Origin of the sequence: Collinsella sp. LCP19S3_B11 (assembly GCF_052121915.1) — a bacterium.
Taxonomy (GTDB): Bacteria; Actinomycetota; Coriobacteriia; order Coriobacteriales; family Coriobacteriaceae; genus Collinsella.
In genome coordinates this window covers 1-57,671 of sequence record NZ_JBQKDI010000009.1, presented here as the reverse complement: position 1 = coordinate 57,671, position 57,671 = coordinate 1, and the positions used below count along the sequence as shown (strand labels likewise).

Here is a 57,671-nt window from a genome sequence, read left to right as displayed (position 1 = left end):
GGGCGTCATCTTTGGCTTCAACTGCTTTATCCTGGCAATCTTTGGTTTTATGTTTGGCTGGGACAAGGCGGCGTATTCCATTGTGTTTCAGTTTATTTCGACCAAGACCATCGACAGTTTCTATCATCGCTACGATCGTGTGACGCTGCAGATCACGACGCGCAAGGCAGACGAGGTCATGACTGCCTACGTAAACCATTTTCAGCACGGCATTAGCTGCGCCGAGGTCGTCGGCGGATACAGCCGCGAGAAGATGTACCTGCTGCACACCGTTGTCTCGACCTACGAGAGCCAGGACATTATCAGGCTGGTATGCGAGGTTGATCCCGGCGCCGTAATCAACGTGTTCCACACGCTCAACTTTGTGGGCGGTTGGTGGGGCGGTCATGTCGACGAACCCATGCCCACGGCCGTTCCCGATCCCGACAAGCCCGCACGCATGGCCAGCAGGCAGGTGCGCCTCAGCGAACAGGACAGCTTGCAGCAGGACGACGGCAAGTAAGGTATTTGGCATTTTGCCGGCTCTGCTCAATCCTGTCCCTTTTTGGTAGGGAGGGTGTATCGTTTTATCGTTATGAGGTAACATAAAACTAGACGTTATATACGTATTTGTTATTCTGATATTTCGATAAGAGTGATTAGATATGCCTGCACCCAAAAATGCGCCGCTGTACCAGCAGATTTACGACGAAATCAAGGATTCGATCGAGAAAGGTGTTTATGCACCCAAGGAGCGTATCCCGTCCGAGCTTGAACTTGCCGAGCAGTACGAGGTGAGCCGTATTACGGTGCGCCGCGCCGTAGAGGAGCTGTGTTCCGATGGCTATCTGGTTAAACAGCAAGGCCGTGGCACGTTTGTCTCCACGCCGCACATCAACCGCCAGTTTCATGCCTCGATGCTGCAGACGTTTACCGCGCTGTGTGCCGACAATGGCATGAAGGCCGGCGCGCATGTAATCGATCGCCAGATCGTTCCGGCGCGCCAAAACGAGATGGAGTTCTTTGGCCTGCAGAAGGATGCGCTGCTGCTGCATATCAAGCGCGTGCGTACGGCCGACGGCGAGCCCATCTTTGAGGAGAACATCTTTGTGCCCTTTGACGCCTACCGTGAGCTGTTGACGGCCGATCTTGAGGACAAGTCGATTTTTGCCGAGGTCGAGCGTGTTGGTGGAACGCCGATTGCCTCGGTTGGCTACCGCACGGTCGAGGCCGTTCGCGCCAATGCCGAGCAGGCGGCCGAGCTGGGCATCGCTCCGCACGATCCGCTGCTCAACCTGCGTGCCGGCTTTACCGGTCCCAATGGCGAGCCGGTTTTGCTCGGCAAGCAGTACTACGTGGGTAGCCGCTACGTTATGGTCATGTAAGTTACGCGGTTTTACCAAACCGCGTAACGGCTCGACGCTACGCCTTTGGTTCCGCCGTTCTAACGAACGGCGGACCGGTCGACGCTGCAAACGCCCCTAAGCGGCAATCTGACGTTCAATCGTCGGTCGCGTACCGAAGTACGTTTCCCTCCTCTTTCACGTCACCTTGCTCGCTTAGGGGCGTTTTCGCTGACTTATGCTCAACCAGCGACGTTTCCGCGCTTGTCAAGAATGTCCCCAATGACTACCCGCAGAATGAGCGTGGATAATCTCCCGTTTTTTGCTTGGTGACGGGCTCAAAGTGGGAGATTATCCACGCTCGTTCCCATCGGATTACATTGCCCGTGGCCGGCAGCCGTGCGGCATCGGTCCGCGTGGCGGCGTATAATCGGCGGCAGATGACTTGGACGTTAGGAAACCATGACCGATAGCATGCAGCAGATGGCGCTCGATACGCTCGGCGCCTATTTTGGCTACACCTCGTTTCGCCCGGGGCAGGACCGCATGGTCGATGCGATCCTTGCCGGCCGCGATGCGTTGGGCGTTATGCCCACGGGCGCCGGCAAGTCCATTTGCTACCAGGTGCCCGCGCTCATGCTGCCCGGTATCACCTTTGTGGTGAGTCCGCTGCTGTCGCTTATGGAGGATCAGACCCGTGCATTGCTCGCGGCGGGTGCGCGACCCAGCTATCTCAACTCCAGTCTTACTCCGGCCCAGCAAAACACCGTGCTCAAGCGGGCGCGCGAGGGCCGCTACCAGCTTATGTACGTGGCGCCCGAGCGTCTGCTCGAGCCGCGCTTTTTAGCTTTTGCGCGGGAGGCCGCGGCCGCCGCCGGCATTGGCGTGCCGCTCGTGGCCATCGACGAGGCTCACTGCGTAAGCCAGTGGGGCCAGGATTTCCGTCCCGCCTACCTGCAGATTCGCGAGTTCATCGATTCCCTGCCGCAGCGCCCCATCGTGGCGGCCTTTACCGCTACGGCGACCGAGCGCGTGCGCGCGGACATTCAGCAGATGCTCGGCCTGCAAAACCCCGCGACGGTGGTGACGGGCTTCGATCGCAAGAACCTCTACTTTGGCTGCGAGGAGATGGGCGACAAGGCCAAGGCCGCGTGGGTGCGCGACTATGTGATCGCACATTCGAGCGAAAGCGGCATCGTGTATTGCTCGACTCGCAAGACCGTCGATGCGCTGGCAAGCGAGCTTGCCGAGGCGCTGGGCTCCAGCGGCATTCGCGTTGGCCGCTACCATGCCGGCATGGGCAACGACGCCCGCCGGCAAAGCCAGCGCGCCTTTATCGACGACGATATCCAGGTAATGGTTGCCACCAACGCCTTTGGCATGGGTATCGACAAGCCCAACGTGCGTTACGTGATTCACAACAACGTGCCCGAGAGCATCGAGGCGTACTACCAGGAGGCGGGCCGCGCCGGCCGCGATGGAGACCCAGCCAGCTGCCATTTGCTGTGGAACGGCAATGATTTTCGCATGCGTCGCTTTTTGATCGACCGCGGCGATGATGCCGACGAGGCGCTCGATGACGAGCAACGCGCGTGGGCGCTCCAGAATCGATACCGCCTGCTCAGCCAGATGGAGGGCTACTGCAATACCACCGGCTGCCTGCGCGAATACATGCTGCGCTACTTTGGCGACGAGGCTGCGGCCGAGCATACCGCCGCAGCCGGTGCTAGCGGTGCCGCCACGGACGACGCCGAGGGCTGCGGCAACTGCAGCAACTGCCTCACGCAGTTCGAGGTCGAGGACGTCACCGATATGGCCCGCGCCGCCGTGCGCTATGTGGCTACGCGTCCCATGCGTTTTGGCAAGTCGCTGATCGCCGACGTGCTCCACGGCGGCAACACCGAGCGCATTCGCCAGATGCATCTGGACGAGGACCGCGGCTACGGTGAGCTGTCGAGCGAATCGGTCGGGCGCATCAAGGACATCATCGGGCAGCTGTGCGGCCGCGGTTATTTGGCAACCTCACAGGGACAGTACCCGGTCGTGGGGCTGGGCCCGCGTGCCGGCGAGGTCGAGGACGAGGCGTTTGCCTTTACCGTTAAGCGTCGTGCATCCAAGCGCAAGGCCTCGGCCCGCGCCCGCCGTGCGGTGGATCTGCTACGCGAGGAGGCCGAGCTGGATCAGCGCCCGCGCGTGGGCGACGATGCCGATCTGTTCGAGCGCTTGCGGGCACTCCGCAAGGAGATTTCGACCGAGCTGGAGATGGCGCCGTACATGGTCTTCTCCGATAAGGCCCTGCGCGGTCTGTGCCGCCTGCGCCCTCAGACGCGCGACGAGCTTATCCGGGTCAACGGCATTGGTGAGAAAAAAGCCGACGCCTTTGGCGAGCAGTTTATGGCGGCGATTGAAGAGTTTGAATCCGAGCATGCACGGGATGGAGCGTAACGATGGCAGCCGATAGCAAGACCGACCGTACTGACGTGTTCGCCGTGCCGCTGTACCAGCAGGTTATGGACGACCTAAAGGGCGAGATCGCGCGCGGCGTGTACGCTGCCGGCTCGCGCATTCCTTCCGAGATGGAGCTCGCGAAGTCCTACGGCGTGGGGCGCATTACCGTGCGTCGCGCCATTGAGGAGTTGTCGCGCGCGGGATATCTCAACCGTCAGCAGGGGAGGGGCACGTTTGTGTGTGCGCCCAAGCTCAAGCGCAAGATTGTCCAGAAAGGCGACGTCCAGAGTTTTACCGAGGCCTGCGCTGCCAACGACATGGCGGCCGGAGCGCGCCTGGTGTCGCGCACGGTGGTTGCGGCGACGCGCGAGGACGCGGCGTTTTTTGGCGTGGAACCCGGCTGCGAGCTCATCGTGGTCGAGCGCGTGCGCACGGCCGATGGCGTGCCCGTCATGCTCGAGAACAACGCCTTTGTGCTGGCCGACCATCCCTATCTGCAGCAGCTTGCCGACGAGGACCTCACCGACAATTCGATTTTTGCGCTCGTTGCCGTGCATTCGGGCCGCGCACCGCTCAAGTCCGATCCCTGTACCGTGGAGATCGCGCTCGCCGATGCTCAGACGGCCCCGCTGTTGGAGGTGCCGGTCGGCGAGCCGCTCTTTTATATGGAGGCGTACTTTACCGATGCGGACGAGCGGCCCTTGCTGCTCGGGCGCCAAAAGATCGTGGGGTCGCGCTACGTGTTCGACATCTAACGCCATAGATAGAACAATACAGAACAAGTTTGGTGAAATGAATTCACCTGCGACAGCTTGCGTGCTATAAATAGGACAACATAGAACGACCGCAGGTACGAGCTTTCGTCGCTCAAAGCCGCCACACAGGGAGGAATGTCACCGTGAACGCACACGATCTGGTTCAGGGAATTATCGAGCGCAAGGGTAAGATCGAGAATGTCTTTTGGATCGCCTGCGGCGGTTCGATAATTGACCTTATGCCGGCCAATGAGCTGCTCAAGCGCGAGGCAACCACGTTTACCTCGACGGTCTACACGGCGCGCGAGTTTTGCCTTATGGCCCCCAAGAGTCTAGGGCCGAAGTCACTCGTCATCGCCTGTAGCCACAGCGGTAACACGCAAGAGGTCGTCGACGGCTGCGAGATGGCGCTGGCCGCCGGTGCCGAGGTCGTGACTATGACTGACTACGCGGGCTCCAAGATCGATAACGGCAAGTGGACCACCTGGGTTTACCCGTGGGGCAAGGGCGAGTCGCAGGCCGAAGTTCCGCAGGGCATCGGCGCTCTGATCGCCGCCGAGCTGCTCGACCAGCAGGAGGGCTACGAGGCGCTCGCCGACATGTACGCCGGCCTTAAGCAGATGGACACACTGCTGCCCGCTGCCCGCGAGAAGGTCAACGCCGAGCTGGGCGATCGCTTTGCCGAGCTCTGCCAGCAGCACAAGTTCTTCTATATCCTGGGCTCCGGCCCCAACTTTAGCCAGACCTACGCCATGGCCATCTGCTCGCTCATGGAGATGCAGTGGCAGCACTGCTGCTACATCCACTCCGGCGAGTATTTCCACGGTCCCTTCGAGGCTACCGAGCCCGGCGTGTTCTACTTTGTGCAGCTTGGCGCTGGCGAGTGCCGCCCCATGGAGGAGCGCGCACTGGCATTTCTCAACACGCACACCGATACAGTCATGGTGCTCGATGCGCTTGAGTACGGCGTGGGCGAGGTGCCCGCCAGCGTGCGTTCGTACCTGGAGCCGATCTTCTTCTATGCGATGAGCTGTGAGCTGCGCGCCGCCCGCGGCAAGGTATTTGACCACAGTCCCGAGGTTCGCCGCTACATGGGCGTCGAGCGGTACTAGGTAACGGGGAACGCGATTTTTCATGACGGGGCCTTCGCCAAGCGCGGGCCCCGTTTGCGTTACGGTGCCTCTTTCTGTTTGTCGAAAACGAAGTCAAATACTTTTCCCGAGAAGTGAACGACCTATTTTGGATCCCCGAAGCATCGACATTTTTTGACGCCAAAACAGCAGGAAAATCTTAATGAAACTGCAGGAAATGGTCTCCACAAAGTGCCGATGCTTCGGGGGCTCGTTTTTGCTCGTTCACTTTTCGGGAAAAGTATTAGACCTAAATCTGCAAGCGTGTCGCGTGAGTCAAAAAGCGGGCCGCGCCGGTGGGTTTCCGGCGCGGCCCGCTTTACATTGTGTCCGTATGAGTGAGTTGTCGCATCAACCGGCGGACTACTTGGCGTCGTAGGCCTCGGCGTCCCACCAGTCGAGCTGGGCGATGTTGTCGCGGATATGCTGACAGCTCTTGTGGAAGCCCTCGAGCTCGTGCTCGGAAAGGTCGAGCGTGTAGACCTCCTCGACGCCCTCGGCGCCGATCACGCACGGCAGGGAGGTAAAGATGCCCTCCTCGCCATACTGGCCGGTCATAAGCGTAGAGGCCGAAAGCACGGCGTGCTCGTTGTGCAGCACGGCGGCGCAGACGCGCGCGGCGGAGTTGGCAACGGCGTACTCGGTGCACTGCTTGCCGGCGTAAGTCACATAACCGCCCTTGCGTGCGAGCTCCTCGACCTCCATGTGGTCGAAGGCGTACTTGTCGGGGTTCTCGGCCTGAAGCTCGTTGAGGCTCTTGCCGGCGATGGTTGCGGCCTTAAAGGCGGCCAGCTGGCTAAAGCCATGCTCGCCGATCATGTAGGCGTCGATGGACTTGGGGCTCACCCCGACCTTCTTGGAGATCTCGGTGCGCAGGCGGGCAGAGTCCAGGCCACAGCCCGAGCCGATGATCTTCTTGGGATCGTAGCCGGTCAGATGCCACAGCTCAGTGCACACGACGTCGCAGGGGTTGGAGATGCTCACGAAGATGCCGTCGAAGCCGGCGTCGACGATGCGCTTGGCAAAGGTGCGGGCGGCGTCGGTGGTAAAGAACAGCTCGCCGTCGCGGTTGCCGGCGGCCAGTGCGACCTTGCCGGCGGCGTTGACGATGACGTCGCAGCAGGCCAGCTCCTCGTAGTGGTCGTAGCAGTTGACGATCTTGGTGTTGTACGGGACAAACGAAAGGGAGTCGCGCAGGTCTTGGACCTCGGACGTCACCTTTGCCTCGTTGATATCGCAGAGGTACAGCTCATCGGCAATGCCCTGCATGAGCAGACTGTTGGCGACATGTGCTCCTACGTGGCCCTGGCCGACCACACCGATCTTACGCGTCTGGTACATATTCATATCCTTTCGGCCGAGTTTTTCGCATCGAACCATTGTAGCGTCCTGCTGCCACTTTGCTAGGCTAAAGCGCCGTAGATTTTTGGGACATGCCTTAATCTCTTCTTTTGGAGTGATTTGGGCCGCTGACGGTGTCTCGGGGCGATGCACTCGCGCGGATGGGGCCGCTCGTTGTACCATAGCTGCAACTGACTCGTAAGGAGCATCCATGCCCATTCGCATCCCCGACGCCCTCCCTGCCGCCGCGCAGCTCGAGAGCGAGAACATCTTTGTCATGACCGAGTACCGCGCGCTGCACCAGGACATCCGTCCGCTGCGCGTGCTCATCCTCAACCTCATGCCAACCAAGATCGCCACCGAGACGCAGATCATGCGCAAGCTCTCCAACACGCCGCTGCAGGTAGAGGTGGACCTGCTACGCACCAAGACGCACGAGGCCACGCACGTGAGTGCCGGCCACCTGGAGACGTTCTACCGTACGTTCGACGACATCCGCGATATCCACTACGACGGCCTGATCATCACGGGCGCGCCGGTGGAGCAGATGCCGTTCGAGGAGGTCGACTACTGGCCCGAGCTCTGCCAGATCATGGATTGGTCCACCACGCACGTGCACTCTACGCTGCATATTTGCTGGGGTGCACAGGCAGGGCTCTACCATCATTACGGTATCCAGAAGTGCGACCTGCCGGCCAAGGCGAGCGGCGTGTTTGAGCATTATCTGGTGAAGCCGCAAAGCCCGCTGGTCCGCGGCTTTGACGACCGCTTCTATGCCGTGCACTCACGCAATACCGATGTGCGCCGCGAGGACGTGGAGGCCGAGCCGCAGCTTGAGGTCGTGGCCGTATCAGACGAGGTGGGCCTGTACATCGTCAAGTCGACCGACAGTCGCCGCTTCTTTGTCTTTGGCCATCCCGAGTACGATACCGACACGCTGCGCCTGGAGTACGAGCGCGACGTGAAGCGCGGGCTCAACCCCCAGGTGCCGGCGCATTACTTCCCAGGTGACGACCCCACCGCCGAGCCGCGCAACGTCTGGCGCAGCCAGGCCCAGCTGCTCTACACCAACTGGCTCAACTACTACGTCTACCAGACCACGCCCTACGACCTGGCTCGCGCCGGCGAGGAGCACTAGGCTACGGCTGCGGTTGCGGTTGTGGCTGCGGCTGCGGCTGCGGCGTGACGAGCGTGGATTTTCGGATGCCCATCTAGCGGGTGCGATACAACGGCGGTTAGGCGCTGATGATGTGGGGTAGCGGCAGGTCGTGGGTGTCGGTGGGAACGTGGTCGACACGCTGCTCGTCAAAGGCGATGCCGATGATTTGGCATGCGGGCGAGAGCGTGGGCAGGTAGCGGTCGTAGCAGCCGCCGCCATAGCCCAGGCGCGCGCCGGTGTGGTCGAAGGCTACGAGCGGCACGACGATCATATCGAGCGCCTCGGCAGGCACGATAGGAAAGCGGCTGCTGTCGACGTCCGTGGCTGCGAAGGCCCGCGTAGGGTGGGCGATAAACGGGGCCTCGGACGCATCGCCGGCAGCAACTGCCCGCATGCACATGCGCTGGCCACAAGCCACGGTGTCAGCTGCCGAGAACATGCACGGATAGGCCACGCGCCAGCCGTGTTTTGCGGCCGCTGCGGCAAACGCGGCAGGATCTGCCTCGGAGCCCATGGCGGCATAGACGGCAACGGTGCGCGGGGCCGCGGGACCCGAGCCGCCCAGCAACTCAACGAGCCGCGCGCATACAGCAGCAGACTTTGCCGCCCGCATATCCAAATCTAGAGCGTCGCGCCGGGCAATTATCGCCCGCCGCAACTCGGCCTTATCCATCCCGGCCCCTCTCTCAAACCTACCAAAAAGGGACAGGTTTATTTTGGTAGGTTTTATCTGGTCAAATGTCGAAACCACCACGCAAACCATCGCAAGGGGAGCAGTTCATGGACACCTTCGTGGGTTTTGACGAAGAGTGGGTGTTCGCGGCGGTGTGTCTCGATCTGTAACAGTAACTCGGCAAAATCGGGCCTAGATGTTACAGATTGAGACAAAGGGCCGGCGTCATCCGAAAACGTCTCGATTTGTAACATCTGGAGCCAATATTGCCGCCTAGATGTTACAGATTTAGACAAACTGGTGTGACGGGCTGAGCTGCCCCGCCCAAGCAGCGGCAAAAGAAAAGGTAGATTTTCAGGCATGTCCCAAAAATCTACCTTTGCTGTGCGTTAGCCCAGCAGGTCGATGACGTTGAAGCCGGCGTTGCTCTTGGCGATGACGTCTCGGCCGCCAAAGACGCAGGTGGGCGAGACGGCTGCGATGCGCGTCACGTCGGCGGCGAGTGAGCGCAACTCACCGGGCGTGGCGGCGAGCATCTGGGCGCGGCGCTCCTCGCGTGCATGTGGATCGAGTCCGGCCAGGTAGGTCGTGTTGCGGCGTTTGGTGAGCGCGTACGGCTTCACCGGCGCATCCATGCCGCTCACGCAGCTCACGATAAAGCCCTCAAAGGCTGCCTCGTCGGGCTCAAAACCGCCGAGCCATTCGCCTGCGCGCGCCACGCGCTCAATCGAGGGGTCGATTGCCGGGTCGCGGTAGGTGTAGAACGCCGCCTGACGCTCACCTGCCGCGCGGAATCCGCAGCCGTACGCCCCGCCTTTCACGCGGATCTCGTTCCACAGGTAGTCGTAGGAGAGCGCGTTGGCGGCAACCGCCCAGGCGCCCGTCACGTCAATGCCCAGGCGACGCGGGTCGCATGCGCTTGCCGCAAAGCAGATGTCGCTGGGGATGACAAAAGCCTCGTGGCGGTTGCACGGCGTCGGCACCACGAGCGTGTCGCGGCCGGCAACAGCACCGTCGCCCGCACCCAACCCCAGGTCGCCCGCGGCGGCCCAGTACGCGTCAAAGTCCTCATCGCTGCCGGTAAAGCTCGCCAGACAGCCGTCGGCCACAAAGATGCGGCCTGCCAGCTCGGCAAGCTTGGCGCGCAGATCGTCCAGGCGCTCGTCAAAGTGGTCGAGCAGATCGCGCAGGAACAAGTAGAAGTCCACGCCCGAAAGCTGCTCGCGCACCACGGCCGAAGGCGAGCTGTAGCTCATCGCGCGACCAAGCGCCGCCGAGTGGCCGTTGTTAATGAAGCCCTGCTCAAGCCCAATGCGAATCTGCGTGAGCACGTCGCGCACGCGGTCGGCGTCGGCATCGAGCAACAGCGTGCTCGACCACACCTCGCGCGGCAGGCTCGCCAGCGCATCGATCTTCTCGGACAGGGCGCCGGCGCTCACCAGCAGGTAGGGGCGCACGCCGTCCACGTCGGGCTGGGTCATGACCTCGGTCGTAAAGCTCAAAAAGCCCAGCTTGCCGGCGATAAGGTTGTCGAGCTCCTCGGCCGAGTGTTCGCTCGTGGGTAGCTGTTTGAGCAGGCGGCAGAGTAGCGTCACATAGGGCAGGTCCTCAAACGCGACGCAGCTCAGGTCGAAATACTGCATGGCGTAGGCCAGGCGGTTGGTGGGGATGCCGTGGCGCAGGCAGGGGATGGGCGTGGTCGTGTCCACGACCAACGGCGGCTCGGGGCGCGCCTCGCCAATGTCGGACACGCGCAGGCGTGGCAGCGTGGCCTTGGCCTCGGGCGCGTCATCCGCCTCCTGCGCGGCGCGCAGCGCAGCCGTGCGCTCGACCACATCGGCCAGCTCGGCATCGGTCATGGCATCGCGCTTGGCTGCCAGCTCGGCGGCCTCGGCACTCTCCGCACCCTCGGCGGCATCCACCGGCACCAGCTCGACCAGCGCCATGTGGTCGTTTTCCAGCACGAGCTCGCGCAGCAGGTCCTCAAAATAGCTGCCGTCCAGCTCGCCGCGCAGCTCCTCGTACACCGGGCCGTACTTGAGCGCCAGCGTCGCGGCGTCGTCATCGTAGAGCCAGGTGCTCAGCGCGTCGCACGCAATGGCCACGCCGTCGGCGATACCGTAGTCGCGCTGGCGCAGGTCGTATTCGTTGCTGCTGATGATGGCCTCCAGGCGCTCGCGCGGAACGCCGTGCTCGCACAGGTCGCGGCAGGCGTCCTGGAACACGCGGCGCAGCTCGCGCGCCACGCCGGGCTGAGCGTTTTGCAGCATGATGAGCTCGTAGGGCTGCAGGCTCTCGGCCGCGGTGTAGCTCACCACGTTGCCGCCCAGGCCGGCGGCAAGAATGGCCTTCTTAACCGGTGCTTCGTTGGAGCCCAGCAGCGCCTCGAACAGGATGTCCGCGGCGATCGTGCGCTTGCGGTCGAGCGCGCTGCCCAGCACAAGACCCAGGCCCACCAGGGCGTTCTCGGGTGTGGTGGCCATCTCGACGCGCTTGTACTCGCAGGTCACGGGCGCCTGCACGACCAGCGGATTGGGCGCCAGCGTGGACGGGTCCTCGCCGGCGGCGACGGCTGCGTCCATGCGGCGGCTCGCGGCACTCGGCTGCGACAGATAGCGCTCGTCCAAAAAGGCCAGTGCACGGTCCACGTCCAGGTCGCCGTAGAGCGTGATGTAGGAGTTGGAAGGATTGTAGTGGCGCGCGTGCGTGTCCAGGAACTGCTCGTAGGTGAGCGCAGGGATCGCGCGCGGGTCGCCGCCGCTCTCGTGCGCATAGGCGGTGTCGGGATAAAGCGCGGCGTTGACGGCATCGTCCAGCACGCTCATGGGGTCGGACAGCGCGCCCTTCATCTCATTGAAAACCACGCCGTTATAGCGTAGAGTTCCCTCGCGCAGGCTTGCGGAACTGCCGTTGCCCTCGCCCTCGGCGCCCTTCGGCAGGTCCAGCTCGTAGTGCCAGCCCTCCTGCTCAAAAATGGTGGGCTTGGTATAGATGGCCGGGTTGAACACCGCGTCCAGGTACACGTCCATCAGGTTGTACAGATCCTGCTCGTTGGTGGTGGCGACGGGGTAGATGGTCTTGTCGGGGTAGGTCATGGCGTTGAGGAACGTCTGCATGGAGCTCTTGATCAGGTCGACGAACGGCTCCTTGACGGGAAATTTGGCCGATCCGCACAGCACCGAGTGCTCGAGGATATGGAACACGCCGGTGGAATCAGCCGGCGGCGTCTTAAAGCCAATAGCAAAAGCCTTGTTTTCGTCGTCGCACGCCAGGTACAGCAGGCGAGCGCCCGAGGCGGTGTGGCGCAGCACGTAGGCGTCCGAGTCGAGCTCGGGCACGGTCTCGCAGCGCTCGACGGCAAAGCCGTGACAGGTGGTGCCGGGCACCAGCAGCGCGGCGGCAGCGGCGCGCGGGTCGGTTGAGGTGGTGGACATATGCAGTCTCCTTTGACGTCCCAGCGGGGGCGAATCGAGTCGAATCCTCGTGAGTATACCCATATGGGGCCGCGGCTCTGCGGCGAACTGGAGACGATGCCGGCGGATTGGGCAAAGGCCCTGCGTGACCGCCGCGCGAGCGTGGATATTCGGACACACGAGCGCGGATTTTCGGACCGTTCAAAAATCCTCACTCACGTAGCGGCAACCAAGATAAGGCGGCCAGCGCCGGCTTGATGAATGGTGCCGAAAGACGTCCTATGCCTGAGCGTCCGCGTGTCCGTCCATCAAGAACAGCCTAAGAACCAGCTTGATGGCATATCCCGGTTTGATTTCTGCCGCGTCAAAGACGTGGCGCTCGGCGAGCTCGCTGCAGTATGCGTAGATGTCGCGGATAAGGTCCGCGCCCGAAAGCGTAAACATGTAGCCCGCGTCCGAAAGCGCATTGGGCGCGGCGGGCAACTTGGCCATGTGGCAGAATGTTTGCAGGTCGGGCGCCATAACATTCTGGTAGTTGAGGTGGCCGCTGGCATCCTGTGCGGCAAGCTCCAATTGGCGCACAAAATCCAGCGCCGCCGCTAACACAAAGCTCGGCGTAGGCGCATTGACGTCCTGAGTGGTCGCCACAAGCCTGCCCGCTGCCTGCGTGACAAGCCAAGCGACCTCGCGCTGGCAACGCACGGCCTTGCGCGTCACCGGCTTGATGGACGAAGAAGAAACGCTTCCCTTAGGCGGATTCGAAGCAGCCATAAGACCCTCCCATGAACAATCCGGCCCAATAAGCCCGGATGAAACACGTGCTACATCAGTATACAGGGGAGTGGGATGGCGGGGTATGAGCGCGCCAGCGGCAAACCGAGAGCATCAACGATGTGCCGATCGCGGAATGAGATCTCGTAATAATTGACTCTCGGCCATATTATTGAGGGGCATGACTCGCGTTCGTATGGTTGTAGGTGCTGGCGATGAACGACATTGACCTTGCTGTTCCGTTGATGGATGGACCAAGCTATGACCGTGCCTGCAGTCTCGTGCCTTCCGAATACGTTGAGGCATGGGAGTGGTTTCTGGGTGAGGAGCAGCGCGGCGGCGTTTGGACCAGCCTTCCGCACCGCACCAAGGAAGATAGCCCTCAGTATCAGTATCGTTTGAGAATTGGCGCGGACTTCTTTCCCGTAACGCGGGATTCAGGGATCTTCTGGCCGGGCCAGGATCGGGTGAAGCAAGATCCCAATAAGATCTTTGCGCTTTCGGTCCATAACTCTAAAAAGAGCTTCTACACCGATGTTCCTCCGCTCTATTTGGATGACGGTACGTGGGTCATTAAGTATTCGGTTCAAGCGCCAGGCGTCGTTGGTTCTCGAGACCAGAATTACAACCGTAAAATGCTCAACTGCATGGAATATGGCGTTCCGGTTGGAGTCATATTTGCAACCGAGGTGGGCTATAAGGTGCTCGGCCTTGCGTTTGTTGAACGGTTTGAGCCCGAAAACGGCTGGTTTGTTCTGCATGGTCCCGTTCATAAAGGCGGACCGGACCCTCGTTTTGCGTCCGACATGAGCTATCTGAAGCACATGCCAGCCGACATTGAGTTTGCCGGACAGAGTGCGACCGATGACGAAAAAGTTCGCTATGCGTTGAGACGCGAGCGATTGGGGCAGCAATGGTTCCGCAAGCAGCTCATTGCCGCCTATGATGGTCGCTGCGCGGTGTCGGGTTGTGGGGTTAACGAGGCACTGGAGGCTGCACATATCGAGAATTACTCGGGACCCAAATCGCAGGTTGCCAGCAACGGCATTCTACTTCGGCGCGACTTTCATGCTCTATTCGATGCTCATCTGATTTCGTTTGAGCCTGTTTGCGGCGAATATCGGCTGTGCGGATCGTACCTGCTGGATAAGACCGACTACGCTTCCTTTGCAGGTGCGACGCTAAGGCAGCCGAATGAGCGTCAGTGGCGACCCAATGCGGTGTTTCTCGAGGCCCATCGCATTGAGTTTGATCGCTCGGAAAAGAAGCGTGAAAAGGCGGGGCTTCTGCCGTATTAGCGTATTTGGCTTCGGCGGTCTTTTACGATCGTGTTGTTTGATCGGATCGCGTGGCGATGCAATCTCGTGCACGCCCGCCGGTGCATGCTCTTCCTGATTTGGATAGCGAGAGAGGAGCGCGTGTGAGCTGGCGAGGCGATATTGCGATGGGGAAGTACGGAAAACTGCCGTGTGCCCTTATCGACAACAATATGTTTCCGGGCGTAGAGGTTGATTGCGGGTCGTTTGCTGTCGCCTGTCCTTGTTGCGGCTCGCAAATATCGTGTCTCGATATTCGGTTCATCGATGCGCGCGACAGACTCAGCGACGAAGTGAGAAAACGGACGGGCGTTCATATGCCGGTGTATCCGGAGAAATGCCCTGTTTGCGGCCTCGATATCGTGTATGACGTTTGCGACGAGGGATAGGCGATGCGGAGGAGCTGGCTGTGAAGGCCTCTCCGTCTCTACAAATAAACCCCCTCACCGAGCTGCTTGTGGAACTTGGTGTGATGGTCGCGTGCCCAGGTAAAGAGTGCCTGGTCAAAATTGGTACGCGTGGCCGGGACGCCAAAGACGCCGGCAACTTCGACGCGCACAAACTCCAGTGCCGGCAGCTTGTTGATGGCAGTGAGGGCAAACGGGGACGAGGGCTCCTCGAACAGATAGCGGCTGCCTTGCAGCGCGTCGCAACTGGTGCACGTGTTGCCGAGCGATGGGGCTTTGGAGGCTCGCGCGCCTACGGGCTTGTAGCCACAGCGCTTAGAAAGATAGTCGCGGATCTCGCCCGGGACGCAGCCAAGAGCGGGAACAATGGCGAGCGCGTTGGCATTGGTCGTGTCGATGGCAATGTGCCCGGCCTTGTTGGGTGCGTGCGCGATGGCGATGCCCTCGCTGTCATCGGCTCGATAGGGAATGCCGAAGGCCGCGACCGAGGTCTCTTTGTGACACTTCCAGCACTCGCGCTTGCCCAGTACTAGATATATATACGGCGCAGAGGGGTCGGATCGGTCAACACCGGGCAGCCATTCGGCAAAGGGCTCGGGGTTGACGCCGCTGGGTACATACCAGATCTTCTTGGTCCGGTCCCATTTGGCGCCCAGCGCCTTGGCTTCTTCTTTGCGCGAAAAGGGAACATCGAGCTCGGTGCGCATGGTGGCTCCTTGGTGCTACAGGTGTAAGTGGCTCAAGGATACCGCAGGGTGTGGACGTTGTGGCGTTTTGCCGAGAAGCTGCGGTGCGGACTGGTTGGTTACGCCTTGGATAAACTGGCAAGTAGATGGTCGGCTTTTGGCCAGTTGGGCGGCAACCTTGCCAAAAGCTTGACGGATTGCGGTTTGGGCATCGTCGAATGAACACTTTGGCGCACCTCGGCGAAAAAACCGCCGGTCGTTTGTCGGAAACTTAACAGAACCGCCAGCCGCCGCCGGCGTGCGTGCTATCTTCGCGCCATGAGGTACTTTATCGTTTCACATAACGCCGCATTGGCGCTGTTGGCGCACATGCCGAACCCTCGCTTTGGGGATTCGGAGCCAGAGGTCGTGTCGATTGCAGGTGCCTGTGCGCTCTTGGACCAAGAAGCGCAGGAGGTTATCGATCGCTATGACCTGGGGATCGAAACGCTGGATTTGCTGGTGCCGTCGCGCGCCGGCCGTCGGCAGAGCAAGCATGTTAAGACGCATCTGTGCACCAACGAGCTCCCGGCGGGTTCGTTTATCTCGCTGGGCCACTGGATGGGCGACCTTGATGCGTACGTGTGCTCTCCCGAGCTGGCGTTTTTGCAGGCTGTGCACGATGGCGATGTGGCGGCGGCCGTCTATGCCGGCTATGCGATGACATCGGATTACCGGCTGGATAACCTTGCCCCCGGTGGGGTAACAGGCAGGGATGCGGGCATGCGCGATAGCAGGCTCACGACTAAGGAGCTCATCGCGGCGTATATCGAGAAGTCACCCAAGGTGAGGGGTATCGCGAAGGCAAAGGCGCTGCTTGCATATGTGATCGAGGGGTCGCGCTCTCCGAGGGAGTCGGGGCTCTGCATGTTTATGTCGCTGCCTGCGCGCTACGACGGGTATGCATTGGGCAAGGCCGAACTTAACAAGAAGGTCTTCATTCGCGATGGATACAATGACGGACGTGATCACAAGCTTCGCGTGTTGGAGCGCACACCCGACATAACGCTTACGGCTAAAGTCGAGGTGGGCATGGATAAAGTAAAGGCCGGGCTGCTGCCAGAGGTGCTGACCGCGATGGTCGATTACGATAGCGATGCCATTCATGACGGACGCGAGAAGATTTACAAGGATGCCGAGCGCCGCAACGAGTTGGAGCTGTTGAGCGGCGTGGCACACTTCACCGTGACGACTGAGCAGGCAAATGACTACGACAAGCTCATCCGGCTGTGCGAACGCATCCGACGGAAGCTGCACCGGAACAAGCGACCCATTTTTAACAAGCCCATGAGCGAGGAGCAGCGATACTTTGCCCTCAAGCGCGTCGAAGCGAAGCGGTTTAAGCTTTGGCAGGCCGTAATCGAGGCGCGTCAACATTGGTAGGGGCGGTTGCTGGGCATGGGACCAAGGGCCTCATTGTCAGGTCTAATACTTTTCCCGAGAAGTGAACGAGTCAAAACGGACCCCCGAAACATCGACACTTTTGGTGGCTTATTTCCTGCGGTTTTATCATTGGAATCCTGCGGTTTTGGCTGTAAAAAGTGTGGATGCTTCAGGGGTCCAAATAAGGTCGTTCACTTCTTGGGAAAAATATTAGACCTGATTATGGGAAGGCTGTTCGGATGTGGCCGCGAGGCTTGCGAAGGCCAGATCGGGGCAGTCGCCAAGGCTGTTTGGGTGATTTTGGGGCTGATTGGGGCGATCGCCGGGGTTGTCTGGGCGACTTTGGGTGTGGCAGGGGTAATTGCCGGCGATACCGAAGCAACTTGGGGTCTGCCGGGATGATTGTCGGTTATGTAGAGGCGGTATCAGCCTCGATTGGGATGGTTATTGGAGCTGCCGAAGCGGTTTTGGGTGCCACGGCGCCCTTTTGGCTTAGCACATAAAACAAAACAGCCCAGAGGCATAGCCTCTGGGCTGCGAACATTTGGTGGGCGTTAGAAGATTTGAACTTCTGACCTCTTCCGTGTCAGGGAAGCGCTCTCCCCCTGAGCTAAACGCCCGATCAAGGGTGCGCAAGTGCGCAAGGGATAATATAACGGAGCTTGAACTCGGTGGCAAGAATATTTTTTAAAATCGCTAACGTTGTGGAATCAAAGGGCTTTGTCGCGCCCATTTTAAAAGAGCTCGCTGCCGTGATTTGGCTGTCGCATAATGCAAAGCCGTTGCGATGCCGAACCATGGAAGAGACGTCTGCGGAATTGTCCTACCGATAAGCGGACAAGCCCCCAGCTGGTGCCTTCGCCGTGGTAAGGTAAGCCGAATTGTTTCCAGACTGTTTCGGGGGAGCGGGATGAGCAGAGAGCGTGTCGAGCAGGTCGAAGGCGCAGGGGCTTCGGTGCCGATGACCGATATATCGAACATTGATGTGCCCGAGGGCACCGATGAGCTCAGCCGCAGCACCCGCCGTGCATGGCGCGACCGCCTCAACGATGCCCAGACGCGCAAGATGATCGTGGGCATGTTGGCTACGCTCGTGGGCGGCTCGTTTTGGGGCTTCTCGGGCACCAGCGCGAGTTTTTTGTTCGATACCTACCATGTCGATACGCTGTGGCTTATGAGCATACGACAGATTCTCGCCGGCCTGCTCTTTATGGCTGTGGTTGTCACGCGCGACCGCGCACGCCTGGTTAAGCTTTGGACGACGCCGACCGACCGCAAGCAGCTGTTGCTCTTTACCGCCTTTGGCCTGCTGTTCAACCAGTTTTGCTATCTTTCGGCCGTGCGCCTGACCAACGCCGGAACCGCGACGGTCCTTCAGTGCCTGCAGCTGGTCATCATCATGGGATATACCTGCATCACCGATCGCCGCAAACCGCGCATGCGCGAGGTTATCGGTATTGGCCTGGCCCTTGGCGGCACGTTTTTGATCGCCACCGGCGGCGACCCCACGAGCCTGAGCATCTCGCCGCTCGGTCTGGTGGCGGGTCTTATGTGCGCGGTGAGCGCCGCCTGCATGGCGGTGATTCCCGCCAAAATTCTGCCAGAATACGGCAGCCCCATCGTTACGGGCTCAGCCATGCTCACGGCTGGTATCGTCACCTGCACTATCGTGCAGCCTTGGGCCCATATGCCGGCGCTCGATGCCGCCGGCGTCGAGGCGCTCGCGGTGTTTGTGGTCGTGGGCTCGTTTTTGGCGTACATGCTCTATATGCAGGGTGTCAAGGACATCGGCTCGGTGCGCGCGAGCCTCATCGGGACCGTGGAGCCGGTCTCGGCAACCATTACCAGCGCCGTTATGCTGGGCACGGTATTTTTGCCGACCGACCTTATCGGCTTTGCCATGATTATCGTAATGATGTTTTTAACGGTGTAGCCCCCGCGGTTGCTATTAAAGGATAATGGGCTGGCGGCGCGTTGCTTTGGCGGCGCGCCTTTGTCTATAGAGAGGACCTCTTATGAAGTACTTTGGCACCGACGGATTTCGCGGCGAGGCCAACGTTGGGCTGACCGTGGAGCACGCGTACAAGATCGGCCGCTTTGTGGGCTGGTATTACGGCGCCAGGCGCGGGGCCAAGGCGCGCGTGATCGTGGGTAAGGACACGCGTCGCTCGAGCTATATGTTCGAGGCGGCGCTGGTGAGCGGTCTGGTTGCGAGCGGCGCAGACGCCTATATGCTGCATGTGATTCCTACGCCGGGCGTGGCGCACCAGACCGTGGAGGGCTGCTTCGATTGCGGCATCATGATCAGTGCGAGCCACAATCCGTTTTGCGATAACGGCATTAAGCTCGTCAACAGCGACGGCTTTAAGATGGACGAGGACGTGCTGGAGCTCATCGAGGACTACATCGATGGCAAGAGCGAGGTGCCGCTGGCCACGGGCAACCACATTGGCGCCACGGTTGACTACATGCAGGGTCGCAACCGCTACATTGCCTCGCTCATTGCAAGCGCGAACTTTTCGCTGCAGGGCGTCAAGATTGGCATTGACTGCGCCAACGGCTCGGCGTCCTCTGTCGCCAAGCCGGTATTCGATGCGCTAGGCGCCGATGTGCGCGTGATTAACGCCGCACCCGACGGCTTTAACATTAACGTCGACTGCGGCTCTACGCATATGGAGCGCCTGCAGCGCCATGTGGTGGAGCAAGGCTTGGACGTGGGCTTTGCCTACGACGGCGATGCCGATCGCTGCCTGGCCGTGGACGAGCGCGGTCGCGTGGTCGACGGCGACCAGATTCTGTACGTGTGCGGCGTGTATCTTAACAAGCACGGGCGCCTCTCGGGCGGTACCGTGGTGCCGACGATCGCCAGCAACTTTGGCCTGATTAAGTCGCTGGAGCTTGCCGGCCTGAGTGCCGTGACCAGCGGCGTGGGCGACCGCCACGTGTATGCCAAGATGCGCGAGGGCGGCTACAGCCTGGGTGGCGAGCAGACGGGCCATACGATCTTTGGCGATATCGAGCGTACGGGCGACGGCATTATGACCTCGCTGCGTGTGATGGAAGTGATTCGTGCCGAACGCGAGACGCTTTCGCAGCTCGCGGTGCCGTGTAAGCTGCTGCCGCAGGCGCAGGTTGCCGTACGCGTGGCGGACAAGGATGCTGCGCTGGGCAACATGGGCGTGCAGGCCGCCATTGCCGAGGCCGAGGCGTCGCTGGCAGGCGAGGGCCGCGTGCTGGTGCGCAAGAGCGGAACCGAGTCGGTGATTCGCGTTTTGGCCGAGGCCCCCGACCAAGATGCCGCCGACGCCGCCATGAAGCGCATCGCCGCCGCGCTGGAGGCTCTGTAGTTACGCAGTTTTACCAAACCGCGTAACCGCTCGACGCTACAAACGGCCCCAAGCGGCAATCTGGCGTTCAATTTCAAGGGCGCGACCAGAAGGTCAGCGCCCTTTCATTTCACGTCACCTTGCTCGCTTGGGGCCGTTTTCGCTGACGTTGCCAAGACATCGACGTCAACATGGTTGGCGTCGGGGATGGCGTGCTGGTCAATCCTTACAGCTGGTACAGCGTGGTGAACTTGTCCTGCAGGTAGCTGCAGTAGTAGCGGGCGTCGAATGCCATACCGCACGCGCCCTTGATGAGCTCCGGCGCGTCCTTGGCGCGGCCCCACTGCCAAATGTGCTCGCCCAGCCAGGCGCGGACGGGTGTCAGGTCGCCGCTCGCACAGGCGCCGTTAAGGTTGACACCGTCGCGGCACATGGCCGGCACAAACATGGCATCGTAGGCGCTGCCCAGCGCATACGTGGGGAAGTAGCCAAACGAGCCGCCGCTCCAGTGCGTATCCTGCAGACAGCCGCGCGTGTCGTCGGGAACAGGAATGCCCAGGTACTCGTCCATAAAGCGATTCCAAAGCGCGGGGATGTCCTTGGCCGTGGCCTCGCCGGCAAACAGCATGCGCTCAATCTCGTAGCGCACCATAATATGCAGCGGGTAGGTGAGCTCGTCTGCCTCGGTACGGATCAGCGACGGCTGAGCGATGTTCACGGCGTGGTAGAGCGTGTCCTCGTCCACGTTGCCGTAGACCTCGGGCGCGTGACGGCGCAGCACTTCGAGCAGCGGGCCCATAAAAGCGCGACTGCGGCCTACGGTGTTCTCAAAGAAGCGGCTCTGGCTCTCGTGAATGCCCATGGAGGTGCCGCCCTCCAGACACGTGCGCGCGTAAGCGGGGTTCACGCCCAGCTCGTACATGGCGTGCCCCGCCTCGTGGATGATGCTATAGACGTTGGAGATGCAGTCGTTCTCGTAGATGTGCGTGGCGATGCGCGCATCGCCCACCGAGAAGCCCTCGCTAAACGGGTGCTCGGTAAAGGCGAGCGTGGTGTCGTCCAGGTTAAGGCCGACGAGCTTCATCAGGTCGAAGCTCATGGCGCGCTGGGCGGCCTCGGGCACATGCGCGTGCAAAAAGTCGGCAGTAGGCTGCTGCCCGCGCTCGCCGATGGCGTGAACGAGCGGCACGACGGTGGCCTTGACCTCGTTACAAAACGCATCGAAGCTCTTGGCGGAAAGGCCGCGTTCGTACTGGTCGAGCCAAACATCGTATGGGTCGCGCTTGGGGTCCATGAGCTGGGCCTGATGCTTAAGTTGGGCGACGATTCTATCCACGTAGGGCTCAAAGCTCGCCCAGTCGTTGGCCGTCTTGGCCTTGTGCCACACGGCGTCGGCCTCGCAGGTGAGCCTGGTCCAGGCTTCGGCTTCTTCGGTGGGAATGGCGCTTGCCTCGCGCTGGTCGCGGCCGAGCACACGGATCTCGTCGAGCAGCTGCGGGTCGTCGATCTTGCCGCCGGCGACGGTCTCGTGTGCCAGCGAGCCTACAAGCTCGACGGACTTTTTGCTGGTCAGGAGCTTGTGATGTTCGCCGGCAAGGGTGCCCATAGCATCGGCGCGGGCCGCAGCGCCGTTGGCGGGGGCAATCGTCGCGCCATCGAACTCGGCAATCTTGAGCAGGTACTCGCGGGTCCATAGTTTGCCTTCGAGCTTGCGGAGCTTCTTGATGCCCTTGCCCGCCTTGGCGTTCTTAGAGGCCTTGGCCACGGCGGCCTTGGCTTTCTTATCGAGTTTCTTTCCCATACCTATATCCTTGATCTCGCAGACCGGACGCCACGGGTGGGCGTGCGGCCAGTTTGCACAGCTACCTGCCTTGTACCCAGTGCGAACAAAACGGAACGCGGCGATATGCTCGCAGAATGTGTTATCCTATAGCCCAATGCGTTGACGGAGAGGGTTTTGCCCGCCGCGTCGCCGGCAAGAGAGGGAAGGTCATGGGCTGCAAGCCTTCCTGCGGTGGCAAGGGCCAAGCGTTCACTCCCGAGCAGCAACCTCAACGGGCGCGCGGCCAGTGGCGGCGAAGCCCCAGTAGGGAAGCCGTGAGCCTCGCGATAAGGGGCACAGAGTGGGCACGGCGGGCCAGACATCCGCCGGGTCAAACAAGGTGGTACCGCGGAATTCAACCGTCCTTGGGCAATGCACATGCCCGAGGACGGTTTTTTGTTACCGAACCGGGCCGCGTTTTTGCAACGCCAGACGGCGGCAGTCGTCCTGGCGAGCGGGGAACGCAAGAGACGAAAGGGAAGACATGAGTCTGATTGATGATCTGGTCAAACTCGAGGAAGAGGCCAAGGAGCTCGTCGCAGGCGCCGACGACGCCGCCAAGCTCGAGGCTGCGCGCGTTGAGCTGCTCGGCCGCAAGGGTCGTATTACCGGCCTGATGCGCATGATGGGCAAGCTCGCCCCCGAGGATCGCCCCGTGATGGGCAAGCGCGCCAACGAGATGCGCCAGCTGATCGAGGGCATGCTCGACGAGCGCACCACCGAGATGAAGGCCGCCGCCCTCAAGCACGCACTGGAGCACGAGGCCGTCGACATCACGCTGCCGGGCATCCGTCCGCAGATCGGCCATCAGCACCTGATCAAGCAGATTATCGAGGAGGCCGAGGACATCTTTAGCGGTATCGGCTACACCGTCGAGTCCGGTCCCATGGTCGACACCTCCTACTACAACTTCACCGCGCTCAACGCCCCCATGGATCATCCGAGCCGCTCGGCCCGCGACACCTTCTATGTGGTCGACAACAACCCCGGCAGCGTCGCGCACCCCGAGGCGCATGCCCACGGCGAGTCCGACGTGCTGCTGCGCACCCAGACCTCGGGCGTGCAGATCCACACCATGGAGTCGCAGAAGCCGCCCATCTACATGATCTGCCCGGGCACCGTCTACCGTCCCGACACGGCCGACGCCTGTCACCTGCCGCAGTTCAACCAGATCGAGGGCCTGGTCGTCGACGAGGGCATCACCTTTGGCGATCTTAAGGGCACGCTCGACTACTTTGTTAAGTGCATGTTTGGCGAGGACCGCAAGACGCGTTACCGCCCGCATTTCTTCCCCTTCACCGAGCCTTCCTGCGAGGTGGACGTGAGCTGCCACGTCTGCGGCGGCAAGGGCTGCAACTTCTGCAAGCACAGCGGCTGGATCGAGATCTTGGGCTGCGGCATGGTCGACCCCAACGTTCTGATCAACTGCGGCATCGACCCCGAGAAGTACACCGGCTTCGCCTTTGGCATTGGCGCCGAGCGCGTCGCGGCCCTGCGCTACGACCTGCCCGACCTCAGAACGCTCATGACAGGCGATATGCGTTTCCTGAATCAGTTTTAAGTTGACCTGTCCCGGCGGCTTCCCGAGCCACCGCACCTTGCCCCTCAAACCGTCGCTTGCGTACCCAAGTACGCGGCGCTCCTCTTTCGGGGCAATCTGCGGCACCTCGGAAACCCGTCTCCGTAGCTGGAGTTTTCCGTCTGTTTATTGCAGACGTACAGATGAAAGGAGACCAGTTAGATGCGTGTTTCTTACGACTGGCTCAAGACCATGATCGATATTCCGGAGGATCCCAAGACCCTTTCGGACGAATATATCCGTACCGGCACCGAGGTCGAGGCGATCGACACCGTGGGCGAGTCCTTCGACCACGTGGTGACTGCCAAGGTGCTTACCAAGACCCCGCACCCCGATAGCGACCATATGTATGTGTGCTCGGTCGACGTGGGTGACAAGAACCTCGACGCCGACGGCAACCCCGCTCCGCTGCAGATCGTCTGCGGCGCGCAGAACTTTGAGGCCGGCGACCACATCGTCACGGCAATGATCGGCGCCGTGCTTCCCGGCGACGTCAAGATCAAGAAGAGCAAGCTTCGCGGCGTCGTGTCCATGGGCATGAACTGCTCCGCGCGCGAGCTCGGCCTGGGTGGCGACCACTCCGGCATCATGATCCTGCCCGAGGATACGCCCTGCGGCATGCCGTTTGCCGAGTATGTGGGCTCGAGCGACATCGTACTCGACTGCGAGATTACGCCCAACCGCCCCGACTGCCTGTCCATGATCGGCATGGCCCGTGAGACCGGTGCCATCTTCGACCGCGATTTCCACGTTGAGCTGCCCGCCATCAAGGCGGAGACCGGCCGCGCGACCGACGACGAGCTTTCGGTCGAGATCGCCGACGAGGGCCTGTGCGACCGCTATGTCGCCCGCATCGTGCGAAACGTGAAGGTCGGCCCCTCGCCTGACTGGATGGTCAAGCGCCTTAACGCCCTGGGCGTGCGTCCGCACAATAACATCGTCGACATCACCAACTATGTGATGATGCTCACCGGTCAGCCGCTGCACGCTTTTGACCTGGACACCTTTGCCGAGCGCGAGGGCAGGCGTCGCGTGGTGGTTCGCGCCGCCCAGCAGGATGAGAAGTTCACGACCCTCGACGGCGAGGAGCGCACGCTCGATGCCGGCATGGGCCTTATCACCGACGGCGAGCGCCCCGTGGCGCTGGCCGGCGTTATGGGCGGCATGGATTCCGAGATCGAGGACGACACCGTCGACGTGATGGTCGAGAGCGCCTGCTTCGACGCCGGTCGCACCTCGCACACCAGCCGCGATCTGTCGCTGATCTCCGATGCCTCCATCCGCTTTGAGCGCCAGGTTGATGAGACCGGCTGCGTGGATGTGGCCAATGTTGCCTGCGCGCTCATCGAGGAGATCGCCGGCGGCGAGGTCGCTCCCGGCTACGTGGATGTGTTCCCCGCGCCCAAGACCATCGACAGCATTAAGCTGCGCCTGGCCCGCGTGCACGCCATCTGCGGCGCCGACATCGAGCCCGATTTTATCGAGCGCTCGCTCACCCGCCTGGGCTGCACCGTCGAGCGCGACGGCGAGGACTTTATGGTTACCCCGCCGAGCTTCCGCCCCGACCTGCCGCGCGAGATCGACCTGATCGAGGAGGTCCTGCGCCTGTGGGGCATGGGCCGCGTGACGGCGACCATCCCGGCTGCCAAGAACCACATCGGTGGCCTGACCCGCGAGCAGAAGCTTACCCGCAAGGTCGGCGAGATCCTGCGCGCCTGCGGCCTCAACGAGACCACGACCTTTGGCTTTGCCGCGCCGGGCGACCTGGAGAAGATCGGCATGTCCACCGAGGGCCGCGGCTGCCCCGTGGTACTTATGAACCCACTGGTGGCCGAGCAGACCGAGATGCGCCGCTCGCTGCTGCCGGGCCTGCTGCAGTCTGTGGCGTATAACGAGGCCCATGGCACGCCCAACGTGCACCTGTACGAGGTCGGCAGCCTGTTCCACGGCCGCGAGAACGCCAGCCTGCCCAAGGAGACTAAGTCCGTGGCGGGCGTGCTCTCGGGCCAGTGGAGCGAGCAGTCTTGGAACATGAAGTACCGCAAGCTGCGTTTCTTCTTTGGCAAGGGCATTGTCGAGGAGCTGCTCGCCCAGCTGCGCATCGAGAAGGTTCGCTTCCGTCCCGTCGAGGGCGAGGGCTATGCCTTCTTGCAGCCGGGCCGTGCCGCCGAGGTTCTGTCTGGCGGCACCGTGCTGGGCTGGGTCGGCGAGATCCACCCCGAGGCGCGCGAAGCCATGGGCATCGACGAGATCGTCGTTGCCTTTGAGCTCGACCTGGACAAGCTGATCAAGGGCGCCCGCAACCAGGAGAACTACCGCGAGTTCTCGCAGTACCCGGCTGTTGAGCACGATCTTGCTATCGTGGTCGACAACTCCGTGACTTGCGAGGACCTTGAGCGCCGCATTACCAGCGCCGGCGGCAAGCTGCTCGAGGGTGTGCGTCTGTTCGACGTCTACCGCGATCCGGTCCGCGTGGGCGTGGGCAAGAAGTCCATGGCCTTTGCGCTTACGTATCGCTCCGACGACCACACGCTTACCAGCGAAGAGGTCGAAAAAGCGCACCAGAAGATCGTCACCAAGGTGTGCAAGGGCGTAAACGGCGAGGTCCGCGGCTAGGCCCTGCACTGGGGTATGGGTCAGCGGTGGCTGCTGCCGAGCCTTACGTGACTGCTATCCTCGGTATAAGGCACTGCTGAGCCTGCATATATGACACGCGCATTGCATAACGGCGTGCTGCTTTGTCGGCAGTGCGCCGTTTTGCTATGATAGCCCGTGGCGTGTTACGAATCTGACAATACGTAACACTGGCAAGGTGATTTAAGCGGCGTTGTAATTCTGTGCGCCGATAACCGGGAGGCGTACATGCACATTCCAGATAATTATCTGTCCCCGCAGACCGATGCCGTCATGGCAGTGGCGATGGTCCCTGTGTGGGTTCACTGCATCAAAAAGGTGCGCGCCACGCTCGACCGCGAGCACATGGCGTTCCTGGGTATCTGCGCCGCATTCTCTTTCTTGCTCATGATGTTCAACGTTCCGCTGCCCGGCGGTACCACGGGTCACGCCGTCGGCGGCGCGCTCATCGCGCTGCTGCTGGGCCCGGAGGCCGCGGCCATCGCGGTTTCGGTCGCGCTGGCGCTGCAGGCGCTGCTGTTTGGCGACGGCGGCATCCTGTCCTTTGGCGCCAACTGCTTTAACATGGCCTTCGTGCTGCCGTTTGCCGCCGCTATCGTGTTCCGTGCGCTCAACAGCCGTTTGCACGACAAGAGCTGGGGCACCTCGGTTTCGGCCGTCGTAAGCGGTTGGGTCGGCCTGTGCCTGGCGGCCCTGTGCACGGCGATCGAGTTTGGTATTCAGCCGATGTTCTTTACCAACGCTTCGGGCGCGCCGCTGTACTGCCCCTTCCCGCTCTCTATTGCCATTCCGGCCATGATGATCCCGCACATGTTGGTAGCCGGCGTGGTCGAGGGCGTGGCGACGGCCGCCATCTACGGTTTCATTAAGAAGACGGCGCCGAGCGTTATCGTCGGGCCCGAGGCCGCCGATGGCCAGCTTGCTGCCGAGGGCGCTGCTGCCAAGAAGACCTCGCTGGTCCCCACGCTCATCCTGGTCGCCGTGCTTGTCGTGGCCACGCCGCTCGGCTTGCTTGCCACGGGTGACGCCTGGGGCGAGTGGGACGCTGAGGGCGCCGCGACCGCCGTTCAGGAGGCTGGTGACGACAGTCTGCAGACTTCGGTCGGTCTCGATACCCCGACCTTTGCCGATGCCCTGCCCACGGGCGATTATCTGCAGGCCTATTCCGAGGAGCAGGGCCTTGGCTTTGCCGGCCAGGCCGCGATGTATATTCTTTCGGGCGTGATTGGCGTGGCGGTGCTCACCATCGCATTCCGTCTGGTCTCGCTAACGGTCAAGGAAAGCGGAGCCCATGGCAATAGCCGAGCTGCCTAGCTGGCTTGCGGTCGAGCAGCGATACGAGCCCGTGGGGGCTCGGCATCGTGTGATGCAAAAGAATGTCCTGCATCTGGCGGGCATGCTTGAGCGGGTTCGTCTAGGCGGCGGCGCACATAAGGGCGGGTCGATTATCGACCGCTCCCTTTCTGCCGTTTCGGCGCCAGTGCGTTTGGTGGGGATGTTCGTCTGCGTCCTGTGCGTATGCCTGACGCAGAGCCCGCTGTACTTGATGCTGATGACAGCGATCGCGTTGGTGCTCGTTGCGGTGCGCCCCGTACGCGGGCTGCACGCGACCTTTGTGCCGGCGTTGGCTGCCGCGGGGTTTGCCGTGGTTTTGGCGCTGCCGGCCCTGCTGCTGGGTGCTTCTGCCACGGGCGCCATGCTCAAGATTGCGCTCAAGACCTTTGTTAATGTGTCATTGGTGCTGGGCGTTTCGTGGACGCTTACCTGGAGTCGCATGTCGGCCGCGCTTAAGATGCTGCACCTGCCCGACGAGGTTATCTTTACGTTTGATATGGCGCTCAAACACATCGAGGTGCTGGGTCGCACGGCGCACGACCTGTGCGAATCGGTCATGCTTCGCAGTGTGGGCCGCGCGCCTGCAGGATTTTCGCGTACCGATTCGATCGCGGGTATCATGGGCATGACCTTTATCAAGGCGATGGAATGCAGCCGCGCGATGGACGAGGCTATGCTTTGCCGCGGTTTTGCCGGCGCATATCCGGCGCCTACACGGAACGGCTTTGGCTGGTGCGACGCGGTCTATGCGGCCGTTGTGGTGCTGCTCGCCGTGTTGTGCGCGGTGCTGTAGCGCGGGCGGTCAAGCCGTCGATGTGAACAGGGAAGGGCGACGTTTTGGCAAACGATACAAATGGTGCGATGGGTGCGAGCGGTGCTGCCGGCGCCAAGGCCACGCCGCTCATCGAGTTTCGCAACGTGGTGTTTTCCTATGCGGGCCATACGGTGGTCGATAGCGTGTCGCTGCAGGTTAATCGCGGTGAGCTGGTTGCGCTGCTTGGACCCAACGGCTGCGGCAAGACGACGATCATGCGGCTTATCAACGGCCTTGAGCTTGCGGATGCGGGTACGTACCTGTTTGATGGACATGTGGTCGATGCGGCATATCTCAAGGATTCCGCGATGGCCCAGCGGTTCCATCAGCGCGTGGGCTTCGTGTTCCAAAACGCCGATGCACAGCTCTTTTGCGCCACAGTCGGCGAGGAGGTCGCGTTTGGCCCGGCCCAAATGGGGCTTTCGGCGGACGAGCTCGGGCGCCGCGTCCGTGATGCCATGGAGCTGTTTCAGGTTGCCGATCTGGTCGATGCCTCGCCCTATCAGCTTTCGGGCGGGCAAAAGAAGCGTGTGGCGCTGACTGCCGTCGTGTCGATGAACCCCGATATTCTGGTGCTCGACGAGCCTACCAACGGACTTGACGAGGACTCTTGCGACATCGTGGTCAACTTTCTACTGGCTTATGTTGCTGCCGGTAAGACGGTCTTGATGAGCACGCATCATCAGGATTTAGTACGACGTCTTGGGGCCCGTGCGATTTATATCGATCGATATCACCACGTGGTCGAGGCTCCCGTGCCGTCATATGGAACCGAAAACGGTGCAGCAGAATAGTTGCCGCATAGTGGGGTTGCGGCCGCGCGCGTGGCTTGCTGCGAATGGTATAGTTATCCGGGTTTTTACGGGGGTGGCTATGCCAAGTTGGAATATTCATATCGCTCAGACGGAACGACTTCTGGCGCGTGCCGGTGCGCTTGCCGATAACGTGCGCGACCGCAATGCCTTTTTGTTTGGCAGCGTGGTTCCGGACATTTTTGTGGGCTACATGGTTCCCGGTATTGCCGACCCCATCCCGTATCGCATCACGCACTTTGCCAAGCCCGAGCCCATTCCTAAGCCACGCGAGCATGAGTTTTGGGACACCTATGTGGCGCCGTTGCTTAAAGGTGCGCCGGCGGGTGTGCCGGCTGCAGCGACCTCGATTGTCGAAGAGCGTGAAAGGCTCAATCGGGTGCACTATCCGCAGCGCTACAAAGACGCCGAGCCGGTTGACGGCCCCGGCGCCGCCGAGTTTTCGCTTGCGCCCGATGACGTGGCGCAGTCGCTGCTCGATTTGACGCTGGGCGTTTGGTCGCATCTGGTGGCCGATACCGTGTGGAACACGCGCGTGAACCAATATCTCGAGGCGCGCGGCGGCAAGCCGTGCGAGGAGTTCCGCATTAAGAAGCAGGGAGACTTTGACTGGTTTGGCAAGACGCTCGGCATCGTTTCTATCCCGCGTGCGACCGATCGCCTCTATACCGCGGCGGCCCAGTTTGGTCAGTATTCGATTCCACAAGAGTATGTGCTCAAGACCATTGGCGTTATGCACGAGATTGTGCGCGAAAACCCCGGCGATCCGGATCATCCGCCGTACCGTCTGCTGACCGAAGAGTTCTTTGACGCAACGTTTACCGAGGTCGTCGAGCTAACCGAGGCGGGTTTTGCCGCCCGCGTTGCCGCTTCTGACGTCCCCGCAGTCCCTCTGATCGCTAGCTGCTAGCCGGCTGACGTAACGGTGAACAGTTCATTCCAATTGACCAACAGCTCCCCGCCGCAGGGCGTCTTTGGTGGTGTGCTCGGCATCGGAAAGGTTCGCGACTGAACACAAATCGATGAAGCGGCATATGAAGTAGGTCTTAAAAAGGGCCCGAAAGGCGAAGCCTTCCGGGCCCTTTTTAATGCAAATGTGCTTGCAAGTGCGATTTAGCGCACCTGAGCGACGTAGGCGACGTTGGTCGAGGAGACCTTGTCCTCAAGCTGGACGCTCATACGGGGATCGCCGGCGGTAGCGACGGTCAAATCGCCGGTCTCGACGTAGCCGAGCTCCTTAGCGGTCTCGATCGCCTTGACGATCGTGCCGTTGACGGTGCCCTGGGTAATCTCGGCCTTGTGCGGGATAACGCCCCAGTACATGATCATCTGCTGGACGGCCCAGTCGTGGCGGGAGAACGCGCAGATCGGCATGTTGGGACGGAAGTGCGAGATCAGGCGAGCGGTACGGCCGGTGGTCGTCGGCACGGTGATGCACTTGGCGCCAACGGTGGTGGCCATGTTCACAGCGGACATACCCACAACGTTGTTGACGACGCGGGTGCCGTGAGCATCGGTCGGAACCTCGAGCGGAGCGTGAGCCGGGAGGTACTTCTCGGTCTCGAGAGCGATGCTGGCCTGCATCTTGACGGCCTCGACCGGGTACTTACCGGCAGCGGACTCGCCGGACAGCATGACGGCGTCGGTACCGTCGTAAATGGCGTTAGCAACGTCGGCAACCTCGGCGCGCGTCGGGCGCGGGTTCTGCTGCATGGAGTCGAGCATCTGCGTAGCGGTGATAACGGGCTTGTAGGCCGCGTTGCACTTGGCGATGATCTCCTTCTGGATGTGCGGAACGAGCTCGGGCTTGATCTCGATGCCCAGGTCGCCACGGGCGACCATGATGCCGTCGGAAGCCTCGAGGATCTCATCGAAGTTCTCGACGCCCAGGGCGCACTCGATCTTCGGGAAGATCGTCACGTGCTCGCCGCCGTTCTCGCGGCAAAGCTCGCGGATGCCGCGGACAGACTCGCCGTCACGGATGAAGGAAGCGGCGATGTAGTCGATGTTCTCGGTCAGGCCAAAGAGGATGTCCTGACGATCGCGCTCGGTGATGGCGGGCAGCGAGATGTTGACGTTGGGCATGTTGACGCCCTTGCGCTCGCCGATCAGGCCGTCGTTCTTGACGACGCAGGTCATGTCCTGGCCGTCGACGGACTCGACCTCGAGAGCAACCAGGCCGTCATCGATCAGGATGAGGGAGCCCTTCTCGACCTCGGAGGGCAGAGCCAGGTAGTCGAGGGAGATGTGCTCAGCGGTGCCGTGGAAATCCTCGGACGTGGGCTGAGCGGTGACGACGATCTTGTCGCCGGTCTTGACGGCAACCTTCTTGCCGTCGACCAGAAGACCGGTGCGGACCTCGGGGCCCTTGGTGTCGAGCAGGATGCCGACGGGCATACCGAGCTCCTTGGAAATACGACGGACGCGCTCGATGCGACCGTGGTGCTCGTCGTAGGAGCCGTGCGAGAAGTTAAAACGGGCGACGTTCATGCCCGCCTTGATCATCTCGCGGATGGTCTCGTCGCTATCGCAGGCGGGACCCATGGTGCATACAATCTTAGTGCGCTTGTACATTCAGACCTCCATCTGACATCGTCTTGCGCTGATAGATAAACCATAAGAAATAAAACTGAGTTGATTATAACGAAATACCGACCGAATACCCCAAAAAATCGACCGTATGCCGAATTAGAAGTTCATCTTTTACGGAAAAAACGGTATATGAAAAAATTTTACCAACCGCTCTAACCGCTGCTATCTGGGCGATATTTTAGTTTGGCGACGCGCCTAAGAAAAAACGTTTTATCAGTATTGAGCATCACACGGTCCGCATCGTTGCATACGGACCATATTTCCAAATGGATTGTTTTGGCTAGACGCGTCGCTTTGGGGTACCATAGCTCCACTATCAACTGCCGCTCAGCACGGCAGCCTTGATGAGCCCTTGCCCTTCTCCTGGGAATTATGATCGGGCATCAATCTGCTGAGTGGCCCGAATCCCAGGAGGGGACTCTATATGCAAAAGGAATACCTGTCCGCTGCGGCGGAGGTGCTCAGCGACCAAGGTGTCGATGAGAACCTCGGCCTGAGCAACGACGAGGCGTCGTCGCGCCTCGCCAAGACAGGCCCTAACAAGCTTGAGGAAGCCGAGAAGACGCCGCTGTGGAAGCGTTTCTTTGAGCAGATGGCCGACCCCATGGTCATCATGTTGATCGTTGCCGCCGTTATCAGCGCGCTCACGGGCATGGTTAAGGGCGAGGCGGACTTTGCCGATGTCGCCATCATCATGTTCGTCGTTATCGTCAACTCGGTGCTGGGCGTGGTCCAGGAAGCCAAGAGCGAGGAGGCCCTCGAGGCCCTTCAGGAGATGAGCGCGGCGCAGTCCAAGGTTCTACGCGACGGCAAACTCGTGCACCTGCCGAGCGCCGAGCTCGTACCCGGCGACGTGATCATGCTCGAGGCGGGCGACTCCGTCCCGGCCGACTGCCGCGTGCTTGAGAGCGCCACGATGAAAATCGAAGAGGCCGCGCTCACCGGCGAGTCCGTGCCGGTCGAGAAGCACGCCAACGTGATCGAGCTTGCCGCGGGCACCGATGACGTGCCGCTCGGCGACCGCAAGAACATGTGCTACATGGGCTCCACCGTCGTGTACGGCCGTGGCCGCGCCGTCGTGGTCGGCACCGGCATGAATACCGAGATGGGCAAGATCGCCGGTGCCCTGGCCGAGGCCAAGGAAGAGCTCACACCGCTGCAGGTGAAGCTCGCCGAGCTCAGCCGTATCCTCACCATTATGGTGATCGTCATCTGCGTCGTGATCTTTGGCGTCGACATCGTCCGCCACGGCGTGGGCAACGTCCTTACCGACCCGACTGCCCTGCTCGACACCTTTATGGTCGCCGTCTCGCTCGCCGTCGCTGCCATCCCCGAGGGCCTGGTTGCCGTCGTGACCATCGTGCTGTCGCTTGGCGTGACCAAGATGGCCAAGCGCCAGGCAATTATCCGCAAGCTCTCTGCCGTCGAGACTCTCGGCTGCACGCAGACCATCTGCTCCGACAAGACCGGTACCCTTACCCAAAACAAGATGACCGTCGTCAAGCACGAGCTCGCTGCGCCTAAGGAGAAGTTCCTGGCAGGTATGGCGCTGTGCTCCGATGCCCAGTGGGACGAGGAACTGGGTGAGGCCGTGGGCGAGCCGACCGAGTGCGCGCTCGTCAACGATGCCGGAAAGGCGGGCCTCACTGGTCTGACTGCCGAGCACCCGCGCGTGGGCGAGGCCCCGTTTGACTCGGGCCGCAAGATGATGTCCGTGGTCGTTGAGACCCTGGACGGCGAGTACGAGCAATACACCAAGGGCGCGCCCGACGTGGTGATCGGCCTGTGCACCCACATCTACGAGGGCGATAAGGTCGTCCCCCTGACCGAGGAGCGTCGTGCCGAGCTCGTGGCCGCCAACAAGGCCATGGCCGACGAGGCCCTGCGCGTGCTGGCGCTGGCAAGCCGCACCTACACCGAGGTCCCGAGCGACTGCAGCCCCGCCGCGCTCGAGCACGACCTGGTCTTCTGCGGCCTGTCCGGCATGATTGACCCGGTCCGCCCCGAGGTCGCCGACGCCATCCGCGAGGCCCACGATGCCGGTATCCGCACCGTCATGATCACGGGCGACCACATCGACACCGCCGTGGCCATTGCCAAGCAGCTGGGTATCGTCACCGATCGCAGCCATGCCATCACCGGTGCCGACCTCGATCGCATGAGCGACGAGGAACTCGACGCGCACATCGAGGACTACGGCGTGTACGCCCGCGTCCAGCCCGAGCACAAGACCCGTATCGTCGAGGCTTGGAAGTCGCGCGACCAGATCGTGGCCATGACGGGCGACGGCGTCAACGACGCCCCGTCCATCAAGCGCGCCGACATCGGCGTCGGCATGGGCATCACCGGTACCGACGTTACCAAGAACGTTGCCGACATGGTGCTTGCCGACGACAACTTCGCCACCATCATCGGTGCCTGCGAAGAGGGTCGCCGCATCTACGACAACATCCGCAAGGTCATCCAGTTCCTGCTTTCGGCCAACCTTGCCGAGGTGTTCTCGGTGTTTATCGCCACGCTCATCGGCTTTACCATCTTCCAGCCGGTGCAGCTGCTGTGGGTGAACTTGGTCACCGACTGCTTCCCCGCGCTCGCGCTGGGCATGGAGGATGCCGAGGGCGACATCATGAAGCGCAAGCCGCGCAACGCCAAGGACGGTGTCTTTGCCGGCAATATGGGCCTGGACTGCGTGGTCCAGGGCTTGATCATTGCCGCGCTGGTGCTGGCGAGCTTCTTTGTGGGCGTGTACTTTGACATGGGCTACATCCACATCTCCGATATGATCGCCGGCGTCGCCGACGAGGAAGGCGTGATGATGGCCTTCATCACGCTCAACATGGTCGAGATCTTCCACTGCTTTAACATGCGCAGCCGCCGCACGTCGCTGTTTAAGATGAAGAAGCAGAACAAGTGGCTGTGGGCCTCTGCCGCGCTGGCGCTGGTGCTGACGGTGATCGTAACCGTGCAGCCGACGCTTGCCGAGATGTTCTTTGGCCCCGTGACGCTTGAGCTCAAGGGCGTTATCGCCGCGCTGGGCCTTGCCTTCCTGATCATTCCGCTGATGGAGATCTACAAGGCGATCATGCGCGCGGTGGAGAAGGAGTAGGTCGAAAGGCCATCCTTCCCACCGGCCCGACCGCCTGCGGGGTTTCTTCTTCGCTGGTCCTCGCGCTTCGCGCTGCGGGATCGCTCAGAAGAAACCCCTCTCGGCGGTCGGGCCTTCGGATGGCCTCTCGGGACCATTGGCTGAGGGAAAGTGTGTGAGCTGGTCGGGCTTTGCCCGGCCAGCTCTTTTTGATTTAAAATACCTGCTCAGTTGTGATTTGTGGTGCTGGGAGGCGCGTGTGGGCAAGGCTAGGGCTAAGGCGAAGAAAAAGACGACGGGGGCGCGGGCCAAGCGTGATCGTCGTCGGAAGCTTGCGACCGAAGCCCCCGCGTCTGCCGAGGAGCTGCTGGCGAGCGTGCCGGGACTCGATGCGCTGCAGGATGTTCCGGCGTTTGGCGATCTGCCGGTCGCCGCGGCTCAGCAGGCAGCATTTGACGATTTTTGCGCCCAAGCCGAGGAGCCCGAGCAGATGCAGCTGGGTGCCGTGGTGCGCTTAGATCGCGGGTTTCCGCTGGTGGCGACGGCCGACGATACCTTTCGTGCCGAGCATGCCGTGGGGTTTGCCAAGTCGCGCGGCGAGGACGAGGCGCTGCTGCCGGCTGTGGGCGACCGCGTGGCGGTGCGTCGTGCGCCCGGGCACGACATGGGCGTAATCGAATGCGTTCTGCCACGACGCACGAGTTTTGAGCGTTGGCGTGGCCGCGCCCGCGGCGAGCGTCAGGTGCTTTGTTCCAACGTGGATAGCGTGCTGATCGTGCAGGCACTTGGCGCCGGCGAGGTGCTGCTCGACCGCGTGGCGCGCTCGCTGGTGTTGGCGCTCGACTGCGATGCCGAGCCGGTGGTGGTGCTTACCAAGGCCGACCGCTGTGAAGCCGCGGAACTCGAGCGCGATCTGGATCGCGTGCGCCGTCTGGTGGGCCCGGACGTGCGCGTTATCGTGACGTCCTCTGCCGAAGGCCGTGGTTTGGATGAGGTGCGCGCCTGTGTTCCGGCGGGAACGTGCGCCATGATCCTGGGTGAGTCGGGGGCCGGAAAGTCGACGCTGCTCAATGCGCTGCTGGGCCACGATGCGCTGGCTACCGGTGGTGTGCGCGAGCGCGACGACCAAGGCCGCCATACCACGGTCGCGCGCGTGATGGTGGCGCTGCCGGGCGACGCCGGCGTCATTGCCGACGCTCCGGGCCTGCGCAGTTTGCCGCTCGTTGGTCACGAGCGGGGCCTGGCGCGTGCCTTCCCCGAGATCGTCGAGGCGTCGCGTGCGTGTCGGTTTGGCGACTGCACGCATACCCACGAACCGGGCTGCGCCGTTCGCGAGGCCGCCGATGCCGGGCAGATCGATGGCCTGCGCCTGGAAACGTTCCAAAACTTGGCGTCATCCATGCGTGTGAGTGCCCAAATGCTCGATCCCGATGTCCATCTGTAATTGAATTTATCTATGACAGCCGTCTTCCAACTGTGCGGGAGGCGGCTTTTTTACTGGCGATGCGCCCTTAAATGAGCGTTTTGCCGACGCGCCGACCAAAACCTTGCCGCGGGCTTGACGGGTTGGTCAGCTCTTGGCTGGTAATTGGTTTGACACTTAAAACCAAGATGGTGATCGCGCTGTTTTGTTGCTTGGCCGCTCGGACAATAGTGGTACGGGCATCCCATCCGCCCAGTGCTGTCTTGAGAGGAGCTGCCGTGAACAAGAGCAAGCGCATCGCCATCAGTCTGGCAGCGGGCGTGCTCGCCGCGGCACTCTGCATGGTTTACGGGTCATCGGTTCGTTCGCGGGCTGAGCAGGCCCAGGCCGAAACCTTGGCCAAATACGGCGGCGATCGCGTCGAAGTTTGCGTTGCCGCACGTGATATCGATGTGGGTGAGACCCTCGACGAGACCAATGTCGTAACCCAAGAGTGGCTCGCGAGCCTGCTGCCGCGCGATGCGGCGACCGAGCTGCGCCAGGTGCGTGGCGACGTGACGACCTCGCGTATTCCCAAAAATGCCGTGGTCTGCGATGTCTACACCAAAGCCGAGAGCCATACGCTCGAGGTGCCCAAGGGCAAGGTTGCCGTTTCGGTGGCGGTCGATGCCGAGCATTCGGTGGGCGGAGCCGCAGGCGTGGGCAGCTACGTGGATGTGTACGTGCAAAAAGACGGCGTGACCGACCGGCTGTGCGGCGCGTATGTGATCGATACCAGCGACGAGGCCGGTGCCACGCGCGAAGGCAAGGTCGAGTGGGTGACGCTGGCGGCCGACCCCAAAGACGTCAAGGAATTGCTGGGAGCCTCGGGCAAGGGAACGGTCAGCTTGACGATTCCCGCCACGGCACGCGGCAAAAAGAGCGGAGGCGACGAGTGATGAAGGCGATCTGGCTTGCGTGCTGCGCGTGTGGCGATTACGGACTGCTGCAGCAGGAAGTCGAGGGCCGCGATGCGGGCGCGCAGGTGCTTCGCGTAGGCGACCTAGACGGGTTGGTGTCTATGGCTCGGGCGTTTCCTTCGCGCCGTGGCGCTGCCATTATCGCGGCATCCCTGTTTGATACTAAAGATGTGCGAGAGACCGTCGCGCGCCTGACTGCCGAAGGACGCGTGAGCCGCGTCGTCGTGTTGATAGAGGCGCTCGATCCGTCGGATATCGAGGGGCTGTTTCGCGCGGGGGCGACCGAGGTCATCGCTGCGCACAGCATATGCGGCAGCGGACATGTGGGCGAGGGAGCGGTTGATTCCGATTGGGGCGTGTCGCCTGAGCCCGATGTTTTTGTTGATAGGGAACCCGGGGCGCCTCGCGCTACAAGAGGCCCGCGTGTTGATGACTATGGGAAAGCGGAAGCCGAGCATGTTCGGCGCCCCCCGGGCCCCCTTGCATGTGATGACGCCGGAGCGTCGGTGCCGTATGGCGAAGACCTCCTGGCTGTAGATATGGGATACGTGCACGGCGTGAGTCTGGCCGATGGACTCGATGAGGTCGAGGGCCTTGTCGCGGGTGATGGTCCGCACGTCGACGTGACAGCGGAATCCCCAGTTCCGCCCCTACCGTTTGAGCAGCCTGCCGTGCCGGCGTGGACAAAGCACTTGGGTGCGGCTGGCGAGACGGGGACGTTGCCGCCCACGTCGTCAGCCCCTGCACCGCTGGCAGACACTGCGTCGACGTCGCATCGAGCTCCGGTCATCTGCGCCGTCTCGGGATCGGGCGGCTGTGGCAAATCGACGATTGTCGCCACGATGGCGCATGCCGCTTCGTTGCTGGGTCTGCGAGCTGCCGTACTCGATTTGGACCTAATGTTTGGAAATCTCTACGACTTGCTGGGCGCCGATGCCCCGCATGACATGGCGACACTTATCGAGCCGTCGGTCGCGGGCGCACTTGCGGAGCCAGACGTGGTCGCTGCATCGATGCGCGTTGCCCCAGGCGTTACGCTTTGGGGGCCTGTCGCAGCGCCCGAGCGCGCCGAGCTCATGGCGCGTCCGGTAGAGCTGCTGCTCGACATCTTGCGTCGTGAGTCCGACGTGGTCCTTATCGATACCTCGGTCTTTTGGGGCGATGCCGTGGCGGCTGCGGTGGCGGCGTGCGACCGTTGCCTTGTCGTGGGTGATGCGGCAGTTTCTTCCGCGACGTCTGCAGCGCGCGTCATTGAGCTGGCGAGCCGTGTGGGCGTGCCGCGCACGCGCATGAGCGCCGTATTCAACCGATTCGGCGCGCGTGGGGCGGACGAGGATGTCGCCATGCGCTTTGAGATTGCCTGTGCGTTGAGCTCCAAGATTCGTATCGCCGATGGCGGGCAGGATCTCGCCGCGCTCATGGCGTTTGGGCGCGCTGACGAGGCAGTGGGGCAGACCAGCGCTTTTGCGACCAGCGTGCGCGAGGCCACGCGTGAGATGCTCGTGGAACTGGGGTGCGCCGTCGGCCCTTGGAGCGATATGGTCGCCGACCGTGCAACGCGCACCGAACGCCCGCGCATCCGCCTTCCCTGGTCGCGTGTGGGTGATTGCCGATGAGCCTGCAAACGAGAATTAAAGCAGCCGGTGCGGCAGCGGCGACGGCACCTGTCGATGTGGGACGGCGCCGTGCGGTCAAGCGCCGCACCAAGCGGGCCGTGATGGACCGCGTGGGCTACGACGAGGTGGCACGCATCAGTGCCTACGTCGATCCGGTTCTTGCCCGCTCGGAATTGCGTCCTGCGGTGGAGGCGGCACTCAACGTGGAAGAACCGACCGACCTGGCGACGCCCGAGCGTGAGACCATCATCAACGAGATCTTGGATGACGTGGTGGGCTTGGGCCCGCTGCAGCCGCTCATCGAGGACGACACCGTCACCGAGATTATGGTCAACGGTTGCCGCTCGGCTTTCTTTGAGCGCGGCGGGGTCTTATACCCCATCGAGCATGCGTTTGAGGATGACGAGCAGATCCGCGTGCTCATCGACCGCATCATCTCGCCGCTGGGCAGGCGTATCGACGAGCGCAGTCCCATCGTCAACGCCCGTCTCAAAACAGGTTATCGCGTCAACGCGGTGATTCCGCCCGTGGCGATCGATGGGCCGATCCTCACTATCCGCAAGTTCTCGGATCGCATCTGTTCGTTGGACGAGCTTGTGGGCCTGGGGTCGCTGCCGCTTTGGTATGCGCAACTGCTTTCGTGTGCGGTGTCGCTGCGCCAAGATTTGGCGGTTGCGGGCGGTACGGGGTCGGGCAAGACTACGCTGCTCAACGCGCTATCGTGCGAGATATCTACCGGCGAGCGCATCGTGACGATCGAGGATTCCGCCGAGCTCAAGTTCGCGCATCACCCGCATGTGGTTCGCCTGGAGGCGCGCGAGGCTTCAATTGAGGGTGAGGGTGCGGTGACAATCCGCGACCTGGTGACCAACGCCCTGCGTATGCGTCCCGACCGTATTGTGGTGGGTGAGGTACGCGGTGCGGAATGTTGCGACATGCTGCAGGCCATGAACACCGGGCACGATGGGTCGCTCACCACGCTTCATGCGGGCACCGAGCAAGAGGCCGTGGTGCGTTTGACGCTGCTTGCGCGCTATGGCATCGATCTGCCGAGCGAGCTTATCGAGGAACAAATCGCTATGGCGCTCGACGGCATCGTGATGTCCGAGCGCCATGCGGACGGCCGGCGTTTTGTGTCCTCCTATTCGGGGGTGCGACGCGGCGCGTCGGGTGGCGTGGAACTCGAGCGCTACGTGACCTTCGATGCCGCCGAGCGCACCTGGACCCTCAACCGCGAGCCGCCGTTTATCGCAGAGGGCTTGCGCTCGGGAACGCTTACGCAGGAGGAGGTGGAGGAATGGAGGTCGTTGTGCCCCTCGTCGTAGGGGGCCTTGCCGGGTTTTCGGTCGCGACGGTATGCGGAGTGGAGCCTCATGTGCCGAGGGTGCCGCCGGCGGAGCTGGTGCGCCAGACGCTCGAGACGGCGGCAGAGAAGCTGCCGCGTGAGCTGGTGGAAAACGATCTGCTGAAAAAGATCGCCCGCTCGTGGGCATCGTTGGCTCCCGTGCGCCGCATCGGTCTTGTCGTTGAGGATGATGCTTCACGCTTAGCGTTCCTGTTGCTATCGAGTGGCGTCTGCTGCCTTGCACTTGCCGTGGTGTCGCTATCGCCCATCGGCTTTGTTTTGGGGGCGGTTGCGCCCTTTGCCGCCGGCGCCGCACGCGACGTCTTTGACCACCGACGCGAGCAGCGCGATGTGGAGGAAGCCATGCCCGAGGCCTTTACGGCACTTTCCATGTCGCTTGCCTCGGGACATTCGCTGGCCCAGGGCATGCGGTTTGTGGGCGCTCACGCGCAAGAGCCGGTGCATACCGAGTTTCTGCGGGTAGCGGCGGCGATCGACTGTGGCATTTCGGCTGCCGATGCGCTCGACGACCTGCTTGTCCGCATCGACGCCCCCGGGCTTTCGCTTGTCACGTTGGCGCTCAAGGTGTCGCAGCGGACCGGTGCCCCGCTTGCCGATCTGCTGTCCGAGGCGTCGAGCATGGTGGGGGAGCGTATTGAGCTCAAGCGCCGCCTGGATGTCAAAACGTCGCAGGCGCGCATGTCGGCGCATATGGTCGCGGCGATGCCGGCGGGTATGTGCGCGGTGCTGGCCCTGCTTTCGGCAGATTTTCGCTACGGTCTCGCAACGCCGGTAGGCGCCGGCGCCGTGGTTCTGGGGCTTGCCCTTAACGGCGTCGCCCTGGTGGTTATCCGGCGCATTATGCGGGTGGAGCTGTGAGCGCCCTGGTTGCCGCCGCGGCTTGCCTGTGCGCCTTCGGCGTATTTGTCGCGACGGGCCTGGAGCGCTCGGATGTGCGCAAGACCATGGAGATTTTCAGGGGCGAGGCGGTGCTAGTCGTTGCTGCGGCCCATTCGGTGATCGATTCCGCTATTGCGTGGGTGAGGGGCGCATTTGGCGTGGACAACTCAGCGCAGGTTTCGCTCGGTGAGGTGTCCGAGATGATTGATGTGGTGCGCCTGGGGCTTTCCGCCGGCCTTTCGTTCGATGCGGCGCTCGAGATCTTTTGCGCCAATCGTCGATCGACGCTGACTGTTCGGCTTGAACGGGCATGCATGGCGTGGCAGGTGGGCGTGGGAGCGCGCGAGGACGAGTTGTTGGCGGCCGCGCAGGACCTGGACGTGCGGGCGCTCGAGACCTTTGCCATTACGGTGGGTCAAGCGCTCGCCCTGGGTGCCCCGCTTGCCGAGACCCTTGCTGTCCAAAGTCGCGAGATCCGCGCCGCCCATCGTGCCGCGGTCGAGCGCGAGATTGAACGAGCGCCCGTCAAGCTGCTGATTCCCACCGGCACGCTCATCTTGCCGGCACTGCTGTTATCCATATTGGGCCCGCTGCTGGGAGCAGGCGGGATGATGTAGGGAGGAATACATGAACAAAATGGCTGACGTTATGGGTAGGGTTTGGAGCCGGACGCTTTACCGTGCAATGCGTTCCTGTCAACGTGCCAAGGCGCTGGTGCAGGAGGAAAGCGCGCAGGGTACCACCGAGTACGCCATCTTGGTCGGCGTGCTCGTGGTAATCGCGATCATTGCCATCGTTGCATTTAAGGGCAACGTCGAAAAGCTATGGAACGCGATCAAAGACGGCATCAACAGCCTGTAGAAGGAGGGCATTCTGTTGGCGTGCTGCTGGTGCTCGCTTGCCTGATTGTGGCGATAGCGGCGACGCTCTGGGGGCTGAATGCCGTGCGACAGCAGCGTTCTGGGGCCGTCGCGGATGGGAGCTCGGGCGCGGTGGCGCCTCCCGATGACAAAGCGCGGGACACGGCCGACAGGGATGCCGCCGTCACGGCACAAACTTTTCTGCGGGCGCTCGACGAACGGGCGGATGCTGCGGCGGGGCCATCTGCGGACAACGCAGTCGCAGCCCGGCTGACATGGGCCGAGGAGCGACCGATGACCGAGGCTGCCGCGGACCTGTTGCGTGTCTATCGCGAGGTGCCCACAGCCCAGCTCGCTCTAAGCGGTTACCTCGACATCAAGGGCAACGTATGGGGCGCCATCGTGCGCGATGGGCGCGGCTGGGTCGACATGGTGACGGTTGCCGCGGATGCCGGCGACGCCTCGTGCCGCTTATGCGCGGTGCGCTTGGTTCCGCAAGCATCGGGGTCAAAGGAGGGATCGTGAAATGCTTGACGTTTTGCGCGAGGAGTCTGCCCAATCGACCGTTGAGTACGCCATCGTCACCATGGCGCTGCTTTCCATCGTGCTGGCGATTGCGGGGCTTTGGCGCGCCGGCACCGACGGACGCTTGGCGGCGTTGGCTGCACGGGCGGCGTCCCATGGCGTCGCCTCGACATCGGTTATCGACGCCGCCGCAGGCGCCAAAGACATCGCGCTCTATTGATATCGCGCGTGAGGATTGGGCGCAGTCCACGGTCGAGGCCGCTTTTTTGCTGTCGACGTTTCTGACGCTCATCCTGCTTGCGCTGCAACCGGTGTGCCTGCTCTATACGCGCGCGGTCATGGAGTCTGCCGCCGCCGAGACCGCGCGGCTCATGACCACGACGACGGCGGAGGACGACGACCTCAAGGAGTTTGCCCGCCGCCGTCTCGCCGCGGTGCCCGATGTCTCGATCTTTCACGCCGGCGGACCGCTGTCGTGGGATATCGAGCTTGGCCGGGCGGACGCAGGGGGCGTTTCGTCTGTATCTATCGCGGGTGATGTAAAGCCGCTGCCCGTGATCGGCGCGTTCGCGCAGGCCATGGGCAATGTGGGGGGAGGAGGATATGTCGAGTTGAAAGTCGACGTTTCGTACCGATCGCGTCCCGGATGGCTGGAGGGAGACTATGATTCGTGGATTGCCGCGTGGGATTAGGCGTCGCCTGCTGCGAATGATGCGAGGGCTCGTGTGCCGTTGCCGGTCGAATGCCCGCCGCAAGCGGGGCGGCTTCATGGGCCGCTCCGGTATCGACTTGTTTATCGAGGACGGTGCCTACACTACGCTTTCTTCGGCGGTCGTCATACTTGTGGTGCTTACGCTGCTGTTTTCGTCGACGGCGGCGATATGGAGTATGTCGCGTGCCGGGGATACCCAGGTGGCGGCCGATAGCGGTGCTCTGGCGGGTGCCAACGTGATATCGTCCTACCATACAGCGGCCACGGTGGTGGATGCGAGCATTTTGAGCTTGGGCTTGGCGGGGTTTGCCACAATCGGCACCGGCTTGGTTGCCATGCTGGTGCCGGGTGGGAAAATAGCCGCAAGCGATATGGTCGATACCGGGATTGAGATTATTAAAACGCGCAATAGGTTTGCCAAAAGTGCGTCGGAGGGTTTGCAAAAAGTCGAAACGGCTCTGCCATATCTGGTTGCCGCGCGAGCTACGCAGGCTGTTTCGGCGCAGGATACCGATAACGTGACCTATACCGGCACAGCGCTCGCCGTGCCCAGGACATCCGAGTCGGACTTCGCTGCGCTCAAAGGGTCAGAGATCTCGACCGATGCCATTAAAAAGACGTCGGAAGATTTAGACCGCGCAGCTGTGGAGCTGCAGAAGGCCTCTGAGGATACGGCGAAGGCCAAAGAGCGCGCCTGGCTTGCGGACTGTGGCGGATCGGATGAGAATGCGATTGGCAAGTACTCATGTATGTGGGAGCGTGCGGGGAGCTTGGCAAAGCTATCGGGTGAACAAAACCGCCACTATACTTCGAGTATCGATTGGGAGCCGCAGATCGCCCTAAATCGTGCGAAGACCTATTACCGCCGGCGCCTGGCGAATGAAAGGCCGCTTGGTGGGGGTGTAGAGATGGAGGCGGAGTCTGTCGCGCGCAAAGCGTTTTACGCTTATGCAATCGAAGAACTCGATCACTCGTATATTAAAGATGATGGTGAAAAAATCTTATCCCAGATTCCATTCCTGCCACGCACTCCAGATGAGGTGAAGGGAACCCAGCTCTACACCGATGCCATGTGGCCTACGAGTGATATTGGTGGCAAGACATACCTGCACTATGGGACCGGATGCCCCAACTATAAGAATGGGTCGCCGGGCGGGTTGGCATCCGTCGTCGATTACGATGGCCACGATGTGTGCGAGGAGTGCCAATTTGACGTCGTTGACCTGGGTCGCGCCCTCATGCCTCCATCATTTATCGAAAACGGCTTCGAGTATCACTTTGACGAGTTTAAAAGGGCTCTGGAAGAATACGTCGAATGTCGCAACAAAGAGCTCGAGCTTATGCGTCAGACCGAGGACGAGGCCGATCGCGCGGGTAATGCGTTTGACCAGGCCATCAAGGCGCTTTCGGGCGAGCGGCCGCGTATCGCCCCGCCCGGCCGAAACGGCGTGGTCGCCTTTGCGGTCTCGGGCGATATGACCAGTCCCGGTAAGCTCAACTCTTCATTCAATAAGCCGGTTACGCTCGGCAGTCGCGGTGCAATCTCTGCCGCGGTCTTGGCTCCCGACAACGCGACGGCGCAAAACAACGTGCTCTCGCGGTTTTTCTCGACACTGGAAGAGCGCTCGGGCGGCGTTGCCGGCGTACTCGATGGCGTCATGGATGTTTGGGGACGCCTGCTTGTGGGATACGGAGACATCCAAGGTTCGGCCGACGAACTTATGGACGAGATGATTAAAGACCTAGGAGGGGGCAGCGGCGCATTGGGCTCCATTGCATCGTGGCTCGGCGATACCGTTTCGGCGTCCGTGGCGGCGCTGGGTTTGGAACCGTGCGACTTGCGCCTGCGAAAGCCGGTGCTGACCGATTCCGCTAACGTCATTAAGAGTCCGGGGTCTGACATTGCCGGTCTCTCTCAAGCGCAAGACAAACTGCGAAGTATTCCGTTGGGCGTGACCGATCCCAAGGCGCTTTGCGAGGCGTTGGAATATCAAGTCGAACGCACCATTAGCGGTACAGTGTTCACACTTGCGGAGATTCCGTTGCCCGGCGGTGGTTCCATCCCGCTTACCGTCGATGTCGCCACGCTGGTTGGCGCTCTGGGCGGTGGGTCGTAATGAGTATCCACATGCGTCTGCGCGAGGAGCGCGCCCAGGCGACGGTCGAGATGGCCGTGGTCGCTCCCGTTTTGCTGGCGCTTGCGCTCATTGTGTACAACGTCATGGTCTTTGCCGGCGCCGTTGCGCGCTTCGATCGCGTGGTGCCCGATATCGTGCTGGCGCACGCTGTGGCGCCGGAAGGGGAGGGCGACAAGAGCTCTGTCGATGCCTCGGTGCGTGTCCAGTCCGAGATTCAGGCGGCTATGCAGGGCTATAATCTGCAGGTCGAGGTCTCGAGCGAGCAGAGCTCGGCGTCGTCTGACGGCGGCTTGCTCTCTCTGTCCGGGACGTTTAGGACCTATGCCTGCGTCATGTACTATGAGCCGTGGCCTAGATTGCTCAGCATTGCCGGCGTTTCTCTGGGGACGCCGGCGAAGCTGTCGCACGAGCGCGCGGTTACGGTCGATCCGTGGCGACCGGGGGTGGTCATGTGAGCGCCGTCTTGTCTTATATCGCCTACGCGCGTGCGCTCAATAGGCTCGGTTGGTCGCCGGCAGAGTTTATGGTGGCAGAATCGTTTGGCGCACGCTTGCGCGGCATGCTGGGCCGCGTGCCGATTACGGCTGACGGACTGCCGCTCGTCATGGCGTTTCCATGCTGCTCTTCGGTTCACACCTGTTTTATGGCTTATCCCATCGACATTGCCTTTATTGATTGCAGCGGCAATATCCTTGCACGCTACGAAAATGTCCGCCCCTGGCGCATGTGCTCCTGTCCCGGTGCTTGGGCGGTGCTGGAACGCCTTTCAATCCTTGTATCGCCCACTGTCTTGCAACGAGTGCAGGCTTGAAGGCCCTGGGCGAATAACTTCTTGCGGCCGGTTGATGTCTCTGACGTGCTGCTTTACAGAACCGAGGTGGTGTCCAAAAACTTTTTTCAAATTCTCGGTTGACCGGAGCGCGTCCTTGGTTATACTAATCAAGCCTTGAAACAAGGCACACCTCAAATGGCTGGGTAGCTCAGTTGGTAGAGCAGAGGACTGAAAATCCTCGTGTCAGGGGTTCGATTCCCTTCCCCGCCACCTTGAATTGACTAGGACCTCTGCAAAGGGGTCCTTTTCTTTTATGTAGCCCCCGCACGGAATCGAACCCCGCGAGGGCGCGGAGCTGAGGAAACGCGATAGCGTTTGCCAGCGTAGCTCGCAAGGCGCGCAAGCGCCGCAGCGGTCCGTCCGCGCAGCGCGCGGACGCGATTCCCTTCCCCGCCACCTTGAATTGACTAGGACCTCTGCAAAGGGGTCCTTTTCTTTTATGTGGACCCGCGGAAAACGCATCCCAGAATTTCAATCCTGAGCGGGATGCGCTTTCCGCTTTAGGGGCGCTTGGGAAAATGCGACCCGGAATGACGTGAAATTACGGGACATGCTTTCCGGTTGGGCCTGCTGGCGGAAAATGCATTCCATTATTGAGCAAAAAAACGGGATGCGCCTTCCGGCGCCTGCCTTCGGCGCGCGTGCACATCTTGGCGTACCATCTCGGGTGTGCCCGCCCAGACATTACTCCTACTTTTGCGCCACTTTGCAGACCGTTCGATCGGCTGTCCGTGTGCGCGGGTATACTCAAAACGATACTTTTCCTATGCAATACGATGCGGGTTCGCCCTGCACGATTCGAAGGGGGCCGTGATGGAGAGGATACTCGGCGTTAATCTCTCTGGCTGGTTTATTCCCGAGCCTTGGGTGACCCCGTCGCTGTACGCGGCGACAGGTGCGTCCAATGCGGCGGAACTGCAAGAAGCCATGGGCACTGCTGCCTATAACGAGCGCATGCGTCGCCATTATGAGACATTCGTAAGCGAAGATGATTTTCGCCGTATGGCGCAGATTGGTCTCAATGCCGTGCGTTTGCCGGTGCCCTGGTATGCCTTTGGCTCGCAGGAGTCCGATGCGTCCTACATTTCGGTTATCGACTACATTGACCGTGCAATTGAGTGGGCTGCCAAGTACGACATTCGCGTGCTGCTCGATCTAGCGACTGTGCCCGGTGGCCAGGGCGATTCCAACGATTCGCCCACCACGCCGGAGGCTGTTGCCGAGTGGCATTCGTCCACCAACGGTCGTCACGTTGCGCTCGACGTGCTGGAGCGTTTGGCCGATCGCTACGGCGAAGCCGAAAGCCTTCTGGGCATTGAGCTGCTGGATACGCCGCAGATGAGTGTCCGCAAGAGCCTCTTTACCATGACGGATGGCATTCCGGCCCACTACCTGCGCAATTTCTATCGCGATGCCTACGAGCTCGTCCGTTCGTATATGCCCGAGGATAAGATCGTCGTCTTCTCGTCGTCGGGACATCCCGGCGAGTGGAAGCATTTTATGCGCGGCGCCAAGTACAAGAACGTCTACATGGACCTTCACCTGTACCATTACCGCGACGAGCATGCGCTCGACATCACGAGCCCCCGCGGGCTGACGACGGCGATTTCGCGTAACAAGCGCGAGCTTAAAGAAGCGATTTCAACTGGGTTCCCCGTGCTGGTGGGCGAATGGTCGGGCGCGGCGATCTTTGCCAACTCGTCGGTTACGCCCGAGGGCCGCAATGCCTACGAGCGCGTGTTTATCGCCAATCAGCTGGCTTCGTTTGCGCCGGCTGCCGGTTGGTTCTTCCAAACGTGGAAGACCGAGAAACGTATCGCAGCATGGGACGCCCGCGCGGCGCTCGGTACGCTCGAGCGCGGCATGATTGAATAGGTTGATATGACGCAAAACAGCGCCCATACGGGCAAACTCTATGTGGTCGGAACACCCATCGGCAACCTGGGCGACCTGTCTCCGCGCGTTGGCGAGGCGTTTGCCGCCGCCGATGCGATCTGCTGCGAGGACACGCGCGTGACCTCAAAGCTACTGATGCACCTGGGCATTTCCAAGCCGCTTGTCCGTTGTGACGAGAATGTGATCGCCAGCCGCGCCGCCGGTCTGGTTGACCGCCTGCTGGCGGGGGAGACCCTCGCTTTTGCCTCGGATGCCGGCATGCCGAGCGTGTCCGATCCCGGCCAAGCGCTGGTCGAGGCGGCGCGTGAGGCCGATGTGCCCGTCGAAGTTATTCCCGGGCCCTCTGCTTGCGTCACGGCGCTCGTTTCGTCCGGTATTCCCTGCGAGCATTTTTTCTTCGAGGGCTTTTTGGGCCGAAAGCACGGCGACCGCGTGCGCCGTTTGCAGCGCCTTGCCGTGGTGCCCGGTGCACTCATCTTCTACGAGTCTCCACATCGCATCGTGGCGACGCTCGAGGCCGTGGCGGAGGTCTTTCCCCAGCGTGAGGTTGCCGTCTGCCGCGAACTCACCAAGCTGCACGAGGAGGTCTTGCGCGGGCCCGCCGCCCAGCTTGCCGAGGGGCTGCGTGCTCGCGGCGAAGTAAAGGGCGAGATTGCGCTGGTCATTGCGCCACCGAGTGAAGACGAGGAGGCCGGCATTGTGCCGGTTGGCGCAGCAGCAGCGGATCCCGACGAGGCCCTGCGCGAGGATATCCGCGCCGCGCTCGAGGAGGGGGAGCCCGCCTCTGCGGTGGCCAAGCGCCTGTCTCAGAAGTATTCACGCCGCAAGCGCGATGTCTATGCCATGGTGCTCAATATGCAATAGATGGAGGATATCCAGCCCTTGCGTTAGAATCATCCCCTGTATGCAACGTTTTTCTGGAGGACAAACCCCATGGATCAAAGCAAGCCTTCGTTCTTTATCACGACGCCCATCTACTACGTCAATGCCGATCCGCATCTGGGCACGGCTTATTCCACCATCATCGCCGACGTCCAGGCTCGCTATCGCCGCTCCGCCGGCTATAACGTCAAGTTCCTGACCGGCATGGACGAGCACGGCGAGAAGGTCGCCGAGGCCGCAGCCAAGCATGGCATGACGCCGCAGGAGTGGACCGACAGCCAGGCTCCGCACTTTAAGGAGCTTTGGAGCAAACTCGAGATCTCCAACGACGACTTCATCCGCACCACCGAGCCGCGCCAGCATCATGCGGTGCAGTATCTGTGGGAGCGCATGAAGGAGTCTGGCTACCTGTATAAGGGCAGCTACGACGGTTGGTACTGTGTGCCCGACGAGACTTACTTTACCGACACGCAGGTCCAGAAGGGTGACGAGGAGTACGGCAGCGTCGGCCAGCACCTGTGCCCCGACTGTCATCGTCCGCTCGAGCGCGTGCAGGAGGAGTCCTACTTCTTCAAGCTTTCCGCTTTCCAGGACAAGCTGCTCAAGCTCTATGACGAGCATCCCGATTTCGTCGAGCCTGCATTCCGCATGAACGAGGTGCGTAGCTTTGTCGAGGGTGGCCTCAACGACCTTTCCGTGAGCCGTACGAGCTTTGACTGGGGCATCCAGGTTCCGTTCGATGAGGGCCATGTGACCTATGTGTGGTTCGACGCGCTGCTCAACTACATGACGGCTGTCGGCTACGGTGTCGACACCGACGAGGCCCGTGCCGAGCTGGCCTATCGCTGGCCTGCGCAGTTCCACATTGTGGGCAAGGACATCATTCGCTTCCACTGCGTCATTTGGCCCGCTATGCTCATGGCCATTGGCGAGGCTCTGCCCGAGCACGTCTTTGCCCACGGCTTCCTGACCGTGCGCAATGCCGAGACTGGCAAGGCCGAGAAGATGTCCAAGAGCCGTGGCAACGCCATTGCCCCGCAGGATGTTATCGACATGCTGGGCGTCGAGGGTTATCGCTACTACTTTATGACCGACGTGGTCCCCGGCACCGACGGCGCTATCAGCTTCGATCGCATGGAGCAGGTCTACAACGCCGATCTCGCTAACAGCTGGGGCAACCTCATCTCGCGTTCGCTCAACATGAGCGGCAAGTACTTTGACGGTTGCGCGCCCGCCAAGCCCGCATCGTTCGATGCGTTCGATAACCCGCTGGCAAAGATCGCCGATGGCCTGGCCGAGCGCTACATGGCCAAGATGGACGTGCTCGATTACGGTGGAGCCAAAGACGAGGTTATGGAGCTCATCCACGCCGCCAACCACTACATCGAGGACTCCGAGCCCTGGGCACTTGCCAAGGACGAGGCCAAGGCCGACGAGCTGGCGTTTGTGATCTACAACCTCCTCGAGGCCATCCGCATTGCCGCTCACCTGCTGATGCCGCTCATGCCCCAGACTTCTACCGAGGCCCTGCGCCGCCTGTCGTGCGAGGACGAGGCCGCGAGCGACGACCTCAAGGGCATTTGCGCTTGGGGTCTGCTTGCCGGTGGTCAGCCCGTCGAGAAGGGTGAGCCGCTGTTCCCGCGTCTGGGTTAAGACGCCGCGCGCCATATCGGCAATCTGCTGTTTAGGTGTAAGGGCATGGCCGCAACGGTCCATGCCCTTTTGTTTCAAGACGCCGCCACCATGCTAAGGAGGCAACTATGACAACTTCGCCTTTGGCAAACCCCACGGCAACAAGGGAGCTGCTGGAGGAGTTTGGCCTTGCGACCAAGCATCGCCTGGGCCAGAACTTCCTGATCGACAACCATGTGATCGAGCGTATTTGCGAGCTTTCCGAACTTGCGGGCGATGAGCGCGTGCTCGAGGTTGGTCCGGGCGTTGGAACGCTCACGCTTGCGCTGCTTCAGGAGGCGGCGTGCGTCACGTCGATTGAGGCCGATCCCGAGCTCGAGCCGGTGCTCGATGCCCATGCCGCCGACTATGCCAACTTCCGCTTTATCATGGGCGACGCGCTCAAGGTGTGCCCGGAGCAGATTGAGCAGGCCGCGGGCGGTGAGCCGACGGTATTTGTCGCGAACTTGCCCTATAACGTGGCGGCGACGATCATTCTGCAGTTCTTCCAGACGATGCCCGCGCTCAAACGCGCCGTCGTCATGGTTCAAAAGGAGGTTGCCGATCGCATTGCCGCAACGCCGGGTAACAAGACCTACGGCGGCTATACGGCAAAGCTCGGCCTGTATGCGCAGGTGACGGGTCGCTTTGAGGTGCCGCCGCGCTGCTTTATGCCGGCGCCGCATGTGGATTCGGCCGTCGTGCGCATCGACCGTGTTGACGGCGTAGCGCCCGAGGGGCTTGATCGTGAGTTTGTGGCCCGCGTGATTGACGCTGCGTTTGCTCAGCGTCGCAAGACCATCCGCAATTCCATGAGCGCCAACGGCTTTGCCAAGGACGTGCTCGATGCCGCCTTTGAGGCTTGCGGCATCGCGCCCACCACACGCGCCGAGACGCTTGGCGTTGCCGATTTCGTCCGTCTGGCTCAGGAGCTAATCCATGATGCCTAATGACGAGCGCGTGACGTTTACCAAGAAAAAGAAAACGGTTGCTTGCCCCGTGCCCTTGGCGCCGCTTGCCGATACGCACGCGCACCTGCTCTCGTTTTGGGGCAAGGAAGTACCCGAGACGCTTGTGCGCGCCAAGGCTGCAGGCGTCGACCTGTTGGTGACGATCTTTGATCCCATTGCCGACAAACGCAGCGTGACGGACTATAGCGACTGGCTGGTGCGCGAGATTTTGCCGATGCGGGATATCCCGCAGATAAAGTATCTCGCCGGTGTGCACCCCTATGGCGCGCCGGACTATACCGATGACATTCATGCACAGGTCGTTGCTGCGCTTGATGATCCCTTATGCGTCGGTATCGGCGAGATCGGTCTGGACTACCACATGGATTACGACGACGACATCGCGCCGGCGCCCCACAGCGTGCAGATTGACTGCATGGCACGTCAGCTCGAAGTTGCCGTACGCCGCAATGTGCCGGTGGAGTTGCATCTGCGCCACGAGGACGCGGACGAGGAGCGCTCCTCGCATGTGGATGCGTACAACGTGCTGCGCGAGGTGGGTGTGCCTCAGGCCGGTTGCATGCTGCACTGCTTTGGCGAGGATCGCGCCACGATGGAGCGCTTTGTGGGTTTGGGCTGCTATATCGCCTATGGCGGCGCGGCCACCTTTAAGCGCAACAATGATGTGCGCGAGGCATTCGCGGCGACCCCGCTCGACCGTATTTTGTTCGAGACGGATTGTCCCTATATGGCGCCGGAGCCCATTCGCGGTCTTGAGTGTGAGCCGGCAATGATTTCCATCACAGCAAACGCGCTGGTCAACGACCGTGTCGATCGTACTGGAGAGAAAGCAGAGGCGATTGCGCAAGCTGCGTGGGACAATGCCCGCAAACTTTTTCAAAAATAGTTCTTGCGTTCACGGTGGCGCTCCGTTATTCTAATTCCTGCACGCGGGCGTGGCGGAATTGGCAGACGCGTACGGTTCAGGTCCGTATGGGGGCAACCCCATGAAGGTTCAAGTCCTTTCGCCCGCACCATTGATTGAAAGAGCTCCCAGCAATGGGAGCTTTTTTGTTATGGGCCCATCGCAGGGACTTGAACCTGCGAAGGAGCGAGCGTCAAGAAAACGCGGAGCGTTTTTAGCGAGCTGGCGAGTCCGCCGGCAGGCGGGCGAAGCCGGTGCGGATCCGCGCAGCGGATACGCGGACGTCCTTTCGCCCGCACCATTGATTGAAAGAGCTCCCAGCAATGGGAGCTTTTTTGTTATGGGCCTCCTGATGGTGTCACATGGCTGCTTTGTGCGGGTATCCTAGTGCCAACGTGTGCCCATCGGAGGAGAGACCATGCTGTTATCCGGTATTATCGCTGCCCTTACGAGCCTTCTGCTTCCCATCATCATTTTGTTGCTACTGCTTCCCAACGCCTGCTATGTCGTTGAACAGCAGCATGCTGTGATCATCGAGCGCCTGGGCAAGTTTAACCGCATCGTCAACGCGGGTTTCCACATGAAGGTGCCCGTGATCGACCGCAAGGCCGCCACGGTGAGTCTGCGCACCATGAAAAACGGTTTTGGGATCGACGTTAAGACCCAGGACAACGTGACTATCGGCCTTGAGGTCTCTGCTCAGTACCACGTGAGCTATGACATGGGAGCCGGCCCGGCAGATTCGGGCATCTACAAGAGCTACTACATGCTGCAGGAGCCCGTCGACCAGATGCGCGACTTCATTACCGATGCCCTGCGCTCTTCCATCCCTGTCTATACCCTTGATGAGGTCTTTGCCAAGAAGGATGACATTGCCAAGGACGTCAACGCCACCGTATCCGAGCAGATGGCCGCCTACGGCTTTACCCTCGTGTCGACGCTCATCACCAAGATCGCGCTGCCGACCGAGGTCGAGAACTCTATGAATGACATCAACGCCGCCCAGCGTAAGCGCGCTGCTGCGCAGGAGCTCGCTGAGGCCGACCGCATCAAGCGCGTTACCGAGGCGACCGCCGAGGCCGAGGCAATGGAAAAGGCGGGCGAAGGCATCGCCAACCAGCGCAAGGCCATCGCGCTGGGTATCAAGGATTCGCTCGAGATTATCCAGGAGACGGGCGTCGGCAACGATGAGGCCAACCAGCTGTTCATGTTTACGCAATGGTCCGAGATGATGACTGAGTTCGCTCGCACGGGTAAAACCTCGACGGTCGTGCTGCCGAGTGACTTTTCGCAGTCGGCCTCTATGTTCGAGCAGATGCTGACCGCCGGCAAAGTTCAAAACGATTCGAAGGAGTAGGCGCGCGTGAAGTGCACCGTTGTATGCGTCGGTAAGCTCAAAGAGCGTTTTTGGAAGGATGCCTGCGCCGAGTACACCAAGCGCCTGGGCGCCTATGCCAAGGTGGATATGCGCGAGGTGGCCGATATCGACCCGGCCAAGGCGGGCGGTGTGGATGCCGCGCGCGACAAGGAGGGGGCGGCGATTCTTGCAGCCCTGCCGCCCCGAGCACATGTGATCCTGCTGGCCATTGAGGGCAAAGAGCGCTCGAGTGAGGAACTCTCGGCGCGGCTCGATGATCTTATGTTGCGAGGCAACAGCGACATCGCCTTTGTGATTGGCGGATCGGACGGCGTGAGCGACGATGTTCGCTCACGAGCTGACGAAATGCTCAGCTTTGGACGCATTACCTTGCCGCATAACTTGGCGCGCGTGGTGCTGCTGGAGCAGGTCTACCGCGCCTGCAAGATTAGCCGTGGTGAGCCGTATCACAAATAGGTCGGCAACACGAAACAATGCCGTGGGACAATAGCTCTCGATTTGAAGAACCTGTCTGAGAGGACTATGAGATATGAAGATTGGATTTGTCGGTTTTGGCAATATGGCGAGCGCTATGGCCGATGGCTGGATTGCCGCCGGTGTGGCTGCGAGCGACATGTGTGCCTGCGCGGGCCGCTACGATGCCCTGGTTGAGCGCTGTGAGGCGCGTGGGATACTTGCCTGTCGTGATGCGGCGGAGGTTGTCGCTGTATCCGATATCGTGGTTGCTGCGGTCAAGCCGTACATGATCGAGAAGGTCTTCGCTCCGCTCAAGGATACTCTTGCCGATAAGGTCGTCCTTTCGGTCGCCTGGACTTGGGACAGTGCCAAGTGGGAGCAGGTCCTGCCGGGTGTCGCGCACATCTCGACGGTCCCCAATACACCGGTTTCGGTGGGCGAGGGCGTCATCGCCTGCGAGAAGTCCTCTACGCTCAACGGCGAGCAGCGTGCCGTGGTGCTCGACCTGCTCGGAAAGCTTGGCACTGTCGTTGAGCTCGATACGAGCTTGCTGTTTGTGGGCGGTACCGTGGGCGGTTGCGCCCCGGCATTTGTTGCCATGGCGATTGAGGCCCTGGGCGACGCGGCCGTCAAGCACGGCATTCCGCGCGCCGACGCCTATCGCATTGTGAGCCAGATGGTTCTGGGTACGGCGAAACTGCAGCTTGCAACTGGGCAGCATCCTGCGGCGATGAAGGATGCCGTGTGCTCGCCCGGCGGCGCAACCATCAAGGGCGTCGTCGCGCTCGAGGACGCCGGCATGCGCAGCGCCCTGGTCAAGGCCATCGACGCCACCCTTCAGTAAACCTGCCATTTAGGGACAGGTTTATTTTGGCAGGTTTTTCCTGCGGTTTTATCTCTATAGCGAAAAGCGCCCCGCAACCGGGTTGATACCGGTTGCGGGGCGCTTGCGTTTGCCCAGATAAAACCGACCAAAATAAACTTGTCCCTAAATGGCAGGTTAGTCCCAGAAGCTGTCTTGATCTTCTTCGGATTTGGGCCCGCGGTCGACGTAGAGCTTATGGGTGCGCTTCTCCATTACAAAGGCAAGAATCGCAAACAGCAGGATGCCGCCGGCGAAAAGGATGGCAAAACCGGTGCGGGTGCCAAACAAAAAGGAAAAAACTGCGTCCATTGGGTGCCTTCTTGCGTAGTTGAGTTGGGTCGTAAACGCTCATAAGTATATACTTGCCCATACATGTACAAGGTTGCAACCTAAATGGAATGTATATCGCCGGAGGATCTAATGCTTGATATCAAGTTTGTTCGCGAGAACCCCGATGCCATCGATACCGCCATGGCTAACCGCCAGACGTCTTGGGATCGCGAGAAGTTCTTTGAGCTCGACGATGAGCGTCGTGCCGTCATCACCGAGGTCGAGGAGCTCCAGGCCACGCGTAATGCCGAGTCAAAGAAGATCGGCGCCCTGATGAAGGAGGGCAAGAAGGACGAGGCCGAGGCCGCCAAGGAGGCCGTGCGCGCCGTCAACGAGAAGATCGACGGTCTGGCCGAGCGCCGCACCGTTCTCGAGCAGGAGCAGTACGACTTTATGGCTCACCTGCCCAACATTCCCTGCGAGGCCACCCCGTACGGCAAGGACGAGGACGAGAACATCGAGCGCCGTCGTTGGGGTACCCCGCGCGTGTTCGACTTCGACTTTAAACCGCACTGGGATCTGGGCACCGACCTCGATATCCTCGACTTCGAGCGCGGCAACAAGCTCTCCGGTAGCCGCTTCACCGTTCTCGGTGGCGCCGGCGCCCGTCTGGAGCGCGCCCTCATCAACTTCTTCCTCGATACGCACACCAGCCGTGGTTTTAAGGAGTGGTGGCCGCCCATCGTCGTCAAGCGCCAGACCATGTTTGGCACGGGCCAGCTGCCCAAGTTCGAGGACGACGCCTATCATGTCTCGGGCGATAACTTCCTGATCCCCACCGCCGAGGTCGTGCTTACCAACCTGCACGCCGGCGAGGTTCTCGATGCCGACACCCTGCCGCGCCGCTACACCGCCTTCACCCCCTGCTTCCGCGAGGAGGCCGGCTCTGCTGGTCGCGACACCCGCGGCATCATCCGCCAGCACGAGTTCGACAAGGTCGAGATGGTCAAGTTTGCCAAGCCGGAGGAGTCCGACGAGGAGCTCGAGAGCATGACCGCCGAGGCCGAGTTCCTGCTTCAGCAGCTGGGTCTTCCGTATCGCGTGATTAGCCTGTGCACCGGCGACTTGGGCTTCTCTGCCCGTCAGACCTACGACATCGAGGTCTGGCTGCCGAGCTACAACGCCTACAAGGAGATTAGCTCCTGCTCCAACTGCGGCGACTTCCAGGCCCGCCGCGCCAACATCAAGTATCGCGATCCCGAGAACTTCAAGGGCTCGCGCTACCTGCACACCCTTAACGGTTCCGGTCTGCCGGCTGGCCGCACCATGGCCGCCATTCTGGAGAACTACCAGAACGCCGACGGCACCATTACGATCCCCGAGGTTCTGCGTCCTTACATGGGCGGCCTCGAGAAGATCGAGCCGGTCGCGTAGGTTTGCTGCATAAGCGATTTGCGGGGCGCCCCTATCCGGGGCGCCTTTTTTGTGCGCGGAGCCTTACCATGTCGCGCGGACAGCTCAATACAAAATACACGAACAAATGTTCTGTATACGGTTGTCTACCTGCTATGCTTTTACTAGATACGAGCGAGAGAAGGGGGATGTGATGGACCTGTTTGATGAGCGGGTAGTTTTGTTTGAGAGCGATGAAGGTGGGGAGCGCCTGCTAGTTACGTGTGAGCCATCGGGTATGGGTGGCTTGGTGGTGAGGCAAACGAGTGAGGGTCCGTTGACCCAATGGTGCTTTGAGGAGTCACCACATGTAGTCGAGACCTTTGTGACGCACGAAGGGCTTGCAACACTCGAACGGTTCTATGGAGTCGGGACTTCTAACCAGGTGGCACGCATGCTGAGTATCTCGTTTGCCGAGTATGATTGCGCCCAGCGGGCGCGCTCGCTATTGAGGGATCTCGGTGTTGGGTTCGATGTGGTTGAAAAGCCGATCGATCGTATGGGAAACGGTGATACATGCGGAGCTGCATGAGGAAAATGGTCTAGAAAAAAATCAAGATTGTGCTTGACTCCAATTAACTAAAATGGTTTCATATGTCTTGCGCTGCGGCGTTACCTCAGCTGGATAGAGGGTCTGACTACGAATCAGAACGTCATAGGTTCGAATCCTATACGCCGCACCAATCGAACTTGAAGCCTCCGGCAACGGGGGCTTTTCTTTTTTGGAAGCCATGCATGGATTCGAACCTCGGTCGAGGCGCGAGCGTAAAGAAA

48 protein-coding genes and 4 tRNA genes (1 of these 52 running past the window's edge) are annotated in these 57,671 nt (G+C 61.3%); 43 read left to right on the top strand and 9 right to left on the bottom strand.

Going from position 1 to position 57,671, the window contains the following annotated elements:
• From ACTQV4_RS06465 to ACTQV4_RS06445, 5 genes are all read left to right on the top strand, one after another.
• On the top strand, positions 1–502 hold the 3' portion of the coding sequence (locus tag ACTQV4_RS06465) for a YitT family protein (protein ID WP_441054364.1). 506 nt of this gene lie to the left of the window's left edge; 502 of the gene's 1,008 nt are visible here — the last part of the coding sequence; its start codon lies off the left edge, out of view; it ends in the stop codon at positions 500–502.
• A 142-nt stretch (positions 503–644) separates the two neighbouring features.
• Positions 645–1,364, top strand: coding sequence for a GntR family transcriptional regulator (locus tag ACTQV4_RS06460; protein WP_441056551.1), 720 nt, complete (start codon positions 645–647; stop codon positions 1,362–1,364).
• A 420-nt stretch (positions 1,365–1,784) separates the two neighbouring features.
• The gene (locus tag ACTQV4_RS06455) at positions 1,785–3,767 is read left to right on the top strand and encodes a RecQ family ATP-dependent DNA helicase (protein WP_441569510.1); all 1,983 of its coding nucleotides are present in this window, start codon (positions 1,785–1,787) and stop codon (positions 3,765–3,767) included.
• 2 nt (positions 3,768–3,769) lie between these two features.
• Complete coding sequence (locus tag ACTQV4_RS06450) at positions 3,770–4,525, top strand: GntR family transcriptional regulator (protein ID WP_441569509.1); 756 nt, start codon at positions 3,770–3,772, stop codon at positions 4,523–4,525.
• A gap of 143 nt (positions 4,526–4,668) precedes the next feature.
• Positions 4,669–5,637 (top strand): SIS domain-containing protein, encoded by a 969-nt coding sequence (locus tag ACTQV4_RS06445; protein ID WP_441569508.1) that lies wholly within the window; start codon positions 4,669–4,671, stop codon positions 5,635–5,637.
• A 381-nt stretch (positions 5,638–6,018) separates the two neighbouring features.
• Here the strand turns inward: ACTQV4_RS06445 and ACTQV4_RS06440 are convergent, their stop codons facing one another.
• The gene (locus tag ACTQV4_RS06440) at positions 6,019–6,996 is read right to left on the bottom strand and encodes an L-lactate dehydrogenase (protein ID WP_152067319.1); all 978 of its coding nucleotides are present in this window, start codon (positions 6,994–6,996) and stop codon (positions 6,019–6,021) included.
• Between the two features lie 211 nt (positions 6,997–7,207).
• Here ACTQV4_RS06440 and metA point away from each other — a divergent pair, with 211 nt between their 5' ends.
• A complete protein-coding gene (gene metA / locus ACTQV4_RS06435; RefSeq protein WP_427719472.1) occupies positions 7,208–8,134 on the top strand; it encodes a homoserine O-acetyltransferase MetA in 927 nt (308 codons plus the stop codon).
• A gap of 97 nt (positions 8,135–8,231) precedes the next feature.
• On the opposite strand, the gene ACTQV4_RS06430 is transcribed toward metA, so the two are convergent.
• From ACTQV4_RS06430 to ACTQV4_RS06420, 3 genes are all read right to left on the bottom strand, one after another.
• The gene (locus tag ACTQV4_RS06430) at positions 8,232–8,828 is read right to left on the bottom strand and encodes a 5-formyltetrahydrofolate cyclo-ligase (RefSeq protein ID WP_427728457.1); all 597 of its coding nucleotides are present in this window, start codon (positions 8,826–8,828) and stop codon (positions 8,232–8,234) included.
• Positions 8,829–9,217: 389 nt separating this feature from the next.
• Complete coding sequence (locus ACTQV4_RS06425) at positions 9,218–12,262, bottom strand: insulinase family protein (protein WP_441569507.1); 3,045 nt, start codon at positions 12,260–12,262, stop codon at positions 9,218–9,220.
• Between the two features lie 258 nt (positions 12,263–12,520).
• Positions 12,521–13,012, bottom strand: a complete 492-nt coding sequence (locus tag ACTQV4_RS06420) for a hypothetical protein (RefSeq protein ID WP_441569506.1) — start codon at positions 13,010–13,012, stop codon at positions 12,521–12,523.
• 215 nt (positions 13,013–13,227) lie between these two features.
• Between ACTQV4_RS06420 and ACTQV4_RS06415 the strand changes: the two genes are divergently transcribed.
• Positions 13,228–14,310, top strand: coding sequence for an HNH endonuclease (locus ACTQV4_RS06415; RefSeq protein ID WP_427795209.1), 1,083 nt, complete (start codon positions 13,228–13,230; stop codon positions 14,308–14,310).
• A gap of 445 nt (positions 14,311–14,755) precedes the next feature.
• Here the strand turns inward: ACTQV4_RS06415 and ACTQV4_RS06410 are convergent, their stop codons facing one another.
• Positions 14,756–15,442 (bottom strand): DUF5710 domain-containing protein, encoded by a 687-nt coding sequence (locus tag ACTQV4_RS06410; protein ID WP_441042262.1) that lies wholly within the window; start codon positions 15,440–15,442, stop codon positions 14,756–14,758.
• Between the two features lie 297 nt (positions 15,443–15,739).
• Here ACTQV4_RS06410 and ACTQV4_RS06405 point away from each other — a divergent pair, with 297 nt between their 5' ends.
• Complete coding sequence (locus ACTQV4_RS06405) at positions 15,740–16,843, top strand: hypothetical protein (protein ID WP_441054350.1); 1,104 nt, start codon at positions 15,740–15,742, stop codon at positions 16,841–16,843.
• Between the two features lie 545 nt (positions 16,844–17,388).
• Here ACTQV4_RS06405 and ACTQV4_RS06400 read toward each other — a convergent pair.
• A tRNA-Val gene (locus ACTQV4_RS06400) sits at positions 17,389–17,463 on the bottom strand.
• A gap of 290 nt (positions 17,464–17,753) precedes the next feature.
• On the opposite strand from ACTQV4_RS06400, the gene ACTQV4_RS06395 reads away from it, so the two are divergent.
• Both ACTQV4_RS06395 and glmM read left to right on the top strand, forming a co-directional pair.
• Complete coding sequence (locus ACTQV4_RS06395; RefSeq protein WP_441569505.1) at positions 17,754–18,776, top strand: DMT family transporter; 1,023 nt, start codon at positions 17,754–17,756, stop codon at positions 18,774–18,776.
• Between the two features lie 82 nt (positions 18,777–18,858).
• Complete coding sequence (gene glmM, locus ACTQV4_RS06390; RefSeq protein WP_154517601.1) at positions 18,859–20,190, top strand: phosphoglucosamine mutase; 1,332 nt, start codon at positions 18,859–18,861, stop codon at positions 20,188–20,190.
• Between the two features lie 205 nt (positions 20,191–20,395).
• Here glmM and ACTQV4_RS06385 read toward each other — a convergent pair whose 3' ends face one another.
• A complete protein-coding gene (locus ACTQV4_RS06385; protein WP_441569504.1) occupies positions 20,396–21,970 on the bottom strand; it encodes a carboxypeptidase M32 in 1,575 nt (524 codons plus the stop codon).
• Between the two features lie 505 nt (positions 21,971–22,475).
• Here ACTQV4_RS06385 and pheS point away from each other — a divergent pair.
• The 6 genes from pheS to ACTQV4_RS06355 all read left to right on the top strand — a co-directional run bounded on the left by pheS (position 22,476) and on the right by ACTQV4_RS06355 (position 30,075).
• Complete coding sequence (gene pheS / locus ACTQV4_RS06380) at positions 22,476–23,552, top strand: phenylalanine--tRNA ligase subunit alpha (protein ID WP_154517607.1); 1,077 nt, start codon at positions 22,476–22,478, stop codon at positions 23,550–23,552.
• Positions 23,553–23,732: 180 nt separating this feature from the next.
• Positions 23,733–26,186 carry a phenylalanine--tRNA ligase subunit beta gene (pheT, locus tag ACTQV4_RS06375; RefSeq protein WP_441569503.1) on the top strand — a complete coding sequence of 818 codons (2,454 nt, stop codon included), beginning with the start codon at positions 23,733–23,735 and terminating at the stop codon, positions 26,184–26,186.
• A gap of 246 nt (positions 26,187–26,432) precedes the next feature.
• A complete protein-coding gene (gene cbiM, locus ACTQV4_RS06370; RefSeq protein ID WP_441569502.1) occupies positions 26,433–27,518 on the top strand; it encodes a cobalt transporter CbiM in 1,086 nt (361 codons plus the stop codon).
• Positions 27,496–28,332, top strand: a complete 837-nt coding sequence (locus tag ACTQV4_RS06365) for an energy-coupling factor transporter transmembrane component T (protein ID WP_441569501.1) — start codon at positions 27,496–27,498, stop codon at positions 28,330–28,332. The genes cbiM and ACTQV4_RS06365 overlap by 23 nt, the downstream gene beginning before the upstream one ends.
• Positions 28,333–28,376: 44 nt before the next feature.
• On the top strand, positions 28,377–29,147 hold the full coding sequence (locus tag ACTQV4_RS06360; protein ID WP_441569500.1) for an energy-coupling factor ABC transporter ATP-binding protein: 771 nt from the start codon (positions 28,377–28,379) through the stop codon (positions 29,145–29,147).
• A 79-nt stretch (positions 29,148–29,226) separates the two neighbouring features.
• Positions 29,227–30,075 (top strand): hypothetical protein, encoded by an 849-nt coding sequence (locus ACTQV4_RS06355; RefSeq protein ID WP_441569499.1) that lies wholly within the window; start codon positions 29,227–29,229, stop codon positions 30,073–30,075.
• 203 nt (positions 30,076–30,278) lie between these two features.
• Here ACTQV4_RS06355 and pyk read toward each other — a convergent pair whose 3' ends face one another.
• Positions 30,279–31,739, bottom strand: coding sequence for a pyruvate kinase (gene pyk / locus ACTQV4_RS06350; protein WP_441044811.1), 1,461 nt, complete (start codon positions 31,737–31,739; stop codon positions 30,279–30,281).
• Between the two features lie 442 nt (positions 31,740–32,181).
• Here pyk and ACTQV4_RS06345 point away from each other — a divergent pair, with 442 nt between their 5' ends.
• The 24 genes from ACTQV4_RS06345 (at position 32,182) to proC (ending at position 55,154) form a co-directional block, all read left to right on the top strand.
• Entirely contained in the window at positions 32,182–34,863 is a 2,682-nt protein-coding gene (locus ACTQV4_RS06345) for a cation-translocating P-type ATPase (protein WP_441569498.1), read from the top strand.
• A 469-nt stretch (positions 34,864–35,332) separates the two neighbouring features.
• A complete protein-coding gene (gene rsgA / locus ACTQV4_RS06340) occupies positions 35,333–36,286 on the top strand; it encodes a ribosome small subunit-dependent GTPase A (protein WP_441569517.1) in 954 nt (317 codons plus the stop codon).
• Positions 36,287–36,543: 257 nt separating this feature from the next.
• Positions 36,544–37,203, top strand: coding sequence for a Flp pilus assembly protein CpaB (gene cpaB, locus ACTQV4_RS06335; protein ID WP_427719097.1), 660 nt, complete (start codon positions 36,544–36,546; stop codon positions 37,201–37,203).
• The gene (locus tag ACTQV4_RS06330) at positions 37,203–38,840 is read left to right on the top strand and encodes an AAA family ATPase (protein WP_441569497.1); all 1,638 of its coding nucleotides are present in this window, start codon (positions 37,203–37,205) and stop codon (positions 38,838–38,840) included. Before cpaB ends, ACTQV4_RS06330 begins: the two co-directional genes overlap by 1 nt.
• Positions 38,837–40,165, top strand: a complete 1,329-nt coding sequence (locus ACTQV4_RS06325) for a CpaF family protein (RefSeq protein ID WP_441569496.1) — start codon at positions 38,837–38,839, stop codon at positions 40,163–40,165. Before ACTQV4_RS06330 ends, ACTQV4_RS06325 begins: the two co-directional genes overlap by 4 nt.
• Positions 40,138–41,064 (top strand): type II secretion system F family protein, encoded by a 927-nt coding sequence (locus ACTQV4_RS06320; protein ID WP_441064134.1) that lies wholly within the window; start codon positions 40,138–40,140, stop codon positions 41,062–41,064. The genes ACTQV4_RS06325 and ACTQV4_RS06320 overlap by 28 nt, the downstream gene beginning before the upstream one ends.
• The gene (locus tag ACTQV4_RS06315; RefSeq protein ID WP_441569495.1) at positions 41,061–41,702 is read left to right on the top strand and encodes a type II secretion system F family protein; all 642 of its coding nucleotides are present in this window, start codon (positions 41,061–41,063) and stop codon (positions 41,700–41,702) included. The genes ACTQV4_RS06320 and ACTQV4_RS06315 overlap by 4 nt, the downstream gene beginning before the upstream one ends.
• A gap of 67 nt (positions 41,703–41,769) precedes the next feature.
• Entirely contained in the window at positions 41,770–41,946 is a 177-nt protein-coding gene (locus ACTQV4_RS06310; protein ID WP_441044823.1) for a hypothetical protein, read from the top strand.
• 293 nt (positions 41,947–42,239) lie between these two features.
• Positions 42,240–42,470 (top strand): hypothetical protein, encoded by a 231-nt coding sequence (locus ACTQV4_RS06305; RefSeq protein ID WP_441569494.1) that lies wholly within the window; start codon positions 42,240–42,242, stop codon positions 42,468–42,470.
• A 1-nt stretch (position 42,471) separates the two neighbouring features.
• Positions 42,472–42,690: a hypothetical protein gene (locus ACTQV4_RS06300; protein ID WP_154517649.1), complete on the top strand. Its 219-nt coding sequence runs from the start codon at positions 42,472–42,474 to the stop codon at positions 42,688–42,690.
• Between the two features lie 46 nt (positions 42,691–42,736).
• Positions 42,737–43,162, top strand: a complete 426-nt coding sequence (locus tag ACTQV4_RS06295; protein WP_441569493.1) for a pilus assembly protein — start codon at positions 42,737–42,739, stop codon at positions 43,160–43,162.
• Entirely contained in the window at positions 43,134–45,299 is a 2,166-nt protein-coding gene (locus tag ACTQV4_RS06290; RefSeq protein WP_441569492.1) for a hypothetical protein, read from the top strand. Before ACTQV4_RS06295 ends, ACTQV4_RS06290 begins: the two co-directional genes overlap by 29 nt.
• Complete coding sequence (locus ACTQV4_RS06285; protein WP_441569491.1) at positions 45,299–45,775, top strand: hypothetical protein; 477 nt, start codon at positions 45,299–45,301, stop codon at positions 45,773–45,775. The genes ACTQV4_RS06290 and ACTQV4_RS06285 overlap by 1 nt, the downstream gene beginning before the upstream one ends.
• Positions 45,772–46,131, top strand: coding sequence for a DUF192 domain-containing protein (locus ACTQV4_RS06280; RefSeq protein WP_441564896.1), 360 nt, complete (start codon positions 45,772–45,774; stop codon positions 46,129–46,131). Before ACTQV4_RS06285 ends, ACTQV4_RS06280 begins: the two co-directional genes overlap by 4 nt.
• Positions 46,132–46,289: 158 nt before the next feature.
• A tRNA-Phe gene (locus ACTQV4_RS06275) sits at positions 46,290–46,362 on the top strand.
• A gap of 603 nt (positions 46,363–46,965) precedes the next feature.
• The gene (locus ACTQV4_RS06270) at positions 46,966–48,027 is read left to right on the top strand and encodes a glycoside hydrolase family 5 protein (protein WP_427728410.1); all 1,062 of its coding nucleotides are present in this window, start codon (positions 46,966–46,968) and stop codon (positions 48,025–48,027) included.
• Between the two features lie 6 nt (positions 48,028–48,033).
• Positions 48,034–48,912, top strand: a complete 879-nt coding sequence (gene rsmI / locus ACTQV4_RS06265; RefSeq protein ID WP_441535741.1) for a 16S rRNA (cytidine(1402)-2'-O)-methyltransferase — start codon at positions 48,034–48,036, stop codon at positions 48,910–48,912.
• Positions 48,913–48,981: 69 nt separating this feature from the next.
• Positions 48,982–50,583, top strand: a complete 1,602-nt coding sequence (gene metG, locus ACTQV4_RS06260; RefSeq protein ID WP_154517665.1) for a methionine--tRNA ligase — start codon at positions 48,982–48,984, stop codon at positions 50,581–50,583.
• Positions 50,584–50,690: 107 nt separating this feature from the next.
• Positions 50,691–51,551 carry a 16S rRNA (adenine(1518)-N(6)/adenine(1519)-N(6))-dimethyltransferase RsmA gene (rsmA, locus tag ACTQV4_RS06255; RefSeq protein WP_441031685.1) on the top strand — a complete coding sequence of 287 codons (861 nt, stop codon included), beginning with the start codon at positions 50,691–50,693 and terminating at the stop codon, positions 51,549–51,551.
• Complete coding sequence (locus tag ACTQV4_RS06250) at positions 51,541–52,458, top strand: TatD family hydrolase (RefSeq protein WP_441569490.1); 918 nt, start codon at positions 51,541–51,543, stop codon at positions 52,456–52,458. The genes rsmA and ACTQV4_RS06250 overlap by 11 nt, the downstream gene beginning before the upstream one ends.
• A gap of 43 nt (positions 52,459–52,501) precedes the next feature.
• Positions 52,502–52,588 (top strand) — tRNA-Leu (locus ACTQV4_RS06245).
• Between the two features lie 306 nt (positions 52,589–52,894).
• Positions 52,895–53,833 carry an SPFH domain-containing protein gene (locus ACTQV4_RS06240; RefSeq protein WP_117848150.1) on the top strand — a complete coding sequence of 313 codons (939 nt, stop codon included), beginning with the start codon at positions 52,895–52,897 and terminating at the stop codon, positions 53,831–53,833.
• Between the two features lie 6 nt (positions 53,834–53,839).
• The gene (gene rlmH / locus ACTQV4_RS06235; RefSeq protein ID WP_370450649.1) at positions 53,840–54,310 is read left to right on the top strand and encodes a 23S rRNA (pseudouridine(1915)-N(3))-methyltransferase RlmH; all 471 of its coding nucleotides are present in this window, start codon (positions 53,840–53,842) and stop codon (positions 54,308–54,310) included.
• A gap of 73 nt (positions 54,311–54,383) precedes the next feature.
• On the top strand, positions 54,384–55,154 hold the full coding sequence (gene proC, locus ACTQV4_RS06230; protein ID WP_427719061.1) for a pyrroline-5-carboxylate reductase: 771 nt from the start codon (positions 54,384–54,386) through the stop codon (positions 55,152–55,154).
• 156 nt (positions 55,155–55,310) lie between these two features.
• On the opposite strand, the gene ACTQV4_RS06225 is transcribed toward proC, so the two are convergent.
• A complete protein-coding gene (locus ACTQV4_RS06225) occupies positions 55,311–55,484 on the bottom strand; it encodes a DUF6724 family protein (RefSeq protein WP_195838594.1) in 174 nt (57 codons plus the stop codon).
• A 111-nt stretch (positions 55,485–55,595) separates the two neighbouring features.
• Here ACTQV4_RS06225 and serS point away from each other — a divergent pair, with 111 nt between their 5' ends.
• The 3 genes from serS to ACTQV4_RS06210 all read left to right on the top strand — a co-directional run bounded on the left by serS (position 55,596) and on the right by ACTQV4_RS06210 (position 57,580).
• Positions 55,596–56,879 carry a serine--tRNA ligase gene (gene serS / locus ACTQV4_RS06220; protein WP_427719058.1) on the top strand — a complete coding sequence of 428 codons (1,284 nt, stop codon included), beginning with the start codon at positions 55,596–55,598 and terminating at the stop codon, positions 56,877–56,879.
• Positions 56,880–57,051: 172 nt separating this feature from the next.
• On the top strand, positions 57,052–57,429 hold the full coding sequence (locus tag ACTQV4_RS06215) for a hypothetical protein (RefSeq protein ID WP_441569489.1): 378 nt from the start codon (positions 57,052–57,054) through the stop codon (positions 57,427–57,429).
• Positions 57,430–57,503: 74 nt separating this feature from the next.
• A tRNA-Arg gene (locus tag ACTQV4_RS06210) sits at positions 57,504–57,580 on the top strand.
• Positions 57,581–57,671: the final 91 nt, after the last annotated feature.

Coding starts and splice junctions, on each gene's coding strand:
- ACTQV4_RS06460 (WP_441056551.1), top strand. CDS start 645: ATGCCTGCACCCAAAAATGCGCCGCTGTACCAGCAGATTTACGACGAA.
- ACTQV4_RS06455 (WP_441569510.1), top strand. CDS start 1,785: ATGACCGATAGCATGCAGCAGATGGCGCTCGATACGCTCGGCGCCTAT.
- ACTQV4_RS06450 (WP_441569509.1), top strand. CDS start 3,770: ATGGCAGCCGATAGCAAGACCGACCGTACTGACGTGTTCGCCGTGCCG.
- ACTQV4_RS06440 (WP_152067319.1), bottom strand. CDS start 6,996: ATGTACCAGACGCGTAAGATCGGTGTGGTCGGCCAGGGCCACGTAGGA.
- metA (WP_427719472.1), top strand. CDS start 7,208: ATGCCCATTCGCATCCCCGACGCCCTCCCTGCCGCCGCGCAGCTCGAG.
- ACTQV4_RS06430 (WP_427728457.1), bottom strand. CDS start 8,828: ATGGATAAGGCCGAGTTGCGGCGGGCGATAATTGCCCGGCGCGACGCT.
- ACTQV4_RS06425 (WP_441569507.1), bottom strand. CDS start 12,262: ATGTCCACCACCTCAACCGACCCGCGCGCCGCTGCCGCCGCGCTGCTG.
- ACTQV4_RS06420 (WP_441569506.1), bottom strand. CDS start 13,012: ATGGCTGCTTCGAATCCGCCTAAGGGAAGCGTTTCTTCTTCGTCCATC.
- ACTQV4_RS06415 (WP_427795209.1), top strand. CDS start 13,228: ATGAACGACATTGACCTTGCTGTTCCGTTGATGGATGGACCAAGCTAT.
- ACTQV4_RS06410 (WP_441042262.1), bottom strand. CDS start 15,442: ATGCGCACCGAGCTCGATGTTCCCTTTTCGCGCAAAGAAGAAGCCAAG.
- ACTQV4_RS06405 (WP_441054350.1), top strand. CDS start 15,740: ATGAGGTACTTTATCGTTTCACATAACGCCGCATTGGCGCTGTTGGCG.
- ACTQV4_RS06395 (WP_441569505.1), top strand. CDS start 17,754: ATGAGCAGAGAGCGTGTCGAGCAGGTCGAAGGCGCAGGGGCTTCGGTG.
- glmM (WP_154517601.1), top strand. CDS start 18,859: ATGAAGTACTTTGGCACCGACGGATTTCGCGGCGAGGCCAACGTTGGG.
- ACTQV4_RS06385 (WP_441569504.1), bottom strand. CDS start 21,970: ATGGGAAAGAAACTCGATAAGAAAGCCAAGGCCGCCGTGGCCAAGGCC.
- pheS (WP_154517607.1), top strand. CDS start 22,476: ATGAGTCTGATTGATGATCTGGTCAAACTCGAGGAAGAGGCCAAGGAG.
- pheT (WP_441569503.1), top strand. CDS start 23,733: ATGCGTGTTTCTTACGACTGGCTCAAGACCATGATCGATATTCCGGAG.
- cbiM (WP_441569502.1), top strand. CDS start 26,433: ATGCACATTCCAGATAATTATCTGTCCCCGCAGACCGATGCCGTCATG.
- ACTQV4_RS06365 (WP_441569501.1), top strand. CDS start 27,496: ATGGCAATAGCCGAGCTGCCTAGCTGGCTTGCGGTCGAGCAGCGATAC.
- ACTQV4_RS06355 (WP_441569499.1), top strand. CDS start 29,227: ATGCCAAGTTGGAATATTCATATCGCTCAGACGGAACGACTTCTGGCG.
- pyk (WP_441044811.1), bottom strand. CDS start 31,739: ATGTACAAGCGCACTAAGATTGTATGCACCATGGGTCCCGCCTGCGAT.
- ACTQV4_RS06345 (WP_441569498.1), top strand. CDS start 32,182: ATGCAAAAGGAATACCTGTCCGCTGCGGCGGAGGTGCTCAGCGACCAA.
- rsgA (WP_441569517.1), top strand. CDS start 35,333: ATGCAGCTGGGTGCCGTGGTGCGCTTAGATCGCGGGTTTCCGCTGGTG.
- ACTQV4_RS06330 (WP_441569497.1), top strand. CDS start 37,203: ATGAAGGCGATCTGGCTTGCGTGCTGCGCGTGTGGCGATTACGGACTG.
- ACTQV4_RS06325 (WP_441569496.1), top strand. CDS start 38,837: ATGAGCCTGCAAACGAGAATTAAAGCAGCCGGTGCGGCAGCGGCGACG.
- ACTQV4_RS06320 (WP_441064134.1), top strand. CDS start 40,138: ATGGAGGTCGTTGTGCCCCTCGTCGTAGGGGGCCTTGCCGGGTTTTCG.
- ACTQV4_RS06310 (WP_441044823.1), top strand. CDS start 41,770: ATGCGTTCCTGTCAACGTGCCAAGGCGCTGGTGCAGGAGGAAAGCGCG.
- ACTQV4_RS06305 (WP_441569494.1), top strand. CDS start 42,240: ATGACCGAGGCTGCCGCGGACCTGTTGCGTGTCTATCGCGAGGTGCCC.
- ACTQV4_RS06300 (WP_154517649.1), top strand. CDS start 42,472: ATGCTTGACGTTTTGCGCGAGGAGTCTGCCCAATCGACCGTTGAGTAC.
- ACTQV4_RS06290 (WP_441569492.1), top strand. CDS start 43,134: ATGATTCGTGGATTGCCGCGTGGGATTAGGCGTCGCCTGCTGCGAATG.
- ACTQV4_RS06285 (WP_441569491.1), top strand. CDS start 45,299: ATGAGTATCCACATGCGTCTGCGCGAGGAGCGCGCCCAGGCGACGGTC.
- ACTQV4_RS06270 (WP_427728410.1), top strand. CDS start 46,966: ATGGAGAGGATACTCGGCGTTAATCTCTCTGGCTGGTTTATTCCCGAG.
- rsmI (WP_441535741.1), top strand. CDS start 48,034: ATGACGCAAAACAGCGCCCATACGGGCAAACTCTATGTGGTCGGAACA.
- metG (WP_154517665.1), top strand. CDS start 48,982: ATGGATCAAAGCAAGCCTTCGTTCTTTATCACGACGCCCATCTACTAC.
- rsmA (WP_441031685.1), top strand. CDS start 50,691: ATGACAACTTCGCCTTTGGCAAACCCCACGGCAACAAGGGAGCTGCTG.
- ACTQV4_RS06250 (WP_441569490.1), top strand. CDS start 51,541: ATGATGCCTAATGACGAGCGCGTGACGTTTACCAAGAAAAAGAAAACG.
- ACTQV4_RS06240 (WP_117848150.1), top strand. CDS start 52,895: ATGCTGTTATCCGGTATTATCGCTGCCCTTACGAGCCTTCTGCTTCCC.
- proC (WP_427719061.1), top strand. CDS start 54,384: ATGAAGATTGGATTTGTCGGTTTTGGCAATATGGCGAGCGCTATGGCC.
- ACTQV4_RS06225 (WP_195838594.1), bottom strand. CDS start 55,484: ATGGACGCAGTTTTTTCCTTTTTGTTTGGCACCCGCACCGGTTTTGCC.
- serS (WP_427719058.1), top strand. CDS start 55,596: ATGCTTGATATCAAGTTTGTTCGCGAGAACCCCGATGCCATCGATACC.
- ACTQV4_RS06215 (WP_441569489.1), top strand. CDS start 57,052: ATGGACCTGTTTGATGAGCGGGTAGTTTTGTTTGAGAGCGATGAAGGT.